Genomic DNA, 57,079 nt, shown 5'->3' with positions numbered 1-57,079 from the left:
AGGCGAGCAGCGTATCGAGATCCAGCGAGATCAGCCGTCGACCGTGATGCCCATCGACCGAGCAGTACCGGCGATGATCTTCGCGGCCTGGTCGATGTCGGTGGCGTTGAGGTCTTCCTGCTTGGTCTTGGCGATCTCGCGGATCTGATCCATCGAGACCTTGCCGACCTTCTTGGTGTGCGGCTCGCCCGAGCCCTTCTGCAGACCGGCGGCCTTGAGTAGCAGCTTGGCGGCGGGCGGGGTCTTCAGCTTGAAGTCGAACGAACGGTCTTCGTAGACCGAGATCTCGACCGGGATGACGTTGCCACGCTGCGACTCGGTCGCCGCGTTGTACGCCTTGCAGAACTCCATGATGTTCACGCCGTGCTGACCGAGCGCCGGACCCACGGGCGGAGCCGGGTTGGCCGCACCTGCCTGGATCTGGAGCTTGATGATGCCGGCGAGCTTCTTCTTCTTGGGAGGCATCCTTGTTCCTTGTTTGTTCCTTGCATATCCACGCCCGCTGGAGACGTGGAAGTCTTTCGTTCGGCCCTTCGTGACGCCCGCTCGTTCCTCGCGGGCGCTCCTCAGGGACCGAACCGAGCTAAATCTTCTCGACCTGGTTGAAGCCGAGCTCCACCGGTGTCTCGCGACCGAAGATCGACACGAGCACCTTGACCTTGCGCTGTTCGGCGTTGACCTCGCTGATCGACGCGGGCAGCGTCGCGAACGGGCCGTCCATGACGGTGACCGACTCGCCGACCTCGAAGTCGACCTCGACAACTGCGGTCGCCGCGGCGGCGGCAGCCTCGACACCCTCGGCCGCCGCGCCCTTCTGTGCGGCCGGCTTCTTGGCCTCGACGCGCGGCATCAGGAACTGCAGCACCTCGTTGAGCGACAACGGCGACGGCTTGGAGGTCATTCCCACGAATCCGGTCACACCGGGGGTGTTGCGCACCGCGCCCCACGACTCGTCGTTGAGGTCCATGCGCACCAGGATGTAGCCCGGCAGCACCTTGCGGTTGACCTTCTTCGGCTGGCCGTTCTTGATCTCGGTGACCTCTTCGGTCGGCACCTCGACCTGGAAGATGTAGTCGCCCACGTCGAGGTTCTGCACGCGGGTCTCAAGGTTGGCCTTCACCTTGTTCTCGTAACCGGCGTAGCTGTGGATGACGTACCAGTCGCCGGGCGCGCGACGCAGTTGCTTGCGCAGTTCCTCGACCGGGTCGGCTTCTTCGGCGGGGGCCTCTTCGGCTGCGACCTCGTCGGCCACCTCGGCTTCGTCGGCGACGGCGTCCTCGACTGCCTCGGCCTCTTCCACGGCGACCTCGCCGCCGTCGACAGCTGCCTCATCGTCTGCGGCAGCCTCGACCTGAGCCTCGACACCCGGGTCGTTGGTCTCGTCGACAGCATCGACCGCCGACGCATCGACGGCGTCGGCCGACTCAGTGGTCGATTCGATCTCGTTCTCCGGGGTGCTCACTGCAGCCCACGCTCCTCTTTCGTTTCCGGTCGTCCTGGCTCGGCCGCGGTCCGCTTGCGTGGATCGTCAGCCGAAGAGCCAGAGGACTCCCCTGGCGAAGACCAGGTCGAGACCGGAGATGAATGCGGTCATGATGATCACGAAAACCAGCACGACGATCGTGTAGGTGATCATCTCCCGGCGGGTGGGCCAGATGACCTTCTTCAGTTCGGCGACGACCTGCTGCAGAAAGACCCAGATCCGAACGAACGGGTTGCGGCTCTGGCCTGCATCGGCCTTCTTCTTGCGTTCTTTGACCGCGACCGCGGAACCGCTGCCGGTCTCCGCGTCGCCGCCGGTGCTGGAGGCACTCGTCGACGAACGACGGCGCGACGAGCGCTTGCCCGAAGGACGGAGTTCACTCGACTCCGCGCCGGTCTCCTCGACGTCCTCGCGACCTTCGAGCCCCTCTACCGATTCGGCAGCGGTGTCGTCCGCACCTTTGGCGCGGGCAGCTCGATCTCGCTTGCTCACTTTCGAGGTCCTCTCGTCAACGTGTGCCCTCACCAGGGCAGGGGCGACAGGACTTGAACCTGCAACCTGCGGTTTTGGAGACCGCTGCTCTGCCAGTTGAGCTACGCCCCTTTGCGACTGTGCCGCGGCTCTCGCCACGTTACAGCTGCCATCTGACCCGACCCTGAGAGGAAAGCTCCTCACACAACCAACGCGCCACCCTATGGGCAGCGCGCAAGTCTCAAGTCAAACCAGACACCTCAGTGTAGATCACGTGCGCCCTGGAACCCAAAACGGGTCCGAACGCCCGCCGCGCCGATGCCGCGTGTCCGCGAGCATCACCGCTGGGCCTCACCGACCGGATAATCCAGTCGAGCGAGCTCAGTGGTGATCCCGGCGGACACTCCACAGGCCATCGGAGATCTGTGGACACCGAAATCGAAGCTCGTCCGATCCGCACCACAATCTACCGGCATGCACGATTTCGGCGTTTACACCCGGCGGGAACTACGCAGCAGGAATGTCACCGATTCCGATCTGCGACGCGACGTCCGTCGCGAGATCTACACCCCTGAGGGCAACGGTTGGTACTCCATCCCATCGGCCGATCCCACCGCGCTGGCGGCGGTCCGCAAGCACGGCGCACTGAGCTGCGTGACCGCCCTCGAACACTATGGGGTCTGGCTCCCGCCGCAGGTCGACAAGGTTCATCTGCGCGGGAACTCGCAGGCCAACCGCGATCACCCGGGACGCTATCGCCGCCACTTCGGCCGCCCATTGCCGGTGACCACCATCCTCGACGACCCGCACACCGCGCTGCGCCATGCCTTACGTTGCCTCGATCCGGAGGGCATCACCGTGGTGTGCGATTCGCTGCTCAACATGTCACTGCGGATGCGCAGCGGGCTGCTCGCAGCCGAGGTCCTGACGCCCGGCGAGGTGGAATCCGCATTCGACGGCGCGCCGGAGCACATCGTGGCGTGCTTCAACAGGTGCGACGAGCGCGCAGCGTCGGGCACCGAGACGATGGGCAGGGTGCGGCTGCGCGGCCTCGGCCTGAAGGTTGAGGTGCAGGCGTACGTCCCCGGACTCGGACACGTGGACCTCAAGGTGGGCGATCGGCTACTGATCGAGATCGACAGCTTGGCCCATCACACCGGGGTCCACAACTACGACGAGGATCATCGGCGCGATCAGGTCGCCACCAGCCTGGGATTGCTTCGGATGCCCCTGACGTACAAGAACGTCGTCTACGAGTGGCCGACAACCGTGGAGAAAGTGCTCGATGCGGTCCGCGGCGGCCACCACCTGTCCCCGCGCCACCGAAAGATGTCCGCCGACATCACCGCACAGCGGTGCGAGCTGGATAATCCGCGCGAGTGCCCTGAGTCGTGATGTCCGCGGACACGTTCGGGGTCGGCGGGCCACCGATTACGCGGACGGCAGCACTCAGTTGAATTGCACGTGCGCCAGCGCGCGACCGAAGATCTTGCGGTCGCCCTGCTTTGCGACGATCGCGATCACGCCGCGCCGGGTCTCCGGATCCAGCGACTTGATCTTGCCGGTGAAGTCGACCTGGGCGTAACCCTCGGCCGGGACGTACACCGGGCTGGTGAAGCGCACGTTGTACTCGTAGATCGCGGCCGGATCTCCGACGAAGCTGCTGACGAAACTGGCGCCCAGTCCCATCGACTGCATGCCGTGCGCCACGACGGTTTCCAGCCCGATGACCTTGGCGACCTCGTCGGAGAAGTGGATGGGGTTGGGATCGCCGGCCACCCCGGCGTAGTTCACCAGGTTGCCGCGGGTGAGTGTCTTGGTCATCGCCGGCAGTTCCTGACCGACGGTCAGGTCGTCGAAGTCGATCGCCGAATACGGCTTGGGATCGACCTGCGGGTCGGGCAGCGAGTACCGCTCGAACGGACCGTGCACCGTCTTGGGCATGACGGCTTCCCGGTCGACCTTCATCATCACGTGCTCGAGCTTGTCGAGGACGTCGGGATCGGCCTCCACGGCCGGGCGGGCCACCAGGCTGGTCCAGGTGGTCATCACCGGTTCGTCATGCTGGTTCCAGATGATGTTCTTGGTCACCATCACGTCGGTGCCGGCCATCTGACGGAAGGACTCGAGCGAGACGTCACAGATCAGCTGATCGCCGACCTTGACCGGCTGGTGGAACACCAGACGCTGGTCGGTCTGCATGATCTGCCACAGGTCGTAGCCGGTGACGACGTCTTCGAACAGGCGGCGCTGAGCGATGATGCCGAGCACGGAGACGAAGGTGGGTGCGGCGATCAGGGTGTCGTGACCAAGCTCGGCGGCGGCCTGCTCGTTCCAGTGGACGGGGTGGTCGTCCTGGACGGCACGGGCGTGCTTGCGGACCTCTTCGCGACCGACCTCGTAGTAGTCGTCGACGGTGTAATTGTAGCCCACCATCGCCTGAGTGTGGGCGGCGATCTCCTCCGGCGTCAGCTTGACGCCGTTCTTCAGTGCCTCGATCCGCTGCTGGATCTCCGCTTCGGTCACTGACATCGGATACCGCTCCTTCACTTCGCCAACCCGTGGCGCCGTTCCCCGTGCGCTGCTAGCTGTCGCCGTCAGCATGGCCGGTCGGCTCCGACCGGGTTTCGCCCTACGGCTGCGGGCTGCCTCTTGGATCAAGAGGCAGCCCGCTTTAGTCGTTCATACCGGAATCGCCGGTGATGCGCTCAGCGCGATTCCTTATGTGCCTGATGCTTGCCGCAGTTCGGGCAGAACTTCTTGATCTCGAGGCGGTCGGGATCGTTGCGGCGGTTCTTCTTGGTGATGTAGTTACGGTGCTTGCACACCTCGCACGCCAAGGTGATCTTGGGGCGAACATCTGTTGAGGAGGCCACTTCGTTGCCTTCTTTCGGTGGTACGTGGTGGGCTCGGCTGCCCTATTGCGTGTTCGGCTCCGAGCTGGTCGGCACCGATGTGTAGCGGTGGAGGGACTCGATCCCTCGACCTCACGATTATGAGTCGTGCGCTCTAACCAGCTGAGCTACACCGCCATGTGGACTGGGGTCCAGCGAGCCCCCTGACGGAATCGAACCGTCGACCTTTTCCTTACCATGGAAACGCTCTGCCGACTGAGCTAAGGGGGCGTGCCCGATCAGACCCAGATCGGATCTGCTCGAGAGCCTTAACGAGGTTACACACTGAAGCAGGCGCTCACCAAATCGCTGGTCGCGACCGGTGGCGAGCGCCGAATCATCAGCGATTTACCACGTCGTGGCAGGTATAGGATTCGAACCTATGTAGCTTGCGCGACGGATTTACAGTCCGCTCCCTTTGGCCGCTCGGGCAACCTGCCGTGCCGCTCCGCCAACCGCTCACACGGCTGTAAGAACAACGCCGTGAAGAATACAACGAGCATCCCGCATCCACGCAAATCGGCTGTTCAGAGGCTCATCGCGGGTTCGGTCCGGAGTCGGCGCAGCACGACGATAGGCTGTCGGTCATGGCTGATTCATCGTTCGACGTGGTGAGCAAGGTCGACCGCCAGGAGGTCGACAACGCCCTCAATCAGGCGGCGAAGGAACTGTCGCAGCGCTACGACTTCCGCGGCACCAACACCGGTATCGAGTGGTCCGGCGAGGAGACCATCGTGATCACCTCCGACGCCGAGGAGCGCGCGCAGGCCGGGCTCGAGGTGTTCAAGGAGAAGTTGATCCGCCGCGACATCTCACTCAAGGCGTTCGACGCCGGCGAACCCGCGGCGTCGGGCAAGACGTTCAAGATCTCCGGGAAGATCGTCGAGGGCATCGACTCCGAGCACGCCAAGAAGATCTCCAAGAAGATCCGTGACGAGGGCCCCAAGGGCGTCAAGGCGCAGATCCAGGGCGAGGAACTGCGCGTGTCGAGCAAGAAGCGCGACGACCTCCAGGCCGTCATCGCACTACTCAAGGGTGAGGACTTCGGGATCGCGCTGCAGTTCGTGAACTACCGCTAGACAACCGCTGATCGAGTAACCACCGGCCCACCCGACACGACGCCCCAACCGCTGATCGAGTAACCACCGGCCCACCCGACACGACGCCCCAACCGCTGATCGAGTAGCCGCCGAGGCGCCAGCCGAGGCAGCGTATCGAGATCAGGTTCGCCTAGACGATCCCGATCTCACGCGCCCGCACGCCGGCCTGAAACCGCGATCGCGCGCCGAGTGCATCCATCAGCTCGGCCACGCGCCGACGATACGTCCGCACCCCGAGCCCGAGGCTGCGTGCGGCGGTCTCGTCCTTGACCCCCTGCCCCAGCAGGTCGAGGACCTGCGGGGCCAGCGCGCGGATGTCGGCGATGCCCGCGTCGTAGGCGGCGAGGTCGGTCGCCGAGCGCCAGGCGGCCTCGAACAGCGACGACACCCCGTGCACCGCGTCCGGCTGGGTGATGACGCTGTAGCTGCGCTGCCCTCCCGTGCGGTCGCCGGCCAGGATCACGATTCGGCGATCGAGGATGATGGTTTCGTTGATTTCGTCGGCGGTCACCCGGATGTCGGCGCCGTACTGATCGCGCCGCACTGCCAGATGGTGTGCAGCGACCGGGTCGAGGAGGGTCGCCGCCCGGTAGATCTTGCGGACACGCACGGGACCGCGATGCTGTGTCCCGACCACCCTCTCCGGGGTATCCAACGTTCCGTGCTGCCACGCGAACGTCCACAGGTCGTTGGCCGCGCACGACACCTCGGTCGCGGTCGCGAACAGATGCTCGGTGCGGCGGAACAATTCCTCTTCGCTGCGCACGACGGTGACGGAGTCGGTGTCGGTCATGACCTCCAGTGTGCGCCCGCAGAGCGATTCACGGACGGTGTGGCAGCTTGTTGCCAGAGCACAACACCGCGGCCGCGGACTCGCCACAGTGGTCCTATGACCATTGATCACCACCTCCACACCCCGACCCCGACCGCCGACGCTGCGGGCACCTGGCGACTCGGCGACCGCACCGTCAACCGTCTGGGCCTGGGCGCGATGCGCCTGGGCGGTATGCCCTGGGAGCCACCCCGTAACCGCGACGACGCACTCGCCGTGCTGCGCCGGGCCGTCGAACTCGGCGTCGACCACATCGACACGGCCGCGTTCTACTTCACGCCGACCCGGCTGGCCAACGAGCTGATCAGCACCGCGCTGCAGCCCTTCCCCGATGATCTGACGCTGGTCACCAAGGTCGGACCCAGCCGGTCGCGTGACGGCGAGTTCGAGCCGATGGCGCGTCCCGAGCAGCTGCGCGGGCAGGTCGAGGAGAATCTGCGGCAACTCGGGATCGACACGATCGACGTGGTGAATCTGCGCTGCGGCACCAGCATGGACAAGACCGATGCGTCGATCGCCGAACATCTCGGCGCGCTCGCCGAACTGCGCGACGCCGGGCTGCTGCGTCACATCGGCATCTCCAACGTGACGGCCGACCAGCTGGCCGAGGCACTGACGGTGACGCCGGTCGTCAGCGTGCAGAACCGCTACGGCCTCACCGACCGCGGCGACGACGATCTGCTGGAACTGTGCGGCGCGAAGGGCATCGCCTTCGTCCCGTTCTTCGCGGTCGCCACCGCCAGCGGCGCCTCCCCCGATGGCCCGGACACGACCGGACAGGCGCAGATCAGTTCGATCGCCGAGAAGTACGACGCGTCGCCGGCCCAAATCCGACTCGCGTGGACGCTGCATCGGGGCCCGCATGTGCTCGCCATCCCCGGCACCGGCAACCCGGCACATGTCGAGCAGAACATCGCGAGCGCATCACTGCGACTCGACGACGCCGACCTCGCAACGCTCGACGCCATCGCGGCCGGCTGATCCGACGAGTCGCCGAGGACCCCGATCTGCGTGGTCAGCATGCGGTGGTGCTGCCCTCATCCCAACGTGTGAATGCGCTGCTGGTCGTCGGGGGCCAGCACCGGTGCGATCTTCGTGTCGAAGGTGACCAGGCGCGCAGAATTCTGTGCGGCCAGATTTACCAGGTGTAGGTCGGTGACCTGACGGAAGCCGACGAGACCGGTGAGGCCGATACTTGCGTGAGCCAGGGACGAATCGTCCGGCAGGAATACCGAACGCTCATGCGCCCGCAGTGAGCGCAGCGTGGTCAACGCCGTCTCCGCCTCCACCACTCGGCCCATGACCGACCGGTTGAGCGCCGTCCTCAGCAGGCCGGCCTCCGTGATCGGCGTCGTCGCGAATCGTCCGGTGGCGGCGAACCATTCCTGCGCAGATCGGTGATGGACGTGGGAGGGCGCAAGGAGCGCCACCAGCACATTGACGTCGGGCAGGTCGAGGTCACTCATCGTCGAGCATGGCACGGGCGACCATCTCGTCGGTCACCACGTGGCCCGGTTCAGAGGGCAGCAGCACGAGCCCTTCCGGTTCGGCCGGTCGCGGATTCTCAGAGGACAGACCTGCCATCGCGAGTTCGGAGACCGCTTGGCCGATGCTCGCGTTGCGTCCGTCGTTCACGCGAGCACGCGCAGCGGCCAGCACTCGTGGGTCGATGTCCAGCGTGGTGCGCATGCCTCAGGGTAGCGCATCACGCATCACGCATCACCGTCCCGCGTGCGGTCCCCGCCTCGCCATCTCGTGGAGCCGTGCAATCCGGTCCTCGGTCGGCGGGTGACTGGAGAACAGCTTCGCCACCCCGCCGCCACGGAACGGGTTGGCGATCATCAGGTGCGACTGCGACTCGATCTTCGGGTCCTCCGGCAACGGCGCGCGGTCGATGCCGCCACTGATCTTGGCCAGCGCCGAGGCCAGTGCGAGCGGGTCGCCGGTGAGCTCGGCACCGGACTGGTCGGCCTGGTACTCCCGCGACCGCGACACCGACATCTTGATCACCGACGCCGCGAGCGGACCGAGCAGGGTGATCATCAGCACGCCCAGGATTCCCGGGCCGTTGCCATTGCGGCCGCCACCGAAGAAGAACGCGAAGTTCGCCAGGCCGGTGATGATGGACGCCATCGCGCCGGCGATCGACGAGATCAGGATGTCGCGGTTGTAGACGTGCGACAGTTCGTGGCCCAGCACCGCCCGCAGCTCTCGTTCGTCGAGTATTCGCATGATGCCTGCGGTGCAGCAGACCGCGGCGTTCTTCGGGTTGCGGCCGGTCGCGAACGCGTTCGGCGACTCGGTGGGGCTGATGTAGAGGGCCGGCATCGGCTGGCGCGCACTGGTCGCCAATTCCCGCACGATGCGGTAGAGCACCGGCGCCTGCACCTCGGTGACGGGCTGTGCATGCATCGACCGCAACGCCAGCTTGGCGGAGTTGAAGTACACGTAGGCGTTGGTGCCGATCGCGATCACCACCGCGAACAGCAGGGTCGTCGGGCTCTGGAACATCGCCCCGATACCGACGATGATCGCCGACATCAGGCCCATCAACGCAGCGGTCTTCAGACCATTGAAGTGCATCATCCCTCGTTCTCGCGCATCACCCGACGTACGTCGTCAGGGTGCTTTCACTCTTCCAAACGTCCGAGGCGTCGGCAGAGTTTCCACACCGCACCCGCGCGGGTCGTCCCGCCACCCCGATATGAGGTAGCGAACTACTCATGACCTGGGGTTCTGCGCTCCGTAGCGTCAGATTTCCCCCCCGACGACGATCACGAGGCCCCTGATGTTCACCAAGTTCAGCCATACCGGCGAAGTCGCGACCCAAGACGAACTCCTGTTCACCACACCCTTCGGCTACATGTTCGACGACGCCGCGCACTCTGCGTCGTGCCTGTTGCCGCGGTCCTGCGAGACGATCACCGCCCTCAAACAACTCGGCGACGCGATGGCGACCGATCAGACCGGGCTGCCGAACGACTCGACGACGCTGCCGGCGATCCTCACCTACCTCGGCCAGTTCATCGATCACGACCTCACCGCGCGCACGGATCGCGAGTCTGCGGTGTCCACGATCGGCCGGGGTGAACCGGTGACGCCACGCGATCCCGACGAGGTGGTGGCGAATCTGCACAACGGGCGACGCCCGCAACTCGATCTCGACAGCGTGTTCGGGGACGGGCCGTCGCTGGTCGGCGTATCGGAGACCACGTCTCAAGTGCTGTACGCCAACGATCTGAAATGACGGTCTTCCAACCGTCGTCGACTCGGCGCGACGTCCCGCGCGATCCGGCGACCCGCGTCGCGATCATCGCCGACGCCCGCAACGACGAGAACCCCAACATCTCGGCGCTGCACTGCGCGTTCCTGTTGTTCTACAACAAGATCTACGACGCGTAGGTTGCCGGGACGCCCGCGTGCAAGCACATTCGCGCACGCCAGCTGACCCGTTGGGCCTACCAGTACATCGTCGTGAAGGACTATCTGGCCCGCGTGTGTGACCTCGGTGTCGTCATCGACACGCTCGCCAACGGGCCACGCTATTACGGTGTGTCCGCCGGACACGGCCAGACGTTCATGCCGCTCGAGTTCTCCACGGCGGCGTTCCGCTTCGGGCACACGATGATCCGGCCGGAGTATCGGCTTCGCGGTGGCCAGAGCCCGATCGCGGTGATGGACATCCTCGCGCCGAGCCGCCCCGATGCGGCCGGCAACCCGAACGCCACCTTCTTCGACACCGGCGACGCGACCCCGCATCAACTGCGGTCCTCGGCGATCCTCGACTTCACCTTTTTCGCCGGCAGCGGCCCGAACGTCCAGAAGGCCCGCAAGATCGACTCGAACATCTCCGCCGGGTTGGGCTCGCTGCCACTCGGGCCGCGCACCGGCGATCCGATCCTCGGCCACCTGGCCAAGTCGAACCTGGTGCGCGGCTACAGCTTGTCGATACCCACCGCGCAAGCATGCTGCGAGACGATGGGCGTCAAACCGATGACGATCATGCAGATGGGCGGTGCCGGTGAATCCGCGAACGTCAAGAACATCCTGGAGACCACCGCTCTCGGCCAGCGCACCCCGCTCTGGTATTACATCCTCCGCGAGGCCGCAGTGCAGCAGAACGGTGAACGGCTCGGCGAACTCGGCAGCCGCATCGTCTGCGAGACCATCATCGGTTCGCTGAAGTCCGATCCGAACAGCTACCTCAACGCCAACGACCTCGCCGTGACACCGCTGGGAGTCGACGTCGGCACCGCTGTGATTCGCACCCTCACCGACCTCCTCAACCACGCCGGCGTCGGCCCGGTCGGTCCCTGACGGTTCTGGCCGCAGCGCCCGATTCCGGGTTGGAGACGAAACTGCGGCCAGACACTGCGGGTGCGGCCAGAACTTTCGGCCAACCCCGCGCGACCAACCTCGTGCGGCTAGCCCGTGCGGTCGATGGTGTAGCGGACCAGGGAGCTGAGGGCGCCATGGGCGGGGCTGTCGGGAAGTTGCGCGAGCACCGCCTCGGCTTCGTCGGCGTAGGCCCGCAACCGCTCGTGCGCGGCCGTCATCCCCGACGACGCATTGAGCACCTCGATGGCCTCGGCCACCTCGGCGTCGTCGGTGACCGGACGCGCCTTGCCGGTCTGCGGGTCGAGCAGCAGCTCCCGCAGCCGCTGCGACGCCGCATCGTCGCTGCGCAACGCGTACAGCACCGGCAGCGTGTGCACGCCCTCGCGTAGGTCGGTGCCGGGCGTCTTCCCGGAGTCGCCGCTGACCGAGCTGATGTCGATGATGTCGTCGGACACCTGGAAGGCCGTGCCGATAATGTCGCCGAGCCTGGACAACCGCTCGACGTCGTCGGTGGTGGCGTCGGCGGCCATCGCACCGAACCGGCCCGACGCGGCGATCAGCGACCCGGTCTTCTCCCACACCACCTTCAGGTAGTGCTCGATAGGATCGCCGCCGTCGGCCACGCCCACGGTCTCCCGCATCTGACCGGTCACCAGTTCGGCAAAGGTCTCCGCGATGATGCGCACCGCATCCGGGCCCAGCGTCGACACCAGCCGCGACGCCCGAGCAAACAGGAAGTCGCCGGACAGTATCGCCACCGAGTTGGTCCACCTCGAGTTGGCGCTCGGGGCACCACGCCGCAGCTGCGCCTCGTCCATCACGTCGTCGTGATACAGCGTGGCCAGGTGGATCATCTCCACCACGGTGGCCGAGGTGATGACCTCCGACGCGTCCGGCCGCCCGCCGAACTGCGCGGCGAGGATCGCGAACATCGGGCGAAAGCGCTTGCCGCCGGCCTTGGCCAGGTGCGTCGCCGCCTCGGTCATGATCTCGTCACCCGATGAGAGTTCGGCCAGCAACAGATCCTCGACCTGCGCCAACGACGTCCGGACCGTCTCGGCGAACTCGTCGGTGCCCAGGTCCAGCCCGGCGAATGTGGACTTCACTGCGCTAGCCGCTCCATCTCGTCGTCTTCTACAACCGACCACCATCGGTCGGCTGCCGTGCTGCCGAGCCTAGTCGTTGTGGCGGCCCGACATACTGGTCGGGTGAGTAGCGACGACTCCCCACCGCTCGATGCCCGGCACACGGTTCCCGAGCGCACCGACGTCCTCGTCGTCGGCGCAGGTCCGGGCGGTTCCGCGGCCGCAGCGTATGCCGCGGCCGCCGGTCGCGACGTGGTGCTGCTTGATGCTGCGACGTTCCCGCGCGACAAGACCTGCGGCGACGGTCTCACCCCGCGCGCGGTGGCCGAACTCGGTCACCTCGGTCTTGGAGATTTCCTCACCCATCGCCCGCGTATCGACGGACTCGCGCTGCACGGGTGGGGCGCCCACCAGTTGGTCCGATGGCCCTCGGGCCGGTTCCCCGCCTACGGCAGTGCCGTGTCGCGGATGGAGCTCGACGACGCCATCCGCGCTCTCGCGGTATCCCGCGGAGCGCGAATGGTGCAGGGCGCCAAGGCCGTCGATGTGACAATGACCGGTGACCGGATCGCCGAGGTCGTCGTCGAGGGCGAGTCCGGCCGGACGCCGATCACGGTGGATGAGGTGATCGTCGCCGACGGGGTGCGGTCGGGCTTGGGCAAGAAACTCGGCCGTGAGTGGCATCGGGAGACCGCCTACGGCGTCGCCGCCCGCGCGTATGTGCCGTCGAGTCGCGCCGACGATCACTGGATGGGTTCGCACCTGGAACTACGCGGTCCCGACGGCGATCTGCTCCCCGGCTACGGCTGGGTGTTCCCGCTCGGCGACGTCGCGCCCGGCCCGCTGCCGCTGTCGGGCGGGCTGCTCAACGTCGGTGTCGGCGCGCTGGCCACCGCGAAGCGTCCGGCACACATGGCGCTGCGCCCGATCCTGGAGCACTACGCGGCGATGGTCGGCGACGAGTGGGCCATCACCGGCACCCCGCAGTTACTCACCTCCGCGTTGCTGCCGATGGGCGGAGCCGTCACCGGCATTGCCGGACCGAACTGGATGCTCATCGGAGACGCCGCGGCCTGCGTGAACCCGCTCAACGGGGAAGGCATCGATTACGCGCTGGAGACCGGCCGGCTGGCCGTCGAGCTCCTCGCCGACTCCACCGACCACACCACCCGATGGCGCGACCTGTTGGTGGAGCACTACGGTCTGGCCTTCTCCGCCGCCCGCCGCCTGGCCGGGCTGCTCACCATGCCGCAGACCGTGCCGGCCCTCGGCCGCCCCGGCATCCGGTCGGCCCGGCTGATGTCGATGGTCGTGCGGGTGATGGGCAACCTCATCACCCCCGACGACGCCGACCTCGTCGCGCGCGCCTGGCGCACCGCCGGCCGGGTCTCCACCCGCATCGACGACCGCCCGCCGTTCAGCTGAGCCGGTCCCGTCTCCGTCCCCACCGCCAACCGAGCAGACGACAACCACACCGAGAAACCACACCACCCGCTGATCGAGCACACGACAACCACACCGAGAAACCACACCACCCGCTGATCGAGCACACGACAACCACACCGAGAAACCACACCACCCGCTGATCGAGCACACGACAACCACACCGAGAAACCACACCACCTGCTGATCGAGTAGGCGACGAGCGCAGCGAGGAGCCGTATCGAGATCACGCCACCCGCATTTGGAACAAGATGAATGATATGTTTCAACGCATGTCCAACGCCCTGCAGCGCACGCGTGACGCCATCCAGAACCGGGCGGCCGCCCGCTACCGCCACCGCGGCGAGATCGCACGCGTCGACGACCCGGTCGCCATCACCCGCATGCTCGGCACCCAAGAGTTCCCGTGGGGTATCACCCAGGCGCTGAGCTTCGCACTGTTCCGGACGTACGCGGTGCCGTCGATCGGCGAATTGCTCTACGCCACCGGACAGTTCACCGAACAGACGCAGAAACGCTACGACGACACCGTGCTGCTACTCGACGCCCCGATCGAGCACGGCTTCGACAGCCCCGCAGGCCGCGCGGGTATTCGGCGGATCAATCAGATGCACGCGATGTACGACATCTCCAACGACGACATGCTCTACGTGCTGTCGACGTTCGTGGTGTGCCCGGTGCAGTGGGTCAACAATTACGAATGGCGCAGGCTCACCGACCACGAGATCGACGGCCTCACCAACTATTATCGCCGACTCGGCAAGCACATGGCCATCAAGGACATCCCGGAGACCTACGCGGATTTCGAACGCTTCTACGAGGACTACGAGCGCCGCCATTTCGCGTTCAGCCCGAAGTCGCTCGCCGTGGCCGACGCGACCCTGGATCTGTTGGGCACCTTCCTGCCCTACCGACTGTTGCCGCGTGCCGTGGTGCGCCGGATGTCGTTCGCGCTCATGGATGATCGGCTACTCGAGGCGTTCGGCTACCCGAAGCCCACGGCGCTCGAACGTAATGCTGTGCGCGGTGGACTGAGAGCACGCGGCCTGGCCATCCGGTTCGGCGCGCGACCTCGTTCCGAACCGCTGTACGGTCGGGAGATGACGCAGGTGTGCGGCTATCCGCGCGGATACCGTATCGAGGAGTTGGGCACGTTTGCCCCGGGATGTCCGGTGCCGCACGGGTTGTCGGCGGTGGCGACCGTCGACCCGCAAGTCACGAAGGGTCAGCGCACCGCCGAATGAATCGCCGCGATACCGCCGGTCAGATTCTGCCACGCCACGTCGGTGAAACCGGCCATCCGGATCAATGCCGCCAAATGCGGCTGGTCCGGCCATGCCCGAATCGATTCTGCGAGATAGACATACGCGGCCGGGTTGCTGGACACCTTGGTTGCAACGGCGGGCAGCGCCTTCATCAGATACTCCATGTAGACCGTGCGGAAGGCACGGAAGGTGGGAGTCGAGAACTCGCAGATCACCAGCCGACCACCGGGTTTGAGTACCCGCCGCAACTCCGATAACGCCGTCGGCACATCGTGCACATTGCGCAGGCCGAACGAAATCGTTGCCGCGTCGAATGATTCGTCGGCGAAAGGCAGCGACATCGCATCGGCGGCCACCTTCGGCACGTCGCGGTGCGCACCGGCCTTCAGCATGCCCAGGGAGAAATCGGCCGCAATGCAGTGCGCCCCCGAAGTCCCGAGTTCGACGGTCGACACCGCGGTCCCGGCGGCCAGGTCGAGCACGATGTCGCCGGGTCGCAGGTCCAGGGCCTTGCGGGTCTTGCGCCGCCAGCCGCGGTCCTGGCCGAACGAGAGGACGGTGTTGGTGCGGTCGTAGCGCTTCGCTACGCCGTCGAACATCGCGGCGACCTCGGCCGGATCCTTGTCCAGAGTTGCGCGATCCTGCGAGCCGGATTCCATGGGGACCACGCTACCCGGCGGGACTCAACCTGCGAGGGTCCGCACCTCGTCGAGTCCGGTCACCGCACGATAGTGACCCAGCAGTTCGTCGCACACCGCCGGCCACGTCCGCGCCCGCACCGCGCTCAGCGCGGCCCGACCCATCTCCGCCCGCAACGTCGCGTCCCGCAGGACATCGATCACCGCCGGCAGCCGCTCGGTGAACTGGTCGGGCGGCAGCAGATAACCGGTGCGGAACTGCGACACCAGGTCGCGCGGCCCGCCTGCATCGGGGCCCACCACCGGCAGGCCGCTGGCCATGGCCTCCTGGATGGTCTGGCAGAACGTCTCGTGCTCACCCGCGTGGGTGAAGACGTCGAAACTCGCATAAGCCCTGGCCAGTGCGGCGCCGCGCAGCTCCCCGGTGAACACCGCGTTGGGCATCAGCGTCGCCAGCCGGGACCGTTCGGGCCCGTCGCCGACGACGACCAGTTGCACGGACGGATCGTGGGCCACGGCGGCGAGTCGTTCCACGTGTTTCTCTGGCGCCAATCGTCCGACGAACCCGACGACGAGCCGACCGTCGTCGGCCCAGGCCGCGCGGAGGTCGGGGTCGGTGTGCGCCGGATCGAACTGTTCGATGTCGACACCCCTACCCCACCGGAACAACCGCGGAACGCCCCGCTGGCTAAGGGCTTTCATCGTCTCGGTGGACGGCGCCAGGGTACGGTCGCACATCTCGTGCAGCCGGCGGGTGTAGCGCCAGGCCAAGCGTGAGGTGATGGCCAGGCCGTAGCTGGCGGCGAACCCGGCCACGTCGGTCTGGAACACTGCCACGGTCGGGACATCGAGCCGGCGCGCGGCGACGGCACCGGCCGCGCCGATCACGAACGGCGACGCCAGGTGCACCACGTCGGGCTCGACGTCACGCAACGCCCGGTAAAGCGCCGGGGTGGGCACACCGATCGGCAGCGACGTCACCTTGGGCACCATCACCGACGGCACCAGGTGCACCGGGGTGCTGCGGCCCACCATCCGCGGCGCCGACAGCTCGCCACGCGGTGTGTCCGGCGCGATCACCACGACATGGTGTCCGGTGCGTTCGAGGTGGTCGACCACCCGCAGGACGGAATTGACGACTCCGTTCATCTGCGGCAGGAAACTCTCGGCGACGATCGCGACCCGCATGCCGCCATCCTCCGCCCGGCGTCTTGCGCGGTTGGTCCGAACACGTGACCACGTCCCGAAGATCGGGTGAACGCATCCGACACGGCGCCCTCGGTTGTTTCCCCGGGCGTCGGGCACACTTCAGACGTGGCCGACCTGTTGTTGCTCAGTCGCTGGCTGGGTGCCGTTCCCGAATTCGTCACCGGCCGCGGTGGCGCGCGGATCGGGTTCATCCCCACCGCGTCGTCGATCTACCCCGACCGCGCCTGGGTGGACCTCGACCGCAGGACGCTGCGCGAGCAGGGGTTCACCGTCACCGACATCGACCTCGAAATCCTGTCCGCATCGGAGACCGCGGCCGCGCTCGACGATGTGGACGCCGTCTTCGTCTCCGGCGGCAACGTGTTCCACCTGCTCTCCGTCCTGCGCCGCACCGGTGTCGACCGCCTGCTCACCGACCGAGTCCGCGCCGGGATGCTGTATCTGGGTGCCAGCGCCGGGGCCTGCGTCGTCGGCGCCGACATCGAACCGCTCGGCCTGCTCGACGATCCAACCGAAGCACCAGATCTGACGTCGACGACGGGCCTGGGCTGGATCGACGAGGTGATCGTGCCGCACGCCGACGGCATCGTGTCCGGCCGCGCGGTCGTCGACGAGCTGCGCATCCGTTACGGCAGCCGGTTCACGTTGCGGATGCTCGCCGACGATCAGGCGTTGCTGGTCTCGGGTTCCGAACGTTCGGTCATCTCGTCCTGATCCGGCTCGTCGTGATCGGACTCGGCCCGGGCGCGCCGAGCGTTGCACCGCCGGTTGATCTCGGCAAGCAACACCATCACCGCACCCACGATCAGCCAACCGACGACGATGATCGACAGCGCCGGGACGATGGCCAAAGTCCAGCTGCGGCCTGCGGGCCGCGCCAGGTCGGGGTTGGTGACGTCGTACTCGACGCTGATCCGCTGGCCCTGCGTCAGCTCGGTGGGATACAGCAGGCCGAGGCGGGGGCTGTGGAAGTCGCCGTCCGGGGTCTGGAAATTGACTGCGGCGTGCAGCCGGTCGGCGGAGACGACGTCGGCCATCACCGTCGCCATGTTCTCGTCGATCTGTGCGTCATTGCGGTGACACCCGGCGACCAGCACCAACGCCATCGTGGTGACCACCATGCCCAACAGCACCAAGACGTACTGGGTGCGGCGCAGGATGGTCGGGTTCACGAATGACAGACTAATGGTTGTGATCAGCAGCGACGTACACTGCGTGGGGAATCGCAGGGTCGTTCGATTCCAGACATCTGATGTGACGCCGGGGGAAAGTCATGGTCACGTTTGCTGAGCTCCGCGATGCTCGACCCAACCCATGGGAGTCTGCTGCTGACGACATCCTCGACGTCAGCAAACAGGCGGAACGCACGGCAGACAACATTCATGCCAACGGCGTCGATCCGTTGGTGGATCACTGGCCAGATCACACCGGCACGCTAGCCCGCGATTCCTTGGCGAGCTGCGCCAATAGAATGGTCAACGCCGGAATCTTGGCGCGCGGGGTTGCGACAGCACTCGACACTCTGGAAGACGCGATCGGTATCGCCCAACGAATGCTGGTGTCTGCGACCACCTTCGCTACCTCCAGAAATCTCACCGTAGATGAGAACGGCACGGTCGCTGTTCCCGATGACACTTCGGCCGAAGACTACTACCGCGCGATTTTATGGCGAGACGAGGCTCAGTCCATGATCGACGACGCTGTCGAGGCTGCTTCTCAGGCGGACCGGTCGTGTCTCGACGCGATCACCGCATGTAGCGTCGACCCGGATTCCGTGTCATCGGACACTGCTCGCGAGAAACAGGCGCAAGCGGTGCAGGCAGCCTTGAAGGAGATGCGAAACCTGTTGCCGGACGGCCAACCGCCAGAGGAAGTGCGGCGCTGGTGGGCAGGGCTGACACCTGAGCAGCAGCTGCAACTTAAACGCGCGGTGCCGGTTGAGCTCGCCGATCTTGATGGCCTATCAAAGGACGTCAAACGCGAACTTACCGACAGCGGCCGCGGGTACGACCCGGTAGAGACAGTTCGGTTTGCCATCGCAAACGCTGAGAACGACGAGCTAGACATCTTTGGTTCAATTCTGACGCCCAGCGGGAGTTCTTCCTCAGTAACGGCGGGCAAACAGTCGGCTTGGATCAGGCGATGCCCGGAGACGTCGTCTATTCCAACTATGCGCAGCCACATGAATCAGGCGACTTCAGCCACCACGCAGCGGTAGTGACAGGAGTGCTGCCAGACGGTCAGGTGCTGTACACCCAGCACACCCCCGGTGCAGCAAATTACAGCGTGCAGGATCGACTCCCGATGATCGAACAGGGCGAGGGCGCGCAAACGATCACGATCGTCAGGCCAAAGGAGACATGGTGACCCTGCATCACGACCGAACCAAGAGCTCACGAGTGGTTATGCTGCCAGCTGCTGCAACGGCCCTGATCTTCATTGCAGCGGCGCTCGCCAGTATTGTTGTGCTACAACACGAACGCGACATTTGGGTGGAGCAGGCCGTGAAGGCTGGTTGTCGCGACCTCCAACCGCTTCCGTCGGCAACACTTTTCGGGGGACTGGCAATCGTTCTCTCGATACTTGCGTGTGCGGCGATCGTGGCCGGGTGGACACGGAGTTCTCCACCGACATGGCTGGTTCTGATCACACTGGCCATGCTCGTCGTCGCCGCTGGGTTGGCGCTGTATGGCATTGTGACCGTCATCGATGCACCGTCTTCGCCCTACCACGGAGTTGATGGGAGCGGGCTTCCGTGCGGCAGCGGCTAGCGATGACAGCAAGTACGGAAGGCAGGAGATGACCGACCGAATCGACATCAATCCATCTGGTGTCAAGAACGCTGGCGCCATCATCGAAAATGAAGCCGGTGAGGCACGTGCTGGGCTGTTAGCACTATTCGACTCTGCCCAACCGGCGGCCGACGGAAATGACGGCTTCGCCACGGGGCCTGCGCTCGTGGCGTTCGCCAACAGCATGCGGTCGGAACTCGACTCGACAATCAACGAATTGCAGTCGACTGGCCAGCGTATCGTCGCAGCTGCCAACCGGATCAAGAGCACCGACGACGCCACTGCCGAGGGGATCAGCCGCATTGCGACATCCTTGAACGGACTTGGCAATCAGCCCTTGCCAGGTTGACGCCTCCCAACATCCGCGCCGCCGCAGTTTCTCGCCGCCGTCCTGCTCCCTACCGCAACCGTGCCGCGGCAACTAACGCAACCGCGCCCCGATCGCCGCGTGCACGGCACGCAGGTGATCGCGGTCGGTGGGGACCTCGATCACCTCGAGGCCACCTTCGGGGGCCGGCTCGGCCAGCACCGACGACAGCTCGCCGATCGACACCCGCCGGTGCGGCACGTGGAAGCCGGCGCACAAGGATGCCAGGTCGGCGGAATGCGGCGTGCCGAAGACCCGCTCGTAGGCACCCGAATAGGCGCCCGTGTTGTAGCGCGGGTCGCCCTGCTCGAGCAGACCGAAAATGCCGCCGCCGTCATCGTTGGCGACGACGATCCGCAACGAGGACGGCCGCGGCTCGCCCGGTCCGATGACCAGACCGGTGGCGTCGTGAATGAAGGTGAGGTCCCCCATCAGCGCGATGGTGTGCGCACCCGGCGACGACCGGTCGAGCGCGAGCGCCGCACCGATGGCCGTCGAGTTGGTGCCGTCGATCCCGGCGACGCCCCGGTTGGACAGCACGCGCACCCCGTCGGTCACCCGGCCGGCCAGCGCGACGTCTCGGATGGGGTTGCTGGCGCCGACGACGAGCTGATCGCCGGGCCGCATCGCCGCACTCACCACCCGCGCGACATGCAGTCCGGTGGTGGCGGCCGGGTCGTCGAGCATGCCGTCGAGTTCGGCGTCGACCGCCCCCAGCACCCGTTCCTGCACGTCGGCGCACTCCTTGAGCCACTCCTCGCGCGGCTCGCCGGTCGGCTGCACGCGGGTGCCGGTGGCGTAGACGTTGCCGGACACATCGGGCCAACGTGGGCCGGTGGTGAGTGCGTACACCGTCACATTCGGGTCGGCCAGCAGGCGCGACACCCCGCGATGCAGTGTCGGCCGCCCGCAGATGATCGCCTGCTGCGGGTGGATGGAGTCCAACGCCAACGGGTGCAGCGGCGTGTCGGCGTGCGGTGCGGTCGGTTCGGCGACGGTCGGAATGCCGGCGAGCGCCGGATGCACACCCGAGCCGTGCCCGGAGACCACCACCGTGTCCAACGAGAGGTCGATGGGCAGCGGGACGTCGAGCTTGCCGACGGGCGCCTGCGTCCATGGCAGGCCCTCGGGCCGCCCGGCGAAGGCACCCAGATCATCGTCGGTGGCGTCCGGGACGAGCGGTTCGCGCAGCGGGATGTCGAACTGCACCGGGCCCGCGTTGCCGGTGCGCGCACCGCGAGCCGCCGCGAGCACACGGCCGACGGCCGAGCGCCACTGACTGTTGGTGTCGAGATCCTGTTCGGCCAGACCGAGGCTGATGGCCGCACGCACTTGGGTGCCGAAGATGCCGAACTGTTCGACTGTCTGGTTCGCGCCCGAACCCAGCAGCTCGTAAGGCCGGTTGGCGCTGACCACCACCAGCGGCACGCGGGCGTAATTGGCCTCGAACACCGCTGGACCCATGTTTGCCACCGCGGTGCCGCTGGTCATCACGATCGGCACCGGCTGCCCCGACGACACCGCCAATCCGAGCGCCAAGAATCCCGCCGACCGTTCGTCGATTCGCACATGCAGCCGAAGTCGACCCGCGACGTCGGCCGCGTGCAGGGCGAACGCCAGCGGGGCGTTACGCGAACCCGGACACAGCACGGCCTCGGTCACGCCGCAGCGGATCATCTCGTCGACGATCACACGCGCCTGCAGAGTCGAGGGATTCATCCCTCCAGCCTAGGACGACACCCGATCTCCTACGCACGGCGTAAGGACATGGTGCCCGTCACGTCATCGGCGCACCATGGAGTCATGGGCTTCTACGAGGACAGAATCCTGCCGTACCTGATCAACATCACCTGCGGCATGAAGGACACCCTGCCGCTGCGCAGCCGCACCTGCGCGGGCTTGTCGGGAGAAGTGGTCGAGCTCGGCTTCGGCTCGGGCCTCAACGTGCCGTTCTATCCGGAAGCCGTCACGCGGGTCGCGGCGATAGAACCATCCAACACCGGGTGGAAGATCGCCGCCGACCGCGTCGACGCCTCGCCCGTGCCGATCGAACGGGCCGGACTCGACGGTCAACGACTCCCCTTCGACGACGACACCTTCGACGCGGCCCTGAGCACCTACACCCTGTGCACCATCCCCGATCTCGCCGCCGCACTCGCCGAGGTCAAGCGCGTCGTGAGGGACGGCGGCACCCTGCACTTCCTCGAGCACGGCAACGCTCCCGACGAGTCGGTCCGTAAGTGGCAGCGACGACTCGAGCCGATCCAGAAACGCGTCGCCGGCGGTTGCCACCTCACCCGCGACATCCCCGCCGCCCTGCGCGACGCCGACCTCACCATCACCACCCTGGACACCTTCTACGAGGAACACACCCCCAAACCGATGGCAGCGATGAGTCTCGGCGTCGCGCAGGTGGGCTAGCCACAAGTGATCTCGACACGTAACTCACTTCGTTCGTTACTACTCGATCCAAGGAGTAGCCGAGGAGCCTGCGACGAGGCGTATCCGCCGGATCGAGCTCGTCGAGATCGAGACCACCCCATATCCTCGACCGAGTGCGTCGTTGGATACTGCTGGCCGTCCTGACCGCAGCCGCGACGCATCTTCTCGAACTTCTCGATGTGGACGCCGCGGCGTTGTTCGCGGCGCTCGTCGTCGCCGGGATGCTGGCGATCGCCGGATTCGCGCCACCGTTGCGCAGGTCGCGTGACACCACCGACGACGACCCGGAAGACACCGATCCACCGGCCATCCCGCGGCCGATCATGCACACCGCCCAGGGTGTGCTCGGTGTGTTCATCGGCACCATGGCCGAGCCCGAGACGCTGTCGGGGCTCGGGTCGTCGTGGTTCCCGGTGCTGGTGATCGGCCTCGGCACACTCGCGCTGTCGGTGGCCGGTGGCGCGATGTTGGGCCTGCACCGCCTCGTCGACCCGCTCACCGGTTCGCTGGCGCTCGTCGCAGGTGGGGCGTCCGGGCTCGTCGCATTGACCCGCGAGTTCGGCGGCGACGAACGCATGGTCGCGGTGATCCAGTACCTGCGGGTCGCGCTGGTAACCATCACCATCCCGCTGGTGGCCTCGCTGGTGTTCGACGCACAGTCGACGGCGGTGCACGAGGCGCCGCCGAGCGCCACCGATCAGGGGTGGGGCCTCGTACTGCTGGCGGTGTGCTTGGGTATCGGCATCCCCGTCGGACGACTGGTCCGGCTGCCCGCGGCTGGGCTCCTCGGTCCGATGGCGCTGGCCACCGTCGCCGAACTCACCGGCCTGGCCGGCGACGCCGCGGTCTCCACGATCCTGCTCACCGTCGCCTACGCGATCATCGGCTGGCAGGCCGGCCTCGGCTTCACGATGGACCGCCTACGGGCCATCGGCCGAGTGCTGCCGGCCGCGTTGGTGCTGATCCTCGCGATCGGCGTCGGCTGCGCGCTGCTGGGAGTGCTGCTGTCGGTGTGGACCGGCGAGTCGATGTTCGACTGCTACCTCGCCACCACCCCGGGCGGCATCTACGCGGTGCTCGCCGCGGCGACCGCCGCCGGCGGCAACGTCGCGTTCGTGGTGGCCGCGCAGATCCTGCGGGTGTTGCTGATGCTGTTCGTCGCCCCGTTCGCGGCCCGCGCAGCCGCCCGACGACTCGCCTCGTGAGTTACAGCTGCAGTCTCAGCGGTCACCCGAGACAATAGTTGTCGCGGGCGGTTGCCGGCACCGCAGTGAGATACGCGCCGGTCGGCCCTCGACCCGTTCCGGTCGGCTGTCTAGAGTCGAGACCATGAACGGGGAGCCCGATTCGACCAGTGCCCGCGAGTTCGATGTCGTCGTGTTCGGTGCGACCGGCTTCGTCGGTGAACTCACCGCCCGCTATCTGGCCGAGCACGCGCCACGCGGCACCAAGGTGGCGCTGGCCGGCCGGTCGGAGACCAAACTGGCCGCCACCCGCAAACGACTACCCGCACGCGCCCACGACTGGCCGCTGATCGTCGCCGATTCGTCGTCGCCGAGTTCGCTGGACGCGATGGTCGCCCGCACCCGCGTGGTGTGCACCACCGTCGGCCCATACCTGCGCTACGGCGAGGCGCTGGTGGTGGCCGCCGCGAGCGCCGGCACCGACTACGTGGACCTCACCGGCGAGGCGCCGTTCGTGCACTACTCCATCAACAAGGCACACGAGACCGCGCAGGCCACCGGCGCGCGGATCGTGCACTCCTGCGGCTTCGATTCCGTGCCGTCGGATCTCGGTGTGTACCTGCTGTACAAAAAGATCGCCGACGACAACGCCGGTGAGCTCACCGACACCACCTTCGTGGTCAAGTCATTCAAGGGCGGCATCTCCGGCGGCACCTTCGATTCGGTGCGGGTGATGGCCGAAGAGTCGCGCAACGCCGAGACCCGTCGCCTGGTGCTCAACCCGCATTCGCTGTCCGGGGAGCCCGGCAACACGCCGCGGCCGGCCATCAAGTCCGAACCCAGCGACATGTCGATGATCTCGGCCAAGAAGGTGGATCCGTCGATGAGCGGCACTCTGGCCCCGTTCTTCATGGCCGCGTCCAACACCCGCATCGTGCGGCGCACCAACGCGTTGTTGGACAACGCCTACGGCGAGGACTTCCACTACGCCGAGACGATGTCGGTCGGCCGGATTCCGGGTGTGTCCACGGTGACCGCCGGAGCGGTCGCGGTCGGGACCGGAGTCTTTTTGGGCGCCATGAGTTTCGGGCCGACCCGCAAGCTCCTCGACCGACTGCTACCCAAGCCGGGCGAGGGACCGAGCGAAAAGGCCCGCGAGAAGGGTTCTTTCGTCACCGAGACGTATACCACCACCCCCAGCGGCCGCCGCTACCGCTCGACGATGCGGATGTCGGGCGACCCCGGCTACAAGGCCACCGCGGTGATGCTCGGCGAGAGTGCCCTGTCGTTGGCGCTCGAACGGGATCGTCTGTCCCCCTTGACCGGTGTGCTCACCCCGGCCGCGGCGATGGGCGAGGTGCTCACCCGGCGGCTACAGGACGCGGGAGCGACGCTCGAGGCCGTCGAACTCACCTGAGTGCGACACCTCCGCACCGGAGTGAACCCGCCAAACGTCACCACTGATCCCTGAGGAGCGAGCCGAAGGGCCCTTCGTGACGGACCTTTGCATTGCGAGGTGCTCACGTCTTCCGCGCCCAACGCAGCCACCCGGGGTGGCTGGTGTCAGACCCGCGTCAGCGGCGGCAGCTCATCCTGCGGTAGATTGTCGATCTCGGTCACCACGGTGTCGTCGCCACTGTTCAGCGCGACGAAACTGCCGTAGAGGCGCGGCTTCCCGTCGTCCCGCCCGCCGACGACGCGCTCCCCTTGCACCGAGGTGAGGGCATAGCCTCCCTCGTCGAGTTCGATGGTGTGCGCTCCGCCAGCGGGCACCACGTAGAAGTTGGTCTGAGGCACCAGGTTTCGGTCGGCGGTACCGCTGAACACGATGATCGCGATGTCGCCGTCACTGTCGTTGTGGATGGTCACACCGCTCGCATCGGTGGAGTAGTAGACGCCGTCCGCGGCGCCGTCGGCGCCCACCGCGTCGAGCGGCCACAGGATGCCGGTCGCGAGCCCCTCGGACGGATCCCAGAACTTGTTGTCGGGGTCGACGATCGGTTGATCGGCGTCGCGGATCGCGCCGCCGAACGGGTTGAAGTTCTGGCTCAGCGTCGAATCATCCTGCACCACAACCATTCCGTAGATGATTGCGCGACCTTCGGCGTCCCGCTCGCCCTGCACGACGTATCCGGAGATGTCGCCGCCGGCGTCGATGGTCGTCGACTCTCCGGCCGGCACCAGGTACAGCCCATCGCCGTGCGGCACGTTGTATTGGTCCACCGCGATCACCGCGACGTCGGTGTCACCGGTGTTGGTGAACGTGATGGTGTCTGCATCCGCATCGTAGGTGTAGGTGATGTCGTCGGCGTCGGCGATGCGATAGTTGTCGCCGATCAGCACCTGGAAGTCGGACGGGTCGTAGAAACGGTTGTCCGGGTCAATCATCCACCACTGCAGCCGCGCGGTGAGCACGTCGAAGGCCTGCGCGATCAGCGAGTCGTCGGTGTCGTCGACGGCCGGGTTGGCGTCAGCCGAGTCGACCAGGGGGCCCACCACACTGGCGGCGGGCACCGTGACCCGATCCCCGGGATTCAGCAGCCCGAGCAGGTCACTGCCGTCGCCGCGGCTGCGACGCAGGAAGGCACCGCCCGCGGCGAGGCTCTGGTTGAGGAAGATCAGACCGCCGGCGCCGACGTCGCCGGCGAAACCGTAGAACGCGCCCGGACGCGGCTTCTGCTGCTCGGGCGGCTCCGTGTCGGCGCCCGCCGACACCGCGGCCGCCGTGCCCGGCTCGCCGATGACCTCGCCGATCACCCGCGCCGCCTCATCACCTACCGCGCCGTCACCTACCGCGTCTTCCGTCGGAGCGTCATCGGTGGCCGCGCGGTGACGCCCCGTCGCGGGCTCATCGGCGCGGTGGCGCCCGGTCGACTCGTCATCCGCGCGATGGCGGCCCGTCAGCCACGACCAGGTCGGAACCTCTCGAGCGGTGGTCGGTTCGTCGACCTCGGTGGACGGGGTTTCCGTCGCGGGGTCCGGCGTCTCGGCGGGCCCAGACGTCTCCGGAGGCGAGGACTCAGGGGGCGGCTGCGTGGTTCCGGTGGACTCCTCGGACGGCGCCGACTCGTCGCGATCCGCGGGTTTGGTGGTCGCACCGTCGGACTCCCCGGCCGGCGGTGCGGTGGTCTCGGTCGGCTCCCCACTTCCCGAGTCCCCTGCTCCCGACTCCCCGGTGCCCGGCGGCGCATTCGTGGAGGGGGCAGTCGTGGAGGGGGCGGTCGTGGAAGTGTCGGTCGTGGAGGGATCGCTGACCGCACCATCCCCGTGGGCGCTCGGCGAGGCCGGTTCGGTTCCGGTCAGTTCGTCGGCGGCCGCCGCACCGACGGGCGCGGCCATCAGCAACGCGGCGGCGATCCCGGAGGAGGCAACGATGACCCGAGTGCGTCGGACTCTCTTCACTGACATACCGGTGGATCGCTCGCCGTTGCCGGATCGTTACCGAAACCGCTACTGCTGCCCCGGATTCAGCTTGATGAACAGGGCATCCATCTCCGCACACAACCGATCGCCATCGTGCAGGGTGCCCTTGATGAACACCTTGCGGCCGTCCACCTTCTCGGCCCAGGTGTGCGCCTGCAACGGCGTGTTGAGCGGGGTGATCGACCGGTACTGCACGGTGAGGTAGGCCGTGCGACTGACACCCTGGATGGCCACCGCCGAGGCGTAACCTCCCAGGTCGTCAAAGGCGACGGCCACGTGACCACCGTGCGCGGCCTTGTTGCCGCCGAGGTGGAAGTCACGGAAGGTGACCGACGCGAACACACCGTCGTCGTTGACCTCGGTCACCTCGAACGGGGGCAGCGTGATGTTGCCGCGCGCCGGGAGGTCGATGCGGGTGCCCGACGGCGAATGCCACTCGTCGATGCGGACGGCGGCGAGCTTGGCGTTGATCTTCTCCAGATCGGCGATCAGTTCGTCGGCCAACTCCGGGGTCGGGCAGGCGTAGCGGACGTTCTCCATCAGGGTCCGCGCCTGCTCACTGAACTCCCCGTAGCGGGGCCCGCCACGTTCGGTGGTGATGGCGGTGTGCGCCCGGAACCCGCCCTCGTGCGGGTCCTCTTCTATCTCGGTGGTCGACTCCGGGCTGGTTGAACCGTCACTCATGGATCAACCGTATAGAACGGCCGTTCACCCGTCGCGACGTGATCCCGGCGGATCGACGTGCGGTATCGGCTCGGGCTTCTCGTTGCGGTCGCGCAGCCACACGGAGCGACCGATCACCAACGCAAGCACCACCGCCACCGTGACCCACACGGTGAGGATGATCGCGACGATGACCCAGCCCACGTGTCCAGGATGCCACGATCGCGGCAGAAACCCCGCCGACTAGGGCATATCGGTCGGTACCACTGCGGTCACGATCCGCAGAAGGGCGTCGAGACACGACTCACGGACCCGACCACCTAGGCTCGATTCATGACTGATGCCGGTTCCGCGACCCAGAACCCGTTCGATCCCACCCAATGGGCTCCGGTGCCCGGTTTCGACGAACTCACCGACATCACCTACCACCGCCACGTCGGCGAAGGCCGACAGCATGGGATCGTGCGCATCGCCTTCGACCGCCCGGAGATCCGCAACGCGTTCCGTCCCCACACCGTCGACGAGCTCTACCGGACGCTGGATCATGCGCGGCGCTCCCCCGACGTCGGCACGGTGCTGCTCACCGGCAACGGCCCGAGCCCCCGCGACGGCGGTTGGGCATTCTGCAGCGGCGGTGACCAGCGCATCCGCGGGCGCTCCGGTTATCAGTACGCGTCCTCGCACGATTCAGATGTGACCGCGGCCGGCGCCGAGGGCGTCGACGAAGCCCGGGTGAAGGCCGAGGGTGGCCGGCTGCACATCCTGGAGGTGCAACGCCTGATCCGGACGATGCCCAAGGTGGTGATCGCGGTGGTCAACGGCTGGGCCGCCGGCGGTGGGCACTCGCTACATTCGGTGTGCGATCTGACGTTGGCATCACGCGAGCACGCCCGGTTCAAGCAGACCGACGCCGACGTCGGCTCCTTCGACGCCGGCTACGGCAGCGCGTACCTCGCCAAACAGGTGGGCCAGAAGTTCGCGCGCGAGATCTTCTTTCTCGGCGAAGCCTACGACGCGGACACCATGCACCAGATGGGTGCGGTCAATCGGGTTGTCGCACATGCCGACCTGGAGGAGACCGCGATCGACTGGGGACGCAAGATCAACGGCAAATCACCGACGGCGCAGCGGATGCTGAAGTTCGCGTTCAACCTCACCGACGACGGCCTGATGGGTCAGCAGGTGTTCGCCGGTGAGGCCACCCGGTTGGCCTATATGACCGACGAGGCCGTCGAGGGTCGGGATGCCTTCCTGCAGAAGCGCTCTCCGGATTGGGATGCGTTTCCCTACTACTACTGAGCCGATGCGCGGCCGACGATGAGCACGCTCGACGCGCCGCGTCACCGCGGGTGCGGTGACGGGTGCCCGAACAGATACCCCTGGGCGAACTGAAAACCCAACTCCTGCAGGGCCGGTACCACGCTCTCGTCCTCCACGCCTTCGGCAACCATGCCGATGCCTGTCGACTGCGCGACGTCGCGGATGGCATGGACCAACGCACCACTGGCCGAGTCATCGAGGATCCCGTCGATCAACGTCTTGTCCACCTTCACCACATCCACCGGGAGGTCTCTCACGTAACGCAACGCGGAGAATCCGCTACCGAGATCGTCGACGCAGATGATGCAACCGATCTCGTGGAGTTGCGCCACAGCGCGCTCTGCCGGGGTGCCGAGTTCGACGGCCTCGTTCTCCCTGATCTCGATCCACACCTGTTCGGGATCCACGGCATTCGCCTCGATGGTGTCCGCCACGTACGCGGTGATGGCGGTGTCCCACAACTGTTGGGCCGACAGGTTGAGCGACACGAAGGCGTCCGCGCCGACCGTCGGTACCACCTCTGTGGCCAGCGTCCGGATGGCGTCGTCGATCGAGTGTCTGCCGATGGGCACGATCAATGACGTGTCCTCCGCCACGGCGAGAAAAACCTCGGGCGACAACAGTCCGGCCTCGGTGTGCCACCGCAGCAACGACTCGTATCCGACGGTGCGGCGATCCGACAGCGTGACGATCGGTTGGTAATGCAGGACGAAGTCGTCCCCGTCGGACCGACTCAGTCGGGTGGCGATGTCGACATCGCTGCGGATCTGCTCCGGTGTCCCCGAATCGGCGAACACCACGGTGTGGCGTCCCACGATGGCAGTCGACAGCGCAGCGTCGGCACAATCGATGACGGCTCGGCCCGTCACCGCTTCGGACAGTTCCGCTCCGACCGCGACACCCATGCAGATGTCGAGGAATCGGCCGGAGTCACCGTACTCCAGCAGACGCGACTCGAGGTGGCCGCGCGCGGCGTCGACGAGTCCCGCCAGGCCGACGTCGGACTCCGAAAGCCAGATCAGCCATTCGAACGCCGACCGTTGCTCGAATCTCGCCGCGGGGATCACCGCCCGCAACACTTGATCGACGAACTCGTCGGCGACCACCGCCGCCTCCGCTCGCCCGTACGCCACCGCAGCCCGGTGATATGGGTCTGCGGCCACCGCGATCGCGGTCATCGCCGCATATCCATTTTCCGTCACCGGCGTCCCCGTCCCTGTATCCTGGCCCCGGTCAGCCAGTCCACCCAGTCTAAGACCTGTACCCCCCAAATTGGGGACATCGTCTCTGCTGTTGTTCTTGTGAATGGTACGCATTTTGGTTGACTCTCAACGAATCACGTACGGCAATAGTGCTACTGGTCACGTGCGCCTACACGTCAACAAATATCTGTGCCTGCACGCTATGATCGGTGCGGAAATCACTGGTTCATCGATGCAGCCCAGACGGAGGTCGGAGTGCAGCGTCTGAGTGTTTGCGTACCATTGTTCAACAGCGCGGACACCGTTGCGAAATGCCTGGAGAGCGTTCTGTCGCAGTCCTACGGCGATTTCGAGTGTCTGGTGGTGGACAACGCCTCCACCGACGACACGGCCGAGCGGGTGCGGGATTTCGACGACCCGCGGATTCGGTTGGTACGCAACGAACACAACGTCGGGCTGGTCGGCAACCACAACAAGTGCATCGAGCTCGCCCGCGGCGCCATCGTGCAATTCGTCCACGGCGACGACTGGCTGCTGCCCTACGGCCTCGAGCGACTGCTCCCGTTTTTCGACGACCCGAACGTGGGTCTGGCTTTCGCCCCGCGCACCGTGGAAAGCGAAGACACCGAATGGAAAGCACAGTTTTCGCGACTCGAGACACCCTTGGCTCCCCTCTCGACGATCAACGACGGCCAGGAGTTGATCCGCCGGCACCTCGATGCCGGGGGTGGCGGCAACCCGGTCGGTGAACCCACCGCCGTGATGGTGCGACGCGAGACGCTGATCGCGGCCGGCGGATTCCGCGCCGACGTACCGCAGTTGCAGGACATCGACGCGTGGCTGCGCGTCATGGCCCTCGGTGACGTCGCCTATGTGGACGAACCGCTGACCGTGCGATGGCACCATGCCGGCTCGGAGACCGACATCCACCAGGGCGCGCCCTCCATCGACAGGATGTGGGTGATGACCGGGTTGATGCAGCGCCCAGAACTCGACACATCGGTGCGCAGACACGCGTTCAACCTGTGGTTGCGGTCATTGCGGCATGTCCCCGAAGACGTCATGCGCAATCCCAGGGACCAGCGTCGGGCGTTGCTGACACGACTCGGCCGGCAGTTGGCCGCCACGGCCCGGCGTACACCGCTGACGTTCAGCGACAGCACATCCTGACCCGCCTCACCCGCGCAGTATCGACGAGAGCACCGGCCCGATGGCGCGCCACTCCAGCGACTGCTGCGCCGCGACGACGGCGCGACGGAAACCGTGGTTGCGCTCCGGCTCGTCCATGGCGGTGAGCGCGTCGGCCAGGGCAACCGGATCCCGCGGCGGCACGACGATTCCGATGCCGAGCGCCCGTACCGTCTCACCGAGCCCACCCACGTCGGAGACGATCACCGGCACCCCGTACTCGATCGCCGTGTGCAGCACGCCGCTCTGCGCTTCGAAGTCGGTGTAGGGCAGCACGACAGCGTGCGCGCGAGCGAACAGCTCCGGTACCCGTTCGGGTTCGACGAAACCGTCGAACCATTCGATCCGACGATCCCGATCGACGGCATCGTCGATGACCCGCCGCACCGAGTGCTCGGCGCGACCGGCGATCGCCAGTGCGCTCTCGCCCGCGTACTTCGCGTAACCCTGCACGAGGATGTCGACCCCCTTGTTTTCCCGGATCTCACCGAAGAACAGAAACGGCGGCGCCCCGGCCGCCGACGAATCGGCACCCGATGCGACCGCGATACCATGCGGGACCACACTCACCCGCGCAAGTCCGTAACGTACGCCGGCAACCTCGCGGTTTCCTTCCGTGTGCACCAGCACCGCGTCGGCCGCCCGCAGCCCTGCGCCGGTCAACCATTCGTCGACGGTGTCGACCGTTGATCCGGTGTAATCGTGGCGACGTATATTGTGCAGCCGCACCACCACTCGTCGATCACGCAGCCGGGACAGCCACACCACCAGGGGCAGCGTGAAACGTTGGATCTCCTCCAGCAGGACGACATCGACGTCGCGGGCGCGCCACAGGAACAGGCAGAACGCCATGTCGTGGCGACGCCAGGGTCGCGCGCGCTCGGCCACCCATCGCCACGTCGATCCCAAATCTGATCTCGGCCGTTGCGCTGGTATCGCCACGGGCTGGCTGATCCGGTCGGAGACAAATCGTCCCTCGAGGTCTGGGCGGCGAGGCCAGATGAACCGGATGTCGTCGCCCGAGTCGAGAACACCGTCGAGCGCCTTGCGCACGTATTCCGGGTGCCCGCCGGATGCGGTGGGAGCGAACACCGCCACCGTGGTCGACCCACCTGCGCCGGCATCGCCACCCGACCGCACGGCGCGGCGGTGCGAGCGTCCCACCGAGCGGCGCGCGACCGCGTGCAGCAGCGCCGTGCGCACGCCGTCGAGCAGGCCGGCGAGCGCGGCGCCAGACTCGGCGGCGCCGCCCCGCCATCGGCGTTCCCGCGCCGGCCGCAGGAGCTGGCCGACAGTACGTTTCGCTCCGTAGCCAACCAGCAGCGACAACAGCCCCATGTGCGCGGCGAGCACCACCGTGCGGTTGCGGTTCATGTAGCGGTGGTAGACGGCGCCGTGCTGTTCGCCGACGTGGGTCTGCGAGCCGCCTTCCTCGTGCCACACGCGAGCGCGAGGCGCCACGGCCAGCGCCACACCGCGCGCCTGCCAGCGCAGGGCGAGATCGGCGTCCTCCCAATACAGGAACAGCCGCTCATCGAATGGCTCGCTGCGCCATACCCGCAACGTCGTCGCCATCACCGCACCGCTGAGAAATCCGGTGAGGTACGCCGCACCGTCCGGCGCCGGCGGCGGCTGCCCATAGCCACGGTGACTGACCACCCCGCGCCGCAGGTCGATGTCCCCGCCGGCGAACCAGACCACCGGAACCGTCGGGGCGCCGGTGACGATGACCGGTGAGACGACGCAGTCGGGGCCCATCTCGTCGAGCGCATCGGACAAGGCGGGCAGGCATCCCGGCTCCATCCGGGTATCGGGGTTCAGCACGCACAGCACCTCATCGTCGGCGAGGTCGCCCAGGTGCCGGGCGATGATGTTGTGTCCGCCACCGAAACCCACATTGCGCGGACTGCGGAGCACCCTGACGTCAGGTTGGCCCGCAGTGGCCTCCGACAACGCGTGCCACTCCGCGTCGTCGCAACTGTTGTCCAGGACGGTCACCGACGCCGCCCCGTCGGCCATGAGCTGCGGGAGCAGCACGGTCAGGTACGACGAGGTGAAGTAGTTGACGATCGCCACATGCGGGGCGCGCCGTCGGCGGTCGGTCATCAGTTCCTCGGCTCGAACGACCGCCACACCGCGATCACGTCGTCCTGCCGCACCCGGCCGTTTTCGGTCATGAGCCCGTACTCGTCATTGATCAACCCCCATTGGTAGACACCACGAACACGATCCGACGAGTTCGCCAGGTTCTCGATACTTCGGTACACACCCACCCGATCGGCGTCCTCGTCGCGGCTGGCCCCCGCCTCACCGAACACCAGCGGAACATCGGTCGCCAGCTCATAGGGTGCGAGAAAGTTGCTGCCGGCACGGATCATCGGCGGCCGGTACACGTGGATGTCGAAGAAGTCGACGACTTCACGCCATCGACTCATCGCCGCCCGGTCGGTGATCTTGTCGATGAGTTGCCCGGTGTGAATGTCCGACACCGACAGCGGAAGGTTCGTCTCGCTGCGAATCGTCGACGCCCATCGGGCGATGAACCCGAACGCGACGGGTTCGGGGAGTTGCGGATAGATCACCGACACCTCGTTGCACAGGTCGACGGCCACCACGTTGGGATGCCGCGACAACCCACGCGCAATCGTCCGCGCCAACGACTCCACCTCCCCCAATCGGTCCAGCGGTGTGTGCCGGAGATCGAGCAAGCAGTAGTAGACGGTCAGCCCTCGTCGCCGACAGTAGGTCAGCAGTTGATCGAGGCGGCGAAGGTAGGTGGCGGCATCGATCCGGCCGAGCAGCACGGCGCCGACGTCGCCGATGATCCGGATCGACCGTGAACCCACCTCGATCGCCAGATCGATCGATTCGCGCACCCACTGCCAATCCCAGCGGCTCCAGAAGTTCTGCCAGGCAGATCCGTTCACGATGTCGGTGGCACGCGGCACCACGGAGCTCCCCTTGAGTCCGGTCGGAACCGGGGCTGCGGCGCTCACCCGGCCGCCGATCAGCGGGACGATCCCGACCTCCCACCGCGCGCCCAGCGAGTCGAAGTTGCGCCGCAGGGTCGTACCCGACACGGCGTGATCCCAGTAACGCAGCTGATGCAGCACCCCGGCGAAGGACCGGTTGTCACCGTCGGCGCCCAGGGACAGCCGCCGCACCGCCTGCAGGCCGATGCGGTCGGTGAAGCTCGCCACGTACGCGCCGTTGAGGAATCCGTATGCGGTGCGCGAGGAATCGAGGGTCATCGCGAAAGCGCACGGACGCAGCGTGATCGATGGATCGCGGATCCGCATCAGCTCGGTGGTCCGCGACCACACGGCCAGCGTGTCGGGTGCGGCGAGCACCACCCTCAGTTCGTTGTTCCGGGCGTCGGTCAGCGCGCAAATCGTTCCGGTTGCTCCGCTGCGCGCGTCGACCACCACCATCAGACCGAACTCGGTCAGCGTCGGCAAATCGTCGGCCACCATTGCATCCGTGAGCGAGAACCGCCAACCGGTCGCCGCCGGCCGGGGTACCGTCGAGTTCGCCACCTGGGCCGGACCACCCACCCCGCCCGCGACCTGATTTCTGATCATCGAAATCCCGTCGACGCGATCCAACGATGCCTGCGTACCGTCGAGGTCGAGGATGCGGGTGGGATCGTTCGGCTCGGTGACATCACGCGCGGTCAGCGCACATCCGACGATGGCAGCGGGAACCGCACCCGCTGCGAGTTGCAGGAGCCGGCGCCGGGACACTGTCACCACGCGGCCCCCGTCCGCGTCGCCACCGGCGCCGTCTGCGGCCCCTTCTGCGTTTGTCCGCGGGCGTATCTGGCGATCGCATAGCCCAGCAGGCAGCCGAAGACGATGGAGCCGCCGTGGTCATTCGGCATGGGTGACACCGCGACGACCGCGGCCAGGCCCGCCGTGGTGGCGGCGACCGCGATGCTGGGGCCGTCCCGCCATCGCCGGATCAACACCGGCAGAAGGCAGGTGGCCAGCACTCCGATGAACGCGACCAACCCCAGCAATCCAGCCTTGGTGCGTAGCCAGCCGTAGTAGTTGTGGGCATACAGTTGCCCCTCGTTGGCCGCGAACTCGTCGGCCGCACCCATCGGAGGCTTGTACCGGAAACCCAGACCGTTGCCCAGAATCTCTCTGTCGCCCACACTTTCGGCGAGGTAGCGGTTCTCCTGACGCCGGTCCTGCGTGGACGAGTCGACCGTCCGCGTGGATTGGTCGAGCCCGGCGAACACCCGATGGGAGTAGCCGGACACCTGGCTCTGCGCCCACTGGCCGGCACCCATGGCGCTCGCGCCGACGAAGGCCAGTCCCAGCGCGGCCGCGAGCACGGCAACGGTCACCGACATCCGCACCACCACCCGAGTGAGCATCCCGTTCAACGCGGCGGTGACCAGCACGACCGCGAACATGATGGCCAGTCCCAGGAACACATTGCGCGAGAAGCTGAAGAAGTCGACCACCACCGCAGGTATCAGCAGAGCCGTGACGACCTTTGTGCGGCCGGCGCCGACGAGAAGCATCGCGACCGCGACCAACGTGACGGCCAGCGCCAACGGGGTGGTGGAGGTGAGCAGGCGGTGCGCATCCGACCCGCCGGCCACCAAGCGACCCGTGACGGTGTAGAGCTGCGCGGCCTCCTCGCGCCCGGCCAAGGCGAAGCCGGTGACCGACGACACGAACATGGCGACGGCCGACACCGACAGGGTGAACAACAGCGCGGGCACGTAGCGGCCCACTTCACCGATGCCCACGATCACCGCGGCGACGAACACCGCACCGGCCAACGCCACCGCCGGCCGCACGTCGTAGGTGATGTCGCGGATCGCCCACCCCGACACCACCCCGTGTGCCGCCGCGACCACCAGCGACATCACGAACACGGCAAAGGCGATCGCAGCCGGCGATGACATCATCCGGTGCCGGAGGGTCCCGGCCGAACGAAGCCGGTAACCGGCGTAGATCACCGCGGCCAGCAGCGCGCATTCGTGGAAGTAGACGAACAGCCCGCCGACGCGGACACCGTCGGGAACCCATGCCGGCACGGTGATGAACGTGATGACGATGACCGCGTCCACCACGGTGGCCGGTCGGCGCCACACGCAGGCCGCCACCGCCACGGCGGTCGCGATGGCCACCGCGACCTCGACATGCCCCGTGCCCAGCGGCACCAGCACGGCGAGAAGCGCACCACCGGCCAAGGTGACCCATCGCAGGTCCCCAAGTGCCGGTGCTGCACTGCTCATGTCGGTGCCAGGATGTCGTCGACGAGGGTCAACCACCGCTCGGCGACGGCGGGTTCGGAGAGACGTTCACGTACCGCCTGGACACCTGCGTCCAGAGACTTCCGGGTGACCTCGTCATCGAGGCTCTGTACCGATTTCGCGAGTCCGCGTGCGTCGTCGACCTCGAAGACCAGCGCAGCACCCGCCTCCGACACGAATCCGTGGGCGGGGATGGCGCTGACCACCAACGGAACCGAGCAGGCGACGCCTTCGAGCAGCACCATCGGCATGGCCTCCCAGCGCGACGGCAGGATGAGCGCGGATGCACGCTCCATCATCTTCCTGACCTCGGTGTTGGGTTGCGGTCCGGCGAATACCACCCGGTCCTCGACGCCGGCCGTCCGCGCCCGTGACTCGAGTTCGGCGGTCAGCGGCCCCTCACCCACCAGGGTCAGGGTGCGGTCCGGCAGGAACTGCAGGGCATCGATGGCGGTGGACACCGATTTCTCGGCGGAGTGCCGCGCCACGATCAACAGGTCCACCTCGCGGCGCCGGGCCGCAGCGCCGTAAGCGGCCAGCGGGACAGGGTTCTCGATCACCACTCCCCGGTCGGCGTCGGGACGCACCGACGGCGAGACGAAGACCTCTTCGTCGATCAGTTCCCTACGCACTCCGAGCGAGTACACCTTCGCCGCCAGTCGCGGATACCGCTCGATCGGCCAGTGATGCACCGCCACCACTTTCGGGCGTTGCCCCGGCCGCAGCGACATCGACATGAGGATGACGGCGGCAATGGCGTAGTGGGTGTGCGCGATCACCACGTCGCGTCCCCGCATCAGGTCGCGGAGCTTGCGCAGCATCGCCATCAGCGCGCGCGGCGAGCCCGGCCGGGAGTCGGCGAGGCACCGTGAGCGGCTGAACAGGTCACTGCCGGATTTGTTGTACAGGAAGTACGACCGGAAGCCGGCGGTAGCGCTGGCCTGATTCTCGATCCACCACGACAAGGTCTGTGCCCCCGCCCGTTCGAGCTGGGTGACGACCTGCACGACGTCTGGTTCCTCGACCGTGTCCCGGTGTACGAAGAAGCGTTTGTCCTCGTGCAGCCGCAGTCCGCACGACTCGAGCCGGTGGGCCACATTGCGCAGCCGCACCGCGGCGACGAACGGTTCGACGGTGTAGCGTCCGGCCAGGCGTCGCGGCTCGTGGAGCAGCCGCCACAGCCATCCGAGCCGCAGTGCGTGCACCATCGGCGGAAAGTAATTCTCGGCGTGCGCGAGTTGGTCGAACCAGCCTCCGGCGGTGTATATCTCGACGCCCTGGAGATCGTCACGCAGGCGGACCGCGATCCGGTCCTGTGCCGGTGACCCCATGCCGAGCACGATGACCGTTACACCGGATGCCCGCAGCCGCTGCACCAGTCGCGAATGGTCGGCGACGCCGTCGTACCCGTCGACGGCGAGCACCACACCGGAGAAGCGTTCGGCGGCGGCTCTCGCGATGCCGGGACCGCCACCGACGAAGGCGATCGTCCGCCCCTCCCGATGCCGCTCCCGCAGGATGGCAGGCAGGTCGAGGTCGGCCGAGGACCTGGTGACCGATGCGCCCTGCAGACCCAGCAGCAGTTGCAGGAACGTGCCGTCCACACCCACCTCGTCGGCTTGTGCCACCGCGTCCCAGTCGGCGACCAGCGCGCTGTGGTGGTTGAGCCAGGTCGTCACCGTCGACTCCGGGGTGATCGGCAGGTCGATGGCGGTTGCCTCACTTGTCATGACCGTGCGTCCTCTCGGTCCAGGGGCGAGTGCCCGTTCGGCCAGGAATGACCGTTGAGCTCGTCGGTCTTCGGTTCGTCGCCCTGCAGATGTTTTCCGCCGGAGTCGGTTTCGGAATCACCGGAGCCTGTGGCGCCCTCGCCCAGCAGGCGTTCGACGCGGCCCCATCCGATGACGACCGCGGCCGCCAGCAGCAAACCGGCCAGCAGTCCGATGCCGAGGTTGCGCCCGGTGTTCGGCGACGACGGCCCTTCGGGGGTCAACGGTTCCTGCAGGATGCGCAGCGCCACGATCGGACCGCCACCATCGTCGGGTGAGTCTCCCCACCGTGCGGCCTCCACGAGCTGCTGGCAGACCTCACGGCTCAGCTGGACTGCCTCGGCGGCCGAGCCACCGGTGACGCTCACATCCATGGCCACCGACTGTGGTTGGGTCTCCACACTGATCCGGGACTGCAGTTCCGGAACGCTCATGTCCAGCCCGAGCGAGGCGATGGTCTTCTCCGAGACCCGGTCGCTGAGAGCAAGATCCCGATAGGACAGCACGCGGTCCTGCGCCATCAGTGAGCCCTGGTAGGACTCCCCCGGTGTTCCGCTCGCCGCCGGCGACGCGTAGAGCAGGCACACGGCGGTGTACTCGCGGGTCGCGGTCGCGTTGCCTACTGCGGCGGCGGCCACGCAGAGCAGGCACACTGCCGCCGCGACAATCCATTTGAGACTGCCCTTGCGCATTGCGCGGTACAGGTCACCACGATTCATGGCTGTGCCTCCTCTGACGAAACGCCTCGACGGTTGGGATCGGCGCTGTGGTCTGGTGGAATCGGTCGATCATGTGGGCTCTCCATCTGGCTGTTTTCGGCCGCGGACCTGTGGGAGGGTCTTGAGCGCAGCGGCGACGGCCACGTATGCCGTCGTGAACACGACGGCCGAGAGCAGGAACGGCAGGACGGCTGCTTCTCGGGTGGTGGGTTGCACCAGGATGCCGATCGGCACCGAGACGATCAGGCCCACCGCGGCGGCCGCATAACCGGGCGCGACATTGGTCAGGTAGTCGCGGATCGGCACGTCCAAGGCCAGGTGCACCAACACGACACCCACTGCAACGCCGAGGATCACCGCTGCCGCCGCGGCGACGACGACACCGTGATAGCCGAACCAGAACCCGGCGGGAATCGCCAGCACCAGCGCCAGCACGCAGGAGGCGACCGCAGACCAGATCAGCATGCGCATGCGGTCGATGGCCAGCGTCGCCGCGGTGCTGACTCCCGTCGCTACGTTGAAGGTGAACGCCACCGACAGGATGACCGCCGCCCACAGCACGTCGCTGTTGGGTTCACCCAGCCAGAGGGGGATGGCGCTGACCGATGTCGCCACCAGCAGGAACGGCGCGAAGATCGACACCCCGCAGTTGATCCGGACCAGCGGCAGATAGGCATCGCGGACGGCGCCGTCGCCACCGGCGGCGAAACGCCGGGTCATGTGGGTGGTCAGCGCAACCGAGGCGATCGATCCGAAGGCCCGGGCGCCCAGCGCCAAGCGGCTGCCCAGGTCGTAGGCGCCGGCCGCAGCCGGTCCCACGATGAACCCCAGAATCAGCTTGGGCGACTGGAACAGCACGATGTCACCCACCCCGAGCACCTGCCCCTTGAGTCCGAAGGCGATGACGTCGCGGGTGATCTGCTTGGTCGGCAGTCCGACCGGGAAGTGACGCTCGTCGATCAGGACGGCGACAACCACCACAACCAGCCCGATGATCCCGCCGAGTGCGCTGGCGACCGCGAACGTGGCGAGTTCGGGTTCCACGATCAGGCCGACGACTCCCCCGACCGCGATCAACCCCGTCTGCACCGCCAGCCCGGCGTTCCCGGCGATCATCCGGCCGCGACCGAAGGCCGCTGCGGCGATCACCCGCGCGAGCATGCCGGTCACCAGGATCACCACTGCGGCCCACAGCAGTGTGCGCGCCAGCCCGACCGAGCCGGTGTGCAGCGAACCCTCGAAGGCGAACGCCGCGACCCCGCACAGTGCGACCAGAATGGCGCCGAGTCCGACGGTCACCGCCAACGCCACACCCAGCACGGCGCGCTCGTCGCGCCGTTCACCACGCGCATGGTGCAGCGCAACGAAACGGGTGACCGCCCGCGACACACCGAGGTCGAACAGCGCGGCGTACTGCGCCAACGCGCCGGTCACCGACCAGATGCCGTAGTTGTGCATCCCGAGCCGGAGCACGATGTAGGGGGTCACCAGCAGGTTGACGCCGTATCCCGCCACCAGTGGCAGCATCTGGGCGGTGGTGCCTGCGCGCAGCGAGTGTTGTTGTGTGGGCGGCGACCCCGTCACGTCGGGATTGTCGTCGCCGGTGACGACCGGGGATCGGACCACAAGCAGTAGCTCCCGCTCAGTTGGTTTCGAGGACTTTGGGATCGAACACGAGGACGCCGTCGGCGCTGCCGTCGGCGCCATAGCGCGCGATCACCTCGTCGGGCAGCGGTTCGAACGTGTCCGCACGCAGGTAGTCCCGCACCGATGTGCCGGTGGATCGCGAATCGACGTTGACGGGCCCGGCATCGGACAACAAGTCGTCGATGTGCAGCGTGCGGAAGTCGAAACTGATACGTGCGGTGTCGGTTTCGTTGGGCACCGTGGAATGCAGCTGGGCGCCGGAGAACGACAGTATGGAACCGGGATCGCCCACCACGCGCACCGCAGAGCCTTCCGCGCCGGGCGCGGCCTTCGGGTGGGGCCGCGGGTCGTGGGTGACGTACTTGGCGGCGTCCCGGCGCGACGTGCGGTTCCATTCGTAGGCATCGAATCCGGAGCTGCTGTTGTCGACCGGGCGTCCCCAGAAGTCCGGATGGAACTGCATGCCCTTGTTCGCGGCATTGCCGGCGACGGGCACCCACCAGTTGTTCTGGCAGTCCGGTGACGCATACCAGGTGTCGCGGTGCGCGGCATAGTTGTAGCCCAGCCCCGACGACAGGTAGCTCGCGGTGGGCACCACCCGGAGTTTTGGCACGTCGAAATAGGTCTTCGACGTGTCGGCACCGAGATCCAGCAGGATCTCCCGGAGCAGTTCCTTGCAGCGCCGGTGGTGGGTGAACGCGGGCTTGAGCGCGGCGAGGATGCCGACGTATTCCTCGACGCCCATGTCCTGATGGGCGGTCAGCGGGTCCCGGCCGTCGAACGCCTGTGACACCATCTCCAAGGCGAAATCGGCCAAGGCCCTGATCGAATCGCGCGGCGGCAGGCAGAACACCGTTCCGGCATACAGTTGTCGACGGCGGAGATGGTCGGGCAGACCCGCTTCGGTGGATACGACAAATGACATGACAGCTCCTCCACTAGTGGTCGACGGCGCCGGGGCCGAAGACCTCGAGATGCGGTACGGGTGTGACGAACTGGCCGCCCCACTCGCGGATGAACGCGAGATCCTCGACGATCTCGTCGCGCAGGTTCCAGGGCAGGATCAGCACGTAGTCGGGCTTCGCCGTCGCGATGTACGCGGGATCCTTGATGGGTAGCCGGGTTCCGGGAAGGTGCCGCCCCTGCTTGTGCGGGTTGCGATCGACGGTGCAGTCGATGAGGTCGCGCCCCACACCGCAGTAGTTGAGCAGCGTGTTCCCTTTGGCGGGCGCACCGTAGGCCATCACCCGTTCGTTGCGTTCCCGGGCCGAGATGAGGAAGCTCAGCAGTTCACGCTTGGTGCGTTCGACTGCCGGCGCGAAGTCGCGATAGCCGTCCAGCCGATCGAGGCCGTACGCCGATTCCTTACGTGCCAGCGTGTGCAGACGCTCCGACGGTGTGTACCGGTCCGATTCGTCGTGACAGACGTAGATGCGCAACGAGCCACCGTGCGTGGACACTTCGTCGACGTCGAACAGACGCAGACCGTGGCGGGCGAAGACCCGCGTCACCGAGTGCAGGGAGAAGTACGAGAAGTGTTCGTGATAGATGGTGTCGAACTCGTTGTGCGCGATCAGCGCCAGCAGATGCGGGAACTCCATCGTGATACGACCGTCCGGCGCGAGCAGCAGTTTCATGCCGGCGACGAAGTCGTTGAGGTCCGGCACATGCGCCAGGACGTTGTTGCCGATGAGATGGTCGGCCTGGCGGCCCTCGTCGACCAACTTCTCGGCGAGTTTGGTGCCGAAGAACTCGACGCAGGTGTCGATACCGTTGGCGCGGGCCACTTCCGCTACGTTGGCGGCCGGTTCGATGCCGAGTACCGGGACATCGTTGCGCGCGAAGTACTGCAGCAGGTAGCCGTCGTTGCTGGCGATCTCCACCACCCGCGTCGACGAGTCGATGTCGAAGCGGCGGGTCACCTCCTCGACGTAGCTTCGCGCGTGCTCCAGCCAACTCGACGAGTACGACGAGAAGTAGGCGTAGTCGGAGAAGATCTCCTCGGGGGTTTCGAACTCACCGAGCTGAACGAGCAGACATTCGGTGCAGACATACGCGTGCAGCGGGTAGAAGGTTTCCGGTCGGTCCAGATTCTCGGGTGCGATATAGGAATTCGCCATCGGTGACAATCCGAGGTCACAGAAGGTCTCGGTCAGTTCGGTCCAGCACGAGCGGCATACGGGTGATGTCATGTCAGTCGTTCCAGATCTTCCAGGGAGCTTTGCCGCTCTCCCAGAGGTCGTTGAGCATCACCTTGTCCCACAGGGTGTCCATGCCGCGCCAGAAGCCACCGTGTTGGTACGCCGACAGCTGACCATCGGCCGACAACTTCTCCAGCGGTTGACGCTCGAAGATCGTGTCGTCGCCGTCGATGTACTCGAGCAGCTTGGGTGAGGCGACAAAGAAGCCACCGTTGACCCAGCCCGAGCTGCCGTGCGGCTTCTCCTGGAACTGTGCGAGTCCATCCTCGATGTCGAGCGTTCCGTACCGTGCCGGCGGCTGTACTGCGGTCACCGTCGCGACCGTGCCGTTGCGCTCGTGGGCGTCGATCACCGCGCCCACATCGAGGTCGGCGACGCCGTCACCGTAGGTGAAGGTGAAGGTGTCGTCGCCGATGTGGTCACGTGCCCGCAGGAGCCGGCCACCGGTCATCGTTTCCATGCCGGTGTCGAGCAGGGTCACCTTCCACGGCTCGCATTTGGAACTGTGGGTACTGACCGCCCCGTCACCGAGATCGACAGTGATGTCGGACATGTGCAGGAAGTAGTTCGCGAAGTACTCCTTGATCATGTATCCGCGGTAGCCCAGCAGGATCACGAACTCGTTGATGCCGGCGGCACTGTAGATCTTCATGATGTGCCACAGGATCGGGCGCCCGCCGATCTCCACCATCGGCTTCGGGCGGGTCTGGGATTCCTCACTGATCCGCGTGCCGCGTCCACCCGCGAGGATGACTGCTTTCACGATGGGTCCTCTCCGTTGTGGAGGATCTCGGTGAAGGCGGTACACACTGCCTCGACCTGGTCCTCGGTGAGCATGAGCGCCGACGGTAGATTGATTGCCCGCGAGGCGATGTCGTAGGCAACAGGGTTGTTCTGTGCCGCCGCAACGGCGGTCTGGTAGCCGTCGAATGCGGGCAGCGAACTCAGCGGCGGCAGAAACGGCCGGCTATCGATCTGGTGTCGGTCGAGCAGTTCCATCATCCGGTGGGTGGACAGCCCGCGGGCCCGATCGACCACTGCGGTGACCATCCAACAGGTGTTGACCGCATCGGGCTGCGAGGGATTGAGTGTGACACCGGGCAGCCCGGCCAACCGTTGCGCATACCAGTCGAAGATCTGCCGCTTCTTGTCCACGAGTTCGTCGATGCGGGCCAGCTGCGCACGACCGAAAGCCGCTTGCAGACTGCTCATCCGGAACTTGTGACCGATCTCGTCGGTGACGAAGAACTTGTGGTCGGCGGGGGTGCGACCGTGATCGCGAATACGCGACATCCGCTCGTGGACCGCGTCGTCGTCGGTGACGACCATGCCACCCTCGCCCGTCGTCATCGTCTTGGTGCCGTGGAAGCTGAAGACCCCGATGTCACCGAGCGCTCCGGCGGGAGTGCCGCTTCGGAAGGCACCGATCGCCTGGGCGGCATCCTCGAGGATCGGGATGTCGCCGGCCACGGCGCGGATTCGCGCCATGTCGGGGGTGTTGCCGTACAGGTCGACGGTGACGATGAGCTTCGTGCGCGGTCCGATGACACGGCGCAACGAGTCGGCGTCGACACACCAACCGTGCGGGTCGATGTCGGCGAACACCGGGGTCGCCCCGAGATAGACGATGGGCGCCGCCGAGGCCACCCACGTCGCCTCGGGCACCACCACCTCGTCGCCGGGTCCCACGCCGAGTGCCAGCATCGCCAGGTACAACGCCGACGTGCCGTGTGGCACCGCGATCGCGTGGCGTAGGCCCAGATGATCGGCGAACTCACGCTCGAACATCGGGACCGACTGCCCTGCGTCGGCATACCAGTCGTTGGCAGCGGCTTCGCTGACGTAGCGCACCTCGAGGTCGGTGACCCACGGTCCGGCGACCGGGATGCGCGGGCCGGTCGGATACACGACCGGTGTGGACAGATCGGCGAGGTCGGTCATGCTGCGCTCCAACGCAAGTCGGGCCCCACCGCGTCGGCGGCGCGTAGCCGCTGGATTTCGCGCAACCGGATGTAGGACGGTCCCGCGAACATGTCGGCGGTCATCCCGCCCTGGCGGTAGGCCGCCCACAGCTGCTCGACGCCCCGACGCACGGTCCACTGCGGCTGATAGCCGGGCACCACGCGGTGGATCTTGCTGAAGTCGACCCGGTAGTCGCGGATGTCGGGGGACGCGTGCATGCCGAATCCGAGCGCGCAGTCGGGTACGACGTCTGCCACGATGTCGGCGATCTGGCGCACCTGATAGTTCTCCCCGGCGCGGCCGACGTTGAAGGCCTGATCGTGGATCGCCTCGGCCGGCGCGTCGAGCACTGCGGCGAATGCGTCGGCGATGTCGAGGACGTGGACCAGCGGTCGCCACGGTGTGCCGTCGCTTTCCATCAGGATCTTGCCCGAGGTGGCCGCGTGGGCGACGAGGTTGTTCACGACGATGTCGGCGCGGAGCCGACGCGAGAGGCCATAGGCTGTGGCGTTGCGCAGGTACACCGGCGAGAACGAGTCGCAGGCCAGCGTGTGCAACGCCTGCTCCACCCGCACCTTGGATTCGCCGTAGGGTGTCACCGGGTTGAACTCGGCGTTCTCGTCGAGCTCCGCGTCACCACCCTTGCCGTACAGGCTGCACGAGGACGAGAACAGGAAGCGGCGCACACCCGCCGCTTTCGCGGCCTCGGCCAAACTCACCGACGCGTCGAGGTTGATGTCGTAGGTCAGTTGCGGATCGAGATCCGACAGTGGGTCATTGGACAGCGCGGCGAGGTGGATCACCGCGTCGACGTCGAGTCCGGTCAGATCGGCGGCCGTCACGTCGCGCATGTCGATGTTCAGTGTCGGGACGTCGACCGGTGTGCCGCGAAAGTCACAGTTGCCGAAAAGATCGGTGTCCAAGCCGATCACGTCATGCCCGCGCGACTGCAGAACCGGCACCATCTCCGATCCCAGGTACCCCAGGTGTCCGGTGACGACGACTTTCATCGTGACACCCCGCAAACGTTGCACAGTCCAGTCGAACCCGGAACCGGCGAGTTGCCACACGATGGCAGTAGGTATTTTTGGCACGTCAAAGTTACTGTCCCCCAGAGACACTGGACGGTGGATGCGCGAGTGATCGAGCACGATTCGGCGATGAACCGGGCTCGACGAAGTGGTCACGTCCAAATGTATGGACCGCCACCGCCGGCCACAATCAGATTCCTGGTGACAATTGACAGCTTGCCGTTGTCTGCGCTGCTAGGGGGCGGTCAGCGTCACGACCCGCCCCCTGAGGAGCGAACCTGCGAGCGCGCCGCCCTGAGTAGCGAGCTTGCGAGCGTATCGAAGGGTCACGAAGGGGCCCTTCAAGACCGGCCTCCGCAGGCTCCTGCCTTCCTCAGAGACCAAGCGGAGTCAGGGTTGCAGCGAGGCGAGAATCTCGGTGCGGATCGCGGAGGTGGTGTGCGGCAGCCACATGGCCTGCACCGGCACCGTCGGCGCTTCGGCGAGCTCGATGACCCGAATACGGTTGTTGTAGAGCCATCCCGGCTCGTTGGTGACGAAGGCCGCGGCCTGCGGATGTGCGATGACGGCGGTGTGCGGTGGGGTACCGCGCAGGCGGGACACCGTGATCTGGGGTTCGAAGCCGGCGGCCTGACAGATGGAGATCAACAATCGGAGGTATTCGCTGTCTTCTTCCGGTTCGGCGACGGCGACCACGATCTCGTGGTCGGCGAGGTCAGCCAGATTGGCCTGATCGTGCTGGGCCAGCGGGTGCTCGCTGCCGACGGCCAGGCGCAGCCGGTGCCGGCCGGCGACGGTCCCGGCGAGATCGGGCGGCGGCTGAATCCCACGCCGCAGCGCCAGGTCGATGTGACCGTCGAGCAGGGCGCTGCGGATCTGATCGGCGAAGATGGGTCGCACCGTGATCGGCACCGACGGATCGGCCACCACCACCGGTTCGATGATCGTGAAGACTTCCGACGGCGCGAGATTCGGGGTGTGGCCGATCACATACGGCGGCACGCTGTCTGCGCCCGCTGCCTGCACCTTTGCCGTCAGTTGATGGCCGCCGGCGAGAAGTGCTGCGGCACCGCGATACAGCGTCTCGCCTGCCGGGGTCAGCATCAGGCTGCGGCGTGTCCGCGAGAACAGCTCGACGCCGAGGTTTCGTTCGAGCTCTTTGATCGCCGACGACGCCGCCTGCTGCGTCATGAACATCTTCTCCGCGGCCACCCGCAGGCTGGGCGCCTCGGCCACCGTCACGAACATGCGCAGACGCCGCAGGTCCAGATCGTCTCGACTCTTCATCAACGTGTCCTTGTCAGTTGTCCACGACCCTGTGATTGTAGGTTGTCGATTCCATACTTACATTGGTGTTGCGTTTCCCGGGAGTGCGCCACCGATTGCGCACACTCCGGCCTTCGCGTCCATGCACGCTGTCCCTTCGCGGACCGAAACACGAGTCAGACGACCGGTTTGGGGGATGATGACCGCGTACCGCACCACCGGTCACGAGTCACTGGCTGCCACGCGCCGCCGCCGGCTCGGCCGCGATCGCGACGCACCGCTGCCGACGCTGTTGGGGGCCAGACGAGCGTGGGCGCCGCGGCACGTGGCCGCGATCGCGTTGACCGACGTTCTGGTGATCTTGGCGGCCGTCGTTGTGGCGCAAGTACTTCGGTTCGGCTCGGATCTGGAGTCGGATGGTTTCGGCGGCGTCCACGGCGAGCCACTGGTGGTCATGGCGGTGTTGATCGCCGCCTGGCTGTTCTCGTTGCGGGTGTACCAAACCCTGGATCGACGCATCCTCGGGGACGGGTCGGAGGAGTACAGCCGGGTTGCCACCGCGTGCCTCAGCGTGTTCGGCGTGCTCGCAATCCTGGTGCTGGTACTGCATCTGGATGTGTCACGCGGATACTTCGCCTTGGCGTTGCCGCTGGGCACCGTCGGACTGTTGGCGTCGAGATGGGCGTGGCGTAGACAGCTGAGCCGTCAGCGATCTCGGGGCATCGGACTGGAACGACTCCTCGTGGTGGGCGAGCCGCAGTCGGTGGCCACCGTGACCGATCGGCTGAGTCAGGCTCCGGAGCAACCGTTCACGGTCGTCGGCGCATGCGTTCCCATCGACCCCACCGCACGGTCGGCGGGTCGTAGGTCGGTGGGTACTGCCGGTGTCCCCGTCTATGGCGGTCTCGACGACGTGGCGAGCGCCGCCGAGGGCTGCGATGCGACCACAGTTGCGGTCACCTCCCCCGATGCTTTCGGCCATCTCGCCATGCAGGATCTGTCGTGGAATCTGCATCAGATGGACATCGACCTCCTGGTCGCTCCCGGGGTGGCCGACATCGCTGGCCCGCGCATGATGGTGCACCCCGTCGCCGGATTACCCCTGCTGCACATCGACCGCCCGAGTTATGCCGGGGCCAATCGGTTCCGCAAGGCGGTCCTCGACCGGGTGGGCGCGGCTCTCATCGTGCTCGCCCTCTCCCCGCTGCTGCTGATCATCGCGGTGGCGGTCGTCGCCGACACGCGAGGTCCGGTCTTCCATCGGTCGGTCCGCGTCGGCGTCAACAACCGGCCGTTCCGGATGTGGAAGTTTCGCTCGATGGTGCCCGACGCCGAAGGGTTGGTGGCCGATCTCGCCGACCGCGACGAGGGCAACGGACCGCTGTTCAAGATCCGCGACGATCCGCGCGTGACGCCGGTCGGCCGCATCATCCGTCGCTACAGCCTCGACGAGTTGCCCCAGTTGTTCAATGTGCTGGGTGGATCGATGAGTCTGGTGGGCCCGCGCCCACCGCTGCCCGCCGAAGTGGCCACCTACGACGGCCGGGTGGCGCGCCGAATGCTGGTGAAACCCGGGATGACCGGTCTCTGGCAGGTCTCTGGCCGATCGAACCTGTCGTGGGAGGAGTCGGTGCGTCTGGACGTCTCCTACGTCGAGAACTGGTCGATCATGCAGGATCTGGTGATCCTGTGGCGCACCTTCCGGGCGGTTGTCTCCAAGGACGGGGCGTACTGACTCGGCCCGATCATTCCGGGCAGCGGTCGAGGGGCTCGTCGACGTCGGCTACCGGCCAGGACGCGGATCGCCCGGGCGCGACATTCGCGATGGGCCCGGAGATCAGATCGGTATTCGTCACCGACACGCTGTTGCGTCCGTCCCGTTTGACGATGTAGAGCTGTCGGTCGGCGATGGCGAAGAGTTCGTCCACCATGTCCCGAGTGACCGCCGGTGGCCGACCGACCATGATCGACACCGACGCACTGACCGCTCCGATGCTGACAGTGACACCGGTAGTCGCCGCGACACGGACCCGCAATTCGTCGCACAACCGGTATAACTCGGACGCGTTGGCGACGCTGCGCACGATCACGAACTCTTCTCCACCGGTTCGGGCGACCAAGGTGCCCGGTGGCACCACCTCGGACAGCGCCTGCGACACGGCAACCAGCGTGGCATCGCCTACCGAATGCCCGTACCTGTCGTTGACCGACTTGAAGTAGTCGATGTCGGCCTCGATGAAGCCGATCGGCAATCGTGATTCGACGGTGTCGCGCAGTATCTGCTCCCACCGGGTGGCCAGTCCGCGCCGGTTGAGGACGCCGGTCAGCGGGTCGGTTTCGCTGATCGCCGCCTGCGCCTCGAGCGCTGCCGACAGCGACCTCCGCAGGGTGGTGACCAGGTGGGTGGGCACCAGGATCGCCAGAATAACTGCCCCACCGGCGACGAACATCGCCGTCGACGAATGCGCCCGGGTGGCGACCACCGTGCACGCGAGGCCCGCCGCGATCAGCACGAAGGTGACCACCGTGCGCGGCGGCGACTCGATCGCCGAGAGCGCGGGGATGGCGGCCAGCAAGATCAGCACCGCATGTGCCGCCCCGTCGTCGCTGATCGCGGCGGCCGATGCCGCGATGCCGACCATGCCACCGAAACTCAGAAACGCGAACTGCGCGTCGTTCAACGGTCGCACCGCCACGGTCACCACGATCGAGATGACGGTGTAGACGGCGATCGCGACCACCCACCACCGGTGGCCGGGACGGATGAAATCCGGTGAGAGGTAGGCGACGACCAACAACGGGATCGCACCGACCTCGCTGGCGAGGACAGCCAGTGTCCGCTGATCGAAACGGCGGCTCACAGCGCCCCCTTTCGTCCGGCAGGACAGACTTGTCGCGGTGGTCGCGCGACAACTCGATTATTTCTGCGCTCAGGCGTCGTGGCCACAGTAACCCGTTCGCGGCCACGGGCGTCGCCACCCCCTATCGGGCCGGACGCCGCCGAATCACCGTGTGAAGACCGACGACGCGGGCTCTGGTCTGCCGAACAGATATCCCTGCGCGAGGTCGAAACCCAACTCGACGACCGACGACAGCATCTCCTCGGTCTCGACACCCTCCGCGAGGGTCGTCATCCCACTCGCACGCGCCATGTCGCAGATGGCCCGCACGACGGCACGATCCGAGGCGTCGTCGACCACACCGGAGATGAGACTGCGGTCCACCTTGACGACATCGACCGGCAGATCCCGCACGTAGCGCAGCGCCGAGTAGCCGGCACCGAGATCGTCGATGCAGATCGTGCAGCCGAGTTCATCGAGCCCTTCGATGGCGCGGGCGGCAGCGCTGCCGAGCCTGATGACCTCGTCCTCACGGACCTCGATCCACACCCGCTGTGGCGTCACGCTGTTGGCCGCGATCAGCTCCCCGATGTGGGTGACGATGTCGTCGGCCCAGAGTTGCTGCGCGGACAGGTTGATCGAGACGAACGCGTCGTCTCCGAAGGCCGTGGTGATCTCACCGGCCAAGGTGCGGATCGCCGTGCCGATCGCGTGCTGGCCGATCGGCACGATCAGCGAGGTCGCCTGTGCGGCCGACAGGAAATTCTGCGGGGTCAGCACCTCGGAGTCGACGTACCATCGCAGCAGGGACTCGAACCCGACAGGCTTGCGGTCGTCGGGACGAACGATCGCCTGGTAGTGCAGACGGAAGTCCTCCGGTTTCGCCTCCGCCAGCCGATTGCCGATCTCCACATGCTCCCGCACCAGCGGTAAGGTCTCCGCGTCGGCGAAGACCACATGGTGCTGCCGGATGAGGGCCATACACAACGCGGCATCCGCACACTGGACCAGGTCGACGCGATCGGTGACCTCCGGCAACTGGTCCCGTGCGGCCACACCCATACACACGTCGAGGAACGTGGTCTGTCCGTCCACGTCCACCGGATGGGCCCCCGACCGGACTCGTGACGCGGTGACAAATGCGTCCGGGGTTCCGTCCACCGCCGATACACTGATGAGCCACTCCAGATCGGAGCGCCGCTCGAATCTGCTGTTCGGGCTCAGCGGCTTGAGCACGCGTTCGACGAACCGTTCGGCCATCGTCGCCGAGGTCGGATGACCATACGCAGTGGCGGCACGATGAAAGGGATCCGCGCACAACGAGATGATCGCTGCTTCCGAGGCACAGTCTTGACCTCCGCGGCTGGGTTCCCCCATGTGCATCTCTCGAGTCTATGTGCTCAACGTCCGTTTCACGCGGATCTGTCGACGGCGTCGAGTCGACGTGTATTCAGTTGTTGCCGGAAACCAAATCTCTTCGGCGAGTCACCAGCGAAGTTCAATACACCAAGGTATTGTCGTTCTCTCGGTCGCCAGATGCGGCGTCTTACGTTAGTCTCGAATCGCTGAGCTGTTCGTTTCCGGGCCATCCGTGGTCGATCATTGAATTCGTTTCGTTCACAAAGCTTTACAGACTAAAAGCGCGGTCGGGGTCGCCGGGAGCAGAAGTGTGACCTTTTTCAAGCAACTACTCGATCGTTATGACGCCCGTTCGCTGGCCACCCTGATCAGTACCGGCGGCGTGTTACCGCTGCCGATCGTCGCGGTGCTCGCACCCGACGCCCTTCGGCCCGGCGGCATGGTGTTGCTCTTCGTCATCTGGGCGTTCATCGCGGCGGTCTTCGTGGTCACCGCGATGCGTAGCCATCTCACCGATGCCGAGTTCGCCGTCCTCGGCGGGATGGGCATCATCGGCATCTGCGGCACCGCCCTGATTCTGTCCTACAAGACATCGGCGACCGCGGTCCTCGCGCTGGTCGCGGTGATTCCCACCATCGCGGCGATCTCCCCCTCGATTCCGCTGGTCCTCGGATTGTCGTCGTTGGCCTGCATGGGGGCGGTATTGGTGCTGGCGATGATCGCCACGACGACCGCCTCATTCGTCATCGGCACCGGCGCCATCATCGGCACCATCACCGTGCCGGTGTTCCTGGTGATCGCCCTGCGTCGCTCACTCGAGGCGACGCTGGAACGTCAGACGCAGCTGAGTGGGATTGACCCGCTGACCGGTCTGCTCAATCGCCGCGGATTCCTCAGCCGGGTGTCGCACCTGCTGTCGGCCGCGCACGTCTCGACCGGGTGGATCGGCATCCTGCTGATGGACCTCGATCACTTCAAACGCGTCAACGACCGACTCGGCCACATCGCCGGCGACGGCGTCCTGCTCACCACCGCCGCCGCGATCCGGGAGGTCGCACCCCCCGGATCGGTGGTCTGCCGCTTCGGCGGAGAGGAGTTCCTGGTGTTCTGCGTGGTTCGTGACGAGGCCGAGCTCCGCGCGGCGGCCGACCGTTTCCGGATCGCGGTCTCCGACGCCACTCCGGTGACGGCGAGTGTCGGCGGCGTCTGCGCACCACTGATCGCTTCGGTCCGAACCCACGCGGCATCCACCGACGACGTCGTGGCCACGATGCTCGACCGCGCCGACCATTGCGTCTACCAGGCCAAGACTCAGGGTCGCGACCGTGCCGTCGTCGAACCGATGGACCCGGTGCTCTGGCGACGGCCGACCGCCGAACCGGACGCGACCTGGCGCGCCGACGCCCTGCAGCACACCGTCCTGGAACTCTTCACGCGTGAGTTGGGACCGAACAATCAAGCCGCCGAACGCAATTGAGACAAATCCGACGTCCATAGGGCATCGGCCTCGGCGCGCATACGCGTCCATGTGTCGGGCGTGGTGAAGTCCGTCAACCGCGCCCGGTCCCACCACATCAGCTGCGTCCGGTAGCGATCGTCGGGGAACGGGGTCGGCGGGATGGACTCATCGACGCGGCCACCACCGGATTCCCAGCGCTTCAGCACGTGATCGGCCGCGGTGGCCATCATGTGTCCGACACCGGCGAGCTCCATGATCGGCAGGCCGAGCCGCGACAACTGCCCGGCGACATCGCGGGCGATCGGCGAGCGTTCGTCGACCCACGCGGTCTTGACCTCCACCACCCCCTCGTCGAGCCGGGCCTCGATCGCGTCGACCAGCGGCCGCCGACCGGGCTGCCCCGCCCACTCCTCCAGCGCATGCGACTGAGCTGCGTTTTCGAAGCGATGCTGCACGCGAAGCCCACCGATCACCTTGCGCTCCTCGCCGAGGATGGCGAAGAACCGCGCCGTGCTCGCGCCGTCGGCCACCAGGTCGTAGTCGAGAGCGGCAGCGCATCCGTGTCGGGTGTAGGCCTGCGCCGCGCCACGCAGATAGCGTTCCCACAGCCGACGTTCGGCGCGCGGGGTGGCCGTCACGAGGGTGTACTCGGGGGTACGCAGGAAGCCGGTTCGAACCGAAGTCGATGCGGAGAATTCGTCGTGGTCGAGAATCGCGGTCATGGTGAGGCCTACCTTTCATCAGTTACATTGAGTCGAATGACTGCGCGAAACTGATTCGCAGGCTTGCCATACTGCACAGTATGCGCCGTCATAGGACATGAATTTACCGGATTGGTAGCGTGGCAAACTATTGTTGCGTGAGCCAAGATACGACCATGCAGAACCCCGACGGCGCCGTCGCGACCATCTACACCGATGACACGGTGCCCGCAGACCTCCTCTCCGACCCGACCATTTCCGTGCTGGACATCACCGAATCGTCGGCGGCCGCCTTCGCCGGCCTGCTACAACGATCGTTGAGGAATCTATCCGATGAACCACCACGGTATGCCCACTTTCCGTGGCGTGAAACCGTGGTCCGGATCCCCGGCCCGCACACCTATCGGCGACTCCGACTCGACCGCAACCGTCACAAGATGACGCTGGGCGACCTCGACCGCGCCGCGAGCCTGCGGATCGGCATCGTCGGTTTGAGCGTGGGCCATTCCATCGCATTGACCCTCGCCCTAGAGGGCCTCGTCGGTGAATTACGCCTGGCAGATTTCGACGCCCTGGAATTGACCAACCTGAATAGAGTACCGAGTTCGGTGATCGACGTGGATACCAATAAGGCTGTGATCGCGGCACGCCGAATCGCCGAAATTGATCCTTATGTTCAGACAATTTGTTTCACCGATGGAATATCGACGGAAAATATTGATGAATTCATCGGTGGCCTCGACCTCGTCATCGAGGAGTGCGACTCGTTCGACGTGAAGGTCCTGGTGCGCGACCGGTGCCGCGAACTCGGCATTCCGGTGCTGATGGAAACGAGCGACGGCGGGACCCTCGACGTGGAACGCTTCGATCTCGACCCGCAGCGTCCCCTGTTCCACGGTCTCGCCGGCGATCTGCGGGCGGCCGACCTGGTGGGTCTGGATCGGGCCGCGACCACCCCGCTCGCGGTCAAGGTTCTGGAGCCGGCCAAGGTAACCGCGGCGATGGCCGCCTCGGCGCTGGAACTCGGCCAGACCGTCACGGCGTGGCCGCAGCTGGGCGGCGACGTCCTGCTCGGCGGCGCCACCGTGGCTGCCGCGGTTCGACGCTTCGTCCAGGGCCGGCCACTACCGTCTGGCCGGGTGCGGTTCGACCGCGACGCGTGGCTCGACGGGCTCACCGATCCGATCGCGGCCACGCAACCGCCGTCAACTGAACCGACGCCGACAATCGCTGCCGACCCGCCGGACGTCGACTCGATGTCCGGGCCCGAACTCCTTCGCTACGCGGCATCGCGGGCTCCGTCGGCGGGCAACCAGCAGCCGTGGCAGATCGACGCCGACGATCAATCGGTGACCATCGCGCTCGACCCGACCCGCACCTCGATCCTCGATGTCGACCACCGCGCGTCGGCACTGGCCGTGGGGGCTGCGGCCTACAACGCCCGGGTGGCCGCCGCGAGCCGCGGACTGTCGACGCGGACACAGGTCGTCGGCGCAGGTGACCGGCTGGGTGTGCGGGTCGCATTGGACGGCGACGATTCGCCGTCCGCCGACGACGCACCCGCCGTCACCGATCTGTCCGCGGTGCTCGACCGACACACGCGTCGCGGACCCGGGGACGGCTCGCCGATGTCGGCAGACGACGCCGAACGGCTGGCCGCCGCCGCCCACACCGACCGCACTCGCGCCATCGTGCTGACCGATCGGGCGGACATCGAACGCTACGCGGCGATCGCGGCGCGCTCGGATCGGATCCGGTTCCTGACGCCCGAGCTGCATCGCGAGATGTTCGCCGAACTGACCGACCGTCCCGGCGATCCGACCGGCATCGACGTCGAATCACTGGCGCTGCCGCCGGCGATGCAGGGCATGTTCGAAGTGCTCTCTCGCCCCGACGTGATGGCTCTGCTCGACGAATGGAATGCCGGCGAGGCGTTGGGAGCCGACGCCGCTGCCCGGGTGATGTCGTCGTCGGCGCTGGTCATCGTGGTGCAGGACAGTGCCGACCTCGCTGATTACGTGAACGCCGGCCAGGTCACCCAGCAGGTGTGGGTGACCGCCGAGTCGTTGGGCTTCGCCGTGCATCCGGTGACCCCGACATTCCTGTACGCCACCGACGACGCGACCGCGCGAGGATTGTCGGCACGGCACGGCGACGAACTCGTGGAGCTGCGCCGTTCGATGCTAACGGCCTGGCCGCTGCGCGAGGGCGAGGTGCCGACGCTGGTCCTGCGCCTGTCCCGCACCGACGAGACGCCGGTGCCGAGCCGGCGCGAACCGGCCGGGCGACCGGCGACCTGCTGATCAGCCGAAGATCCCCCGCAGCACTTCCATGTCGGCGACGCGCTCTTTGTGGGTGCTCGCCACGGGCGATGCCAGCAGGCACGTGACCCCCGCGGCGCGGAAGGCGTCGGCGCGTTCGGCAACCTCGGCGCGCGACCCGATCAGCGACATCGAGTTGACCAGATCGTCCGGGACCGCCTCGGCGGCCTCCTGCTTCTTGCCGTCGAGGTAGAGGTCCTGGATGAGTTTGGCTTCCTCGACGTAGCCGTAGCGCTGGGCAAGGGTGTTGTAGAAGTTCTTGCCGCGCGCACCCATGCCGCCGATATAGAGCGCGGCGTGGTGACGCACCAGCGTCTTGGCGTTGGTGATCTCCTGCGGATCGTCAGAGATGCGGGCGGTGGCCTGCACCACGATGCCGAGTTCGCCGAGAGACGCGTCACGCTTGGCCTTGCCGGCGCGCAACGACTCACCGAAGGCGGCGTCGATCTGCTCGGGGTGGAACAGGATCGGCTGGAACTCCTCGAACAGCTCGGCGGCGAGCTCGGTGTTCTTGGGCCCGATCGCGGCCAGCAGCATCGGGATGCGCTCGCGGATCGGGTGGTTGATGATCTTCAGCGGCTTGCCCAGGCCCGATCCGCCGTGCTCTTCATCGAGCGGCAGTGTGTAGCGCTTGCCCTGGTATTCGGTCTTGTCGCGGCGCCACACCATCCGGCAGATCTCGGCGTGCTCGCGGGCGCGGCCGACCGGGTAGTCGTACTTGACGCCGTGGAAGCCCTCGATGACCTGCGGGCCCGACGCCCCGATGCCGAGCACGAACCGGCCGCCGCTGATGTAGTCCATGCCGGCGGCGGTCATCGCGAGGTTGGTGGGGGTGCGCGAATACATCGGCAGGATGCCGGTCTGCAGTTCCATCTTCTCGGTCTTGGCGGCGATGTAGCCGAGTTGGCTGACCGCGTCGAAGCTGTACGCCTCGGGGACGGTGATGCGCTCGACGCCGACCGCTTCGTAGTCGACGAGATTGTTGATGGTCTCGCGGAAGTCGCCCGCGTAGTTGATGGGCATACCAAGCTTCATCGCAGTCATGGTCGGATTCTTCCACAGGAGTCGCCTGCATCACAGAGCCGGGTTAACGCTCGTTAGAGTCTCCCGCGCCGGTTGTCATTTGCCACCGTGAAGGGACCACCCTGGGCTGATTGTTTGCCATGGGGATGGGACCACCTGGATTGCCAGTT

54 protein-coding genes and 4 tRNA genes are annotated in these 57,079 nt (G+C 66.5%); 20 read left to right on the top strand and 38 right to left on the bottom strand.

From position 1 onward, the window contains the following. Positions 1-30: 30 nt before the first annotated feature. The 4 genes from rplK to VX037_RS15055 all read right to left on the bottom strand — a co-directional run bounded on the left by rplK (position 31) and on the right by VX037_RS15055 (position 2,086). On the bottom strand, positions 31-465 hold the full coding sequence (gene rplK, locus VX037_RS15070) for a 50S ribosomal protein L11 (protein ID WP_235723449.1): 435 nt from the start codon (positions 463-465) through the stop codon (positions 31-33). 118 nt (positions 466-583) lie between these two features. Continuing rightward, entirely contained in the window at positions 584-1,462 is an 879-nt protein-coding gene (gene nusG / locus VX037_RS15065) for a transcription termination/antitermination protein NusG (RefSeq protein ID WP_235723448.1), read from the bottom strand. Between the two features lie 66 nt (positions 1,463-1,528). Continuing rightward, positions 1,529-1,975, bottom strand: coding sequence for a preprotein translocase subunit SecE (gene secE, locus VX037_RS15060; RefSeq protein WP_235723447.1), 447 nt, complete (start codon positions 1,973-1,975; stop codon positions 1,529-1,531). 38 nt (positions 1,976-2,013) lie between these two features. Next, positions 2,014-2,086: transfer RNA gene (locus VX037_RS15055), tRNA-Trp, on the bottom strand. 342 nt (positions 2,087-2,428) lie between these two features. Here VX037_RS15055 and VX037_RS15050 point away from each other — a divergent pair. Beyond that, entirely contained in the window at positions 2,429-3,349 is a 921-nt protein-coding gene (locus tag VX037_RS15050; protein WP_328714809.1) for a hypothetical protein, read from the top strand. Between the two features lie 54 nt (positions 3,350-3,403). Here VX037_RS15050 and VX037_RS15045 read toward each other — a convergent pair whose 3' ends face one another. From VX037_RS15045 to VX037_RS15025, 5 genes are all read right to left on the bottom strand, one after another. Further along, on the bottom strand, positions 3,404-4,486 hold the full coding sequence (locus VX037_RS15045) for a fused (3R)-hydroxyacyl-ACP dehydratase subunits HadA/HadB (protein ID WP_235723445.1): 1,083 nt from the start codon (positions 4,484-4,486) through the stop codon (positions 3,404-3,406). A 176-nt stretch (positions 4,487-4,662) separates the two neighbouring features. Continuing rightward, entirely contained in the window at positions 4,663-4,830 is a 168-nt protein-coding gene (rpmG, locus tag VX037_RS15040) for a 50S ribosomal protein L33 (protein WP_003929651.1), read from the bottom strand. A gap of 82 nt (positions 4,831-4,912) precedes the next feature. Then, positions 4,913-4,986, bottom strand: a tRNA-Met gene (locus VX037_RS15035). 20 nt (positions 4,987-5,006) lie between these two features. Next, positions 5,007-5,079 (bottom strand) — tRNA-Thr (locus tag VX037_RS15030). Positions 5,080-5,207: 128 nt separating this feature from the next. Continuing rightward, positions 5,208-5,288: transfer RNA gene (locus VX037_RS15025), tRNA-Tyr, on the bottom strand. A 147-nt stretch (positions 5,289-5,435) separates the two neighbouring features. On the opposite strand from VX037_RS15025, the gene VX037_RS15020 reads away from it, so the two are divergent. Further along, entirely contained in the window at positions 5,436-5,927 is a 492-nt protein-coding gene (locus tag VX037_RS15020) for a YajQ family cyclic di-GMP-binding protein (RefSeq protein WP_160900477.1), read from the top strand. 151 nt (positions 5,928-6,078) lie between these two features. Here the strand turns inward: VX037_RS15020 and VX037_RS15015 are convergent, their stop codons facing one another. Next, on the bottom strand, positions 6,079-6,741 hold the full coding sequence (locus VX037_RS15015) for a hypothetical protein (protein WP_235723444.1): 663 nt from the start codon (positions 6,739-6,741) through the stop codon (positions 6,079-6,081). Positions 6,742-6,837: 96 nt separating this feature from the next. Between VX037_RS15015 and VX037_RS15010 the strand changes: the two genes are divergently transcribed. Beyond that, on the top strand, positions 6,838-7,761 hold the full coding sequence (locus VX037_RS15010; protein WP_235723443.1) for an oxidoreductase: 924 nt from the start codon (positions 6,838-6,840) through the stop codon (positions 7,759-7,761). Positions 7,762-7,817: 56 nt separating this feature from the next. On the opposite strand, the gene VX037_RS15005 is transcribed toward VX037_RS15010, so the two are convergent. From VX037_RS15005 to htpX, 3 genes are read right to left on the bottom strand one after another with little or no spacing between them, the layout of a single operon-like run. Continuing rightward, on the bottom strand, positions 7,818-8,246 hold the full coding sequence (locus VX037_RS15005) for a TA system VapC family ribonuclease toxin (RefSeq protein WP_235723442.1): 429 nt from the start codon (positions 8,244-8,246) through the stop codon (positions 7,818-7,820). Further along, on the bottom strand, positions 8,239-8,469 hold the full coding sequence (locus tag VX037_RS15000) for a hypothetical protein (protein ID WP_235723441.1): 231 nt from the start codon (positions 8,467-8,469) through the stop codon (positions 8,239-8,241). The genes VX037_RS15005 and VX037_RS15000 overlap by 8 nt, the downstream gene beginning before the upstream one ends. A gap of 30 nt (positions 8,470-8,499) precedes the next feature. Further along, complete coding sequence (gene htpX, locus VX037_RS14995) at positions 8,500-9,363, bottom strand: zinc metalloprotease HtpX (protein WP_328714849.1); 864 nt, start codon at positions 9,361-9,363, stop codon at positions 8,500-8,502. A 205-nt stretch (positions 9,364-9,568) separates the two neighbouring features. Here htpX and VX037_RS14990 point away from each other — a divergent pair, with 205 nt between their 5' ends. From VX037_RS14990 to VX037_RS14980, 3 genes are all read left to right on the top strand, one after another. Further along, positions 9,569-10,027 (top strand): hypothetical protein, encoded by a 459-nt coding sequence (locus VX037_RS14990; RefSeq protein WP_235723440.1) that lies wholly within the window; start codon positions 9,569-9,571, stop codon positions 10,025-10,027. Further along, positions 10,024-10,182, top strand: a complete 159-nt coding sequence (locus tag VX037_RS14985) for a hypothetical protein (RefSeq protein WP_235723439.1) — start codon at positions 10,024-10,026, stop codon at positions 10,180-10,182. Before VX037_RS14990 ends, VX037_RS14985 begins: the two co-directional genes overlap by 4 nt. 72 nt (positions 10,183-10,254) lie before the next feature. After that, entirely contained in the window at positions 10,255-11,097 is an 843-nt protein-coding gene (locus VX037_RS14980) for a hypothetical protein (protein ID WP_235723438.1), read from the top strand. Positions 11,098-11,204: 107 nt separating this feature from the next. Here VX037_RS14980 and VX037_RS14975 read toward each other — a convergent pair whose 3' ends face one another. Continuing rightward, complete coding sequence (locus VX037_RS14975; RefSeq protein WP_308191695.1) at positions 11,205-12,224, bottom strand: polyprenyl synthetase family protein; 1,020 nt, start codon at positions 12,222-12,224, stop codon at positions 11,205-11,207. Between the two features lie 102 nt (positions 12,225-12,326). Between VX037_RS14975 and VX037_RS14970 the strand changes: the two genes are divergently transcribed. Beyond that, positions 12,327-13,628 (top strand): geranylgeranyl reductase family protein, encoded by a 1,302-nt coding sequence (locus VX037_RS14970; protein ID WP_235723436.1) that lies wholly within the window; start codon positions 12,327-12,329, stop codon positions 13,626-13,628. 290 nt (positions 13,629-13,918) lie between these two features. After that, complete coding sequence (locus VX037_RS14965) at positions 13,919-14,890, top strand: oxygenase MpaB family protein (RefSeq protein ID WP_235726326.1); 972 nt, start codon at positions 13,919-13,921, stop codon at positions 14,888-14,890. Here VX037_RS14965 and VX037_RS14960 read toward each other — a convergent pair. Beyond that, positions 14,872-15,570, bottom strand: coding sequence for a demethylmenaquinone methyltransferase (locus tag VX037_RS14960; RefSeq protein ID WP_235726325.1), 699 nt, complete (start codon positions 15,568-15,570; stop codon positions 14,872-14,874). The genes VX037_RS14965 and VX037_RS14960 overlap by 19 nt on opposite strands. A gap of 24 nt (positions 15,571-15,594) precedes the next feature. After that, complete coding sequence (locus tag VX037_RS14955; protein WP_235726324.1) at positions 15,595-16,737, bottom strand: glycosyltransferase family 4 protein; 1,143 nt, start codon at positions 16,735-16,737, stop codon at positions 15,595-15,597. Positions 16,738-16,863: 126 nt separating this feature from the next. Between VX037_RS14955 and VX037_RS14950 the strand changes: the two genes are divergently transcribed. Beyond that, the gene (locus VX037_RS14950; RefSeq protein ID WP_287015254.1) at positions 16,864-17,472 is read left to right on the top strand and encodes a Type 1 glutamine amidotransferase-like domain-containing protein; all 609 of its coding nucleotides are present in this window, start codon (positions 16,864-16,866) and stop codon (positions 17,470-17,472) included. On the opposite strand, the gene VX037_RS14945 is transcribed toward VX037_RS14950, so the two are convergent. Then, on the bottom strand, positions 17,424-17,930 hold the full coding sequence (locus tag VX037_RS14945; protein WP_235726323.1) for a DUF3592 domain-containing protein: 507 nt from the start codon (positions 17,928-17,930) through the stop codon (positions 17,424-17,426). The genes VX037_RS14950 and VX037_RS14945 overlap by 49 nt on opposite strands. A gap of 101 nt (positions 17,931-18,031) precedes the next feature. Here VX037_RS14945 and VX037_RS14940 point away from each other — a divergent pair, with 101 nt between their 5' ends. The 3 genes from VX037_RS14940 to VX037_RS14930 all read left to right on the top strand — a co-directional run bounded on the left by VX037_RS14940 (position 18,032) and on the right by VX037_RS14930 (position 19,899). Continuing rightward, on the top strand, positions 18,032-18,976 hold the full coding sequence (locus VX037_RS14940; RefSeq protein ID WP_235726322.1) for a hypothetical protein: 945 nt from the start codon (positions 18,032-18,034) through the stop codon (positions 18,974-18,976). Positions 18,977-19,118: 142 nt separating this feature from the next. Beyond that, entirely contained in the window at positions 19,119-19,529 is a 411-nt protein-coding gene (locus tag VX037_RS14935; protein WP_235726321.1) for a hypothetical protein, read from the top strand. A 28-nt stretch (positions 19,530-19,557) separates the two neighbouring features. Then, positions 19,558-19,899: a hypothetical protein gene (locus tag VX037_RS14930; RefSeq protein ID WP_235726320.1), complete on the top strand. Its 342-nt coding sequence runs from the start codon at positions 19,558-19,560 to the stop codon at positions 19,897-19,899. Between the two features lie 72 nt (positions 19,900-19,971). Here the strand turns inward: VX037_RS14930 and menD are convergent, their stop codons facing one another. After that, positions 19,972-21,636 (bottom strand): 2-succinyl-5-enolpyruvyl-6-hydroxy-3-cyclohexene-1-carboxylic-acid synthase, encoded by a 1,665-nt coding sequence (menD, locus tag VX037_RS14925; protein WP_328714808.1) that lies wholly within the window; start codon positions 21,634-21,636, stop codon positions 19,972-19,974. 84 nt (positions 21,637-21,720) lie between these two features. Here menD and VX037_RS14920 point away from each other — a divergent pair, with 84 nt between their 5' ends. From VX037_RS14920 to VX037_RS14910, 3 genes are all read left to right on the top strand, one after another. After that, the gene (locus tag VX037_RS14920; protein WP_328714806.1) at positions 21,721-22,338 is read left to right on the top strand and encodes a class I SAM-dependent methyltransferase; all 618 of its coding nucleotides are present in this window, start codon (positions 21,721-21,723) and stop codon (positions 22,336-22,338) included. 134 nt (positions 22,339-22,472) lie between these two features. Further along, the gene (locus VX037_RS14915) at positions 22,473-23,564 is read left to right on the top strand and encodes an AbrB family transcriptional regulator (RefSeq protein ID WP_328714805.1); all 1,092 of its coding nucleotides are present in this window, start codon (positions 22,473-22,475) and stop codon (positions 23,562-23,564) included. A 124-nt stretch (positions 23,565-23,688) separates the two neighbouring features. After that, positions 23,689-24,960 carry a saccharopine dehydrogenase family protein gene (locus VX037_RS14910; protein WP_328714803.1) on the top strand — a complete coding sequence of 424 codons (1,272 nt, stop codon included), beginning with the start codon at positions 23,689-23,691 and terminating at the stop codon, positions 24,958-24,960. Positions 24,961-25,106: 146 nt separating this feature from the next. Here the strand turns inward: VX037_RS14910 and VX037_RS14905 are convergent, their stop codons facing one another. Genes VX037_RS14905 through VX037_RS14895 form a run of 3 tightly spaced genes read right to left on the bottom strand, consistent with a single transcriptional unit; the run spans position 25,107 to position 27,833 of the window. Beyond that, positions 25,107-26,951, bottom strand: coding sequence for a hypothetical protein (locus tag VX037_RS14905; protein ID WP_328714801.1), 1,845 nt, complete (start codon positions 26,949-26,951; stop codon positions 25,107-25,109). Positions 26,952-26,993: 42 nt separating this feature from the next. Then, positions 26,994-27,650: a PaaI family thioesterase gene (locus VX037_RS14900; protein WP_328714800.1), complete on the bottom strand. Its 657-nt coding sequence runs from the start codon at positions 27,648-27,650 to the stop codon at positions 26,994-26,996. Positions 27,651-27,674: 24 nt separating this feature from the next. Next, a complete protein-coding gene (locus tag VX037_RS14895; RefSeq protein WP_235724893.1) occupies positions 27,675-27,833 on the bottom strand; it encodes a hypothetical protein in 159 nt (52 codons plus the stop codon). Between the two features lie 129 nt (positions 27,834-27,962). Between VX037_RS14895 and VX037_RS14890 the strand changes: the two genes are divergently transcribed. Beyond that, on the top strand, positions 27,963-28,928 hold the full coding sequence (locus VX037_RS14890) for a 1,4-dihydroxy-2-naphthoyl-CoA synthase (protein WP_328714798.1): 966 nt from the start codon (positions 27,963-27,965) through the stop codon (positions 28,926-28,928). A gap of 41 nt (positions 28,929-28,969) precedes the next feature. On the opposite strand, the gene VX037_RS14885 is transcribed toward VX037_RS14890, so the two are convergent. Then, the gene (locus VX037_RS14885) at positions 28,970-30,151 is read right to left on the bottom strand and encodes an EAL domain-containing protein (protein ID WP_328714797.1); all 1,182 of its coding nucleotides are present in this window, start codon (positions 30,149-30,151) and stop codon (positions 28,970-28,972) included. 255 nt (positions 30,152-30,406) lie between these two features. Here VX037_RS14885 and VX037_RS14880 point away from each other — a divergent pair, with 255 nt between their 5' ends. After that, positions 30,407-31,321 (top strand): glycosyltransferase family 2 protein, encoded by a 915-nt coding sequence (locus tag VX037_RS14880; RefSeq protein WP_328714795.1) that lies wholly within the window; start codon positions 30,407-30,409, stop codon positions 31,319-31,321. Between the two features lie 6 nt (positions 31,322-31,327). On the opposite strand, the gene VX037_RS14875 is transcribed toward VX037_RS14880, so the two are convergent. The 12 genes from VX037_RS14875 to VX037_RS14820 form a co-directional block, all read right to left on the bottom strand. After that, positions 31,328-33,445 carry a glycosyltransferase gene (locus VX037_RS14875; protein ID WP_328714794.1) on the bottom strand — a complete coding sequence of 706 codons (2,118 nt, stop codon included), beginning with the start codon at positions 33,443-33,445 and terminating at the stop codon, positions 31,328-31,330. Continuing rightward, entirely contained in the window at positions 33,445-35,091 is a 1,647-nt protein-coding gene (locus VX037_RS14870; RefSeq protein ID WP_328714793.1) for a hypothetical protein, read from the bottom strand. The genes VX037_RS14875 and VX037_RS14870 overlap by 1 nt, the downstream gene beginning before the upstream one ends. Continuing rightward, complete coding sequence (locus VX037_RS14865; protein WP_328714792.1) at positions 35,085-36,593, bottom strand: hypothetical protein; 1,509 nt, start codon at positions 36,591-36,593, stop codon at positions 35,085-35,087. The genes VX037_RS14870 and VX037_RS14865 overlap by 7 nt, the downstream gene beginning before the upstream one ends. Continuing rightward, entirely contained in the window at positions 36,590-38,341 is a 1,752-nt protein-coding gene (locus VX037_RS14860) for a WecB/TagA/CpsF family glycosyltransferase (protein ID WP_328714790.1), read from the bottom strand. Before VX037_RS14860 ends, VX037_RS14865 begins: the two co-directional genes overlap by 4 nt. Further along, positions 38,338-39,099: a YveK family protein gene (locus VX037_RS14855; protein ID WP_287015306.1), complete on the bottom strand. Its 762-nt coding sequence runs from the start codon at positions 39,097-39,099 to the stop codon at positions 38,338-38,340. Before VX037_RS14855 ends, VX037_RS14860 begins: the two co-directional genes overlap by 4 nt. A gap of 69 nt (positions 39,100-39,168) precedes the next feature. Next, the gene (locus VX037_RS14850) at positions 39,169-40,683 is read right to left on the bottom strand and encodes a lipopolysaccharide biosynthesis protein (RefSeq protein ID WP_287015307.1); all 1,515 of its coding nucleotides are present in this window, start codon (positions 40,681-40,683) and stop codon (positions 39,169-39,171) included. 58 nt (positions 40,684-40,741) lie between these two features. After that, entirely contained in the window at positions 40,742-41,671 is a 930-nt protein-coding gene (locus VX037_RS14845) for a hypothetical protein (protein ID WP_328714788.1), read from the bottom strand. A gap of 13 nt (positions 41,672-41,684) precedes the next feature. Then, the gene (locus VX037_RS14840) at positions 41,685-42,938 is read right to left on the bottom strand and encodes a class I SAM-dependent methyltransferase (protein ID WP_328714787.1); all 1,254 of its coding nucleotides are present in this window, start codon (positions 42,936-42,938) and stop codon (positions 41,685-41,687) included. A gap of 1 nt (position 42,939) precedes the next feature. Further along, positions 42,940-43,710 (bottom strand): glucose-1-phosphate cytidylyltransferase, encoded by a 771-nt coding sequence (gene rfbF / locus VX037_RS14835; protein ID WP_266062484.1) that lies wholly within the window; start codon positions 43,708-43,710, stop codon positions 42,940-42,942. Continuing rightward, positions 43,707-44,888 carry a DegT/DnrJ/EryC1/StrS family aminotransferase gene (locus VX037_RS14830; RefSeq protein ID WP_328714785.1) on the bottom strand — a complete coding sequence of 394 codons (1,182 nt, stop codon included), beginning with the start codon at positions 44,886-44,888 and terminating at the stop codon, positions 43,707-43,709. The genes rfbF and VX037_RS14830 overlap by 4 nt, the downstream gene beginning before the upstream one ends. After that, positions 44,885-45,919, bottom strand: a complete 1,035-nt coding sequence (locus VX037_RS14825) for an NAD-dependent epimerase/dehydratase family protein (protein ID WP_328714784.1) — start codon at positions 45,917-45,919, stop codon at positions 44,885-44,887. The genes VX037_RS14830 and VX037_RS14825 overlap by 4 nt, the downstream gene beginning before the upstream one ends. Positions 45,920-46,330: 411 nt before the next feature. Beyond that, a complete protein-coding gene (locus VX037_RS14820) occupies positions 46,331-47,227 on the bottom strand; it encodes a LysR family transcriptional regulator (RefSeq protein WP_287015313.1) in 897 nt (298 codons plus the stop codon). A gap of 175 nt (positions 47,228-47,402) precedes the next feature. Here VX037_RS14820 and VX037_RS14815 point away from each other — a divergent pair, with 175 nt between their 5' ends. After that, positions 47,403-48,941: a sugar transferase gene (locus VX037_RS14815; protein ID WP_328714782.1), complete on the top strand. Its 1,539-nt coding sequence runs from the start codon at positions 47,403-47,405 to the stop codon at positions 48,939-48,941. A 10-nt stretch (positions 48,942-48,951) separates the two neighbouring features. Here VX037_RS14815 and VX037_RS14810 read toward each other — a convergent pair whose 3' ends face one another. Beyond that, a complete protein-coding gene (locus tag VX037_RS14810; RefSeq protein WP_328714780.1) occupies positions 48,952-50,067 on the bottom strand; it encodes a GGDEF domain-containing protein in 1,116 nt (371 codons plus the stop codon). Between the two features lie 144 nt (positions 50,068-50,211). Then, positions 50,212-51,306 carry an EAL domain-containing protein gene (locus VX037_RS14805; protein ID WP_328714778.1) on the bottom strand — a complete coding sequence of 365 codons (1,095 nt, stop codon included), beginning with the start codon at positions 51,304-51,306 and terminating at the stop codon, positions 50,212-50,214. 409 nt (positions 51,307-51,715) lie between these two features. Between VX037_RS14805 and VX037_RS14800 the strand changes: the two genes are divergently transcribed. Continuing rightward, on the top strand, positions 51,716-52,882 hold the full coding sequence (locus VX037_RS14800) for a GGDEF domain-containing protein (RefSeq protein WP_328714776.1): 1,167 nt from the start codon (positions 51,716-51,718) through the stop codon (positions 52,880-52,882). Here the strand turns inward: VX037_RS14800 and VX037_RS14795 are convergent. Then, positions 52,861-53,586, bottom strand: coding sequence for a hypothetical protein (locus tag VX037_RS14795; protein WP_328714774.1), 726 nt, complete (start codon positions 53,584-53,586; stop codon positions 52,861-52,863). The genes VX037_RS14800 and VX037_RS14795 overlap by 22 nt on opposite strands. Before the next feature lie 155 nt (positions 53,587-53,741). Here VX037_RS14795 and VX037_RS14790 point away from each other — a divergent pair, with 155 nt between their 5' ends. Next, positions 53,742-55,868 carry an Rv1355c family protein gene (locus VX037_RS14790; RefSeq protein ID WP_328714848.1) on the top strand — a complete coding sequence of 709 codons (2,127 nt, stop codon included), beginning with the start codon at positions 53,742-53,744 and terminating at the stop codon, positions 55,866-55,868. Here the strand turns inward: VX037_RS14790 and VX037_RS14785 are convergent, their stop codons facing one another. Continuing rightward, the gene (locus VX037_RS14785) at positions 55,869-56,930 is read right to left on the bottom strand and encodes an LLM class F420-dependent oxidoreductase (RefSeq protein WP_328714772.1); all 1,062 of its coding nucleotides are present in this window, start codon (positions 56,928-56,930) and stop codon (positions 55,869-55,871) included. Positions 56,931-57,079: the final 149 nt, after the last annotated feature.

This window comes from Gordonia sp. Z-3 (assembly GCF_036233855.1).
In the GTDB taxonomy this organism is placed as follows: Bacteria; Actinomycetota; Actinomycetes; order Mycobacteriales; family Mycobacteriaceae; genus Gordonia; species Gordonia tangerina.
The sequence above is the reverse complement of the archived record's forward strand: the minus strand, read 5'-3'. Positions and strand labels throughout refer to the sequence as shown.

Excerpts from the sequence above, each read along its gene's own strand:
- rplK (WP_235723449.1), bottom strand. The coding sequence starts at position 465 with ATGCCTCCCAAGAAGAAGAAGCTCGCCGGCATCATCAAGCTCCAGATC.
- VX037_RS15050 (WP_328714809.1), top strand. The coding sequence starts at position 2,429 with ATGCACGATTTCGGCGTTTACACCCGGCGGGAACTACGCAGCAGGAAT.
- VX037_RS15045 (WP_235723445.1), bottom strand. The coding sequence starts at position 4,486 with ATGTCAGTGACCGAAGCGGAGATCCAGCAGCGGATCGAGGCACTGAAG.
- VX037_RS15020 (WP_160900477.1), top strand. The coding sequence starts at position 5,436 with ATGGCTGATTCATCGTTCGACGTGGTGAGCAAGGTCGACCGCCAGGAG.
- VX037_RS15015 (WP_235723444.1), bottom strand. The coding sequence starts at position 6,741 with ATGACCGACACCGACTCCGTCACCGTCGTGCGCAGCGAAGAGGAATTG.
- VX037_RS15010 (WP_235723443.1), top strand. The coding sequence starts at position 6,838 with ATGACCATTGATCACCACCTCCACACCCCGACCCCGACCGCCGACGCT.
- VX037_RS15005 (WP_235723442.1), bottom strand. The coding sequence starts at position 8,246 with ATGAGTGACCTCGACCTGCCCGACGTCAATGTGCTGGTGGCGCTCCTT.
- VX037_RS15000 (WP_235723441.1), bottom strand. The coding sequence starts at position 8,469 with ATGCGCACCACGCTGGACATCGACCCACGAGTGCTGGCCGCTGCGCGT.
- htpX (WP_328714849.1), bottom strand. The coding sequence starts at position 9,363 with ATGCACTTCAATGGTCTGAAGACCGCTGCGTTGATGGGCCTGATGTCG.
- VX037_RS14990 (WP_235723440.1), top strand. The coding sequence starts at position 9,569 with ATGTTCACCAAGTTCAGCCATACCGGCGAAGTCGCGACCCAAGACGAA.
- VX037_RS14985 (WP_235723439.1), top strand. The coding sequence starts at position 10,024 with ATGACGGTCTTCCAACCGTCGTCGACTCGGCGCGACGTCCCGCGCGAT.
- VX037_RS14965 (WP_235726326.1), top strand. The coding sequence starts at position 13,919 with ATGTCCAACGCCCTGCAGCGCACGCGTGACGCCATCCAGAACCGGGCG.
- VX037_RS14960 (WP_235726325.1), bottom strand. The coding sequence starts at position 15,570 with ATGGAATCCGGCTCGCAGGATCGCGCAACTCTGGACAAGGATCCGGCC.
- VX037_RS14955 (WP_235726324.1), bottom strand. The coding sequence starts at position 16,737 with ATGCGGGTCGCGATCGTCGCCGAGAGTTTCCTGCCGCAGATGAACGGA.
- VX037_RS14940 (WP_235726322.1), top strand. The coding sequence starts at position 18,032 with ATGGTCACGTTTGCTGAGCTCCGCGATGCTCGACCCAACCCATGGGAG.
- VX037_RS14935 (WP_235726321.1), top strand. The coding sequence starts at position 19,119 with ATGGTGACCCTGCATCACGACCGAACCAAGAGCTCACGAGTGGTTATG.
- VX037_RS14930 (WP_235726320.1), top strand. The coding sequence starts at position 19,558 with ATGACCGACCGAATCGACATCAATCCATCTGGTGTCAAGAACGCTGGC.
- menD (WP_328714808.1), bottom strand. The coding sequence starts at position 21,636 with ATGAATCCCTCGACTCTGCAGGCGCGTGTGATCGTCGACGAGATGATC.
- VX037_RS14920 (WP_328714806.1), top strand. The coding sequence starts at position 21,721 with ATGGGCTTCTACGAGGACAGAATCCTGCCGTACCTGATCAACATCACC.
- VX037_RS14910 (WP_328714803.1), top strand. The coding sequence starts at position 23,689 with ATGAACGGGGAGCCCGATTCGACCAGTGCCCGCGAGTTCGATGTCGTC.
- VX037_RS14905 (WP_328714801.1), bottom strand. The coding sequence starts at position 26,951 with ATGTCAGTGAAGAGAGTCCGACGCACTCGGGTCATCGTTGCCTCCTCC.
- VX037_RS14900 (WP_328714800.1), bottom strand. The coding sequence starts at position 27,650 with ATGAGTGACGGTTCAACCAGCCCGGAGTCGACCACCGAGATAGAAGAG.
- VX037_RS14890 (WP_328714798.1), top strand. The coding sequence starts at position 27,963 with ATGACTGATGCCGGTTCCGCGACCCAGAACCCGTTCGATCCCACCCAA.
- VX037_RS14875 (WP_328714794.1), bottom strand. The coding sequence starts at position 33,445 with ATGACCGACCGCCGACGGCGCGCCCCGCATGTGGCGATCGTCAACTAC.
- VX037_RS14865 (WP_328714792.1), bottom strand. The coding sequence starts at position 36,593 with ATGAGCAGTGCAGCACCGGCACTTGGGGACCTGCGATGGGTCACCTTG.
- VX037_RS14860 (WP_328714790.1), bottom strand. The coding sequence starts at position 38,341 with ATGACAAGTGAGGCAACCGCCATCGACCTGCCGATCACCCCGGAGTCG.
- VX037_RS14855 (WP_287015306.1), bottom strand. The coding sequence starts at position 39,099 with ATGAATCGTGGTGACCTGTACCGCGCAATGCGCAAGGGCAGTCTCAAA.
- VX037_RS14845 (WP_328714788.1), bottom strand. The coding sequence starts at position 41,671 with ATGTCATTTGTCGTATCCACCGAAGCGGGTCTGCCCGACCATCTCCGC.
- VX037_RS14840 (WP_328714787.1), bottom strand. The coding sequence starts at position 42,938 with ATGACATCACCCGTATGCCGCTCGTGCTGGACCGAACTGACCGAGACC.
- VX037_RS14830 (WP_328714785.1), bottom strand. The coding sequence starts at position 44,888 with ATGACCGACCTCGCCGATCTGTCCACACCGGTCGTGTATCCGACCGGC.
- VX037_RS14825 (WP_328714784.1), bottom strand. The coding sequence starts at position 45,919 with ATGAAAGTCGTCGTCACCGGACACCTGGGGTACCTGGGATCGGAGATG.
- VX037_RS14820 (WP_287015313.1), bottom strand. The coding sequence starts at position 47,227 with ATGAAGAGTCGAGACGATCTGGACCTGCGGCGTCTGCGCATGTTCGTG.
- VX037_RS14815 (WP_328714782.1), top strand. The coding sequence starts at position 47,403 with ATGATGACCGCGTACCGCACCACCGGTCACGAGTCACTGGCTGCCACG.
- VX037_RS14805 (WP_328714778.1), bottom strand. The coding sequence starts at position 51,306 with ATGGCCGAACGGTTCGTCGAACGCGTGCTCAAGCCGCTGAGCCCGAAC.
- VX037_RS14795 (WP_328714774.1), bottom strand. The coding sequence starts at position 53,586 with ATGACCGCGATTCTCGACCACGACGAATTCTCCGCATCGACTTCGGTT.
- VX037_RS14790 (WP_328714848.1), top strand. The coding sequence starts at position 53,742 with ATGCAGAACCCCGACGGCGCCGTCGCGACCATCTACACCGATGACACG.
- VX037_RS14785 (WP_328714772.1), bottom strand. The coding sequence starts at position 56,930 with ATGACTGCGATGAAGCTTGGTATGCCCATCAACTACGCGGGCGACTTC.